The 57,671-nt window shown below is 68.6% G+C and carries 43 protein-coding genes, 2 tRNA genes and 9 pseudogenes; 22 read left to right on the forward strand and 32 right to left on the reverse strand.

The annotated features are described in order from the left end of the window. Positions 1–28: 28 nt before the first annotated feature. The 8 genes and pseudogenes from BTZ20_RS16190 to BTZ20_RS16225 all read right to left on the reverse strand — a co-directional run bounded on the left by BTZ20_RS16190 (position 29) and on the right by BTZ20_RS16225 (position 7,300). Positions 29–931, reverse strand: coding sequence for a DegV family protein (locus BTZ20_RS16190; protein WP_083742706.1), 903 nt, complete (start codon positions 929–931; stop codon positions 29–31). Positions 932–935: 4 nt separating this feature from the next. Then, complete coding sequence (gene octT, locus BTZ20_RS16195) at positions 936–1,709, reverse strand: diglucosylglycerate octanoyltransferase (protein ID WP_077042071.1); 774 nt, start codon at positions 1,707–1,709, stop codon at positions 936–938. Then, positions 1,699–2,279: pseudogene (locus tag BTZ20_RS16200) on the reverse strand (histidine phosphatase family protein). Before BTZ20_RS16200 ends, octT begins: the two are co-directional and overlap by 11 nt. A 151-nt stretch (positions 2,280–2,430) precedes the next feature. After that, positions 2,431–2,796 (reverse strand): annotated as a pseudogene (gene rsfS, locus BTZ20_RS16205) (ribosome silencing factor); the annotation flags it as partial. Then, the gene (gene nadD / locus BTZ20_RS16210) at positions 2,796–3,470 is read right to left on the reverse strand and encodes a nicotinate-nucleotide adenylyltransferase (RefSeq protein ID WP_145982310.1); all 675 of its coding nucleotides are present in this window, start codon (positions 3,468–3,470) and stop codon (positions 2,796–2,798) included. The pseudogene rsfS and the gene nadD, both read right to left, overlap by 1 nt. A 122-nt stretch (positions 3,471–3,592) precedes the next feature. After that, complete coding sequence (locus tag BTZ20_RS16215; RefSeq protein WP_077042073.1) at positions 3,593–5,035, reverse strand: vWA domain-containing protein; 1,443 nt, start codon at positions 5,033–5,035, stop codon at positions 3,593–3,595. Positions 5,036–5,064: 29 nt separating this feature from the next. Next, the gene (locus BTZ20_RS16220) at positions 5,065–5,943 is read right to left on the reverse strand and encodes an AAA family ATPase (RefSeq protein ID WP_077042074.1); all 879 of its coding nucleotides are present in this window, start codon (positions 5,941–5,943) and stop codon (positions 5,065–5,067) included. A gap of 49 nt (positions 5,944–5,992) precedes the next feature. Next, positions 5,993–7,300 (reverse strand): glutamate-5-semialdehyde dehydrogenase, encoded by a 1,308-nt coding sequence (locus BTZ20_RS16225; RefSeq protein ID WP_077042075.1) that lies wholly within the window; start codon positions 7,298–7,300, stop codon positions 5,993–5,995. 72 nt (positions 7,301–7,372) lie between these two features. Here BTZ20_RS16225 and BTZ20_RS16230 point away from each other — a divergent pair, with 72 nt between their 5' ends. The 6 genes and pseudogenes from BTZ20_RS16230 (at position 7,373) to BTZ20_RS16255 (ending at position 14,135) form a co-directional block, all read left to right on the forward strand. Further along, a complete protein-coding gene (locus BTZ20_RS16230; RefSeq protein WP_077042076.1) occupies positions 7,373–8,767 on the forward strand; it encodes an amino acid permease in 1,395 nt (464 codons plus the stop codon). Between the two features lie 30 nt (positions 8,768–8,797). Beyond that, entirely contained in the window at positions 8,798–9,664 is an 867-nt protein-coding gene (locus tag BTZ20_RS16235) for a ribokinase (RefSeq protein ID WP_077042077.1), read from the forward strand. Positions 9,665–9,698: 34 nt separating this feature from the next. Next, positions 9,699–11,807 (forward strand): RecQ family ATP-dependent DNA helicase, encoded by a 2,109-nt coding sequence (locus tag BTZ20_RS16240; protein ID WP_077043767.1) that lies wholly within the window; start codon positions 9,699–9,701, stop codon positions 11,805–11,807. A gap of 121 nt (positions 11,808–11,928) precedes the next feature. Beyond that, positions 11,929–12,465: a diaminobutyrate acetyltransferase gene (gene ectA, locus BTZ20_RS16245; RefSeq protein WP_077042078.1), complete on the forward strand. Its 537-nt coding sequence runs from the start codon at positions 11,929–11,931 to the stop codon at positions 12,463–12,465. Continuing rightward, positions 12,462–13,724 carry a diaminobutyrate--2-oxoglutarate transaminase gene (gene ectB, locus BTZ20_RS16250; RefSeq protein ID WP_077042079.1) on the forward strand — a complete coding sequence of 421 codons (1,263 nt, stop codon included), beginning with the start codon at positions 12,462–12,464 and terminating at the stop codon, positions 13,722–13,724. Before ectA ends, ectB begins: the two co-directional genes overlap by 4 nt. A 13-nt stretch (positions 13,725–13,737) precedes the next feature. After that, a pseudogene (locus BTZ20_RS16255) lies at positions 13,738–14,135 on the forward strand (ectoine synthase). A gap of 74 nt (positions 14,136–14,209) precedes the next feature. On the opposite strand, the gene BTZ20_RS16260 reads toward BTZ20_RS16255, so the two are convergent. Further along, on the reverse strand, positions 14,210–14,638 hold the full coding sequence (locus BTZ20_RS16260; RefSeq protein WP_077042080.1) for a nuclear transport factor 2 family protein: 429 nt from the start codon (positions 14,636–14,638) through the stop codon (positions 14,210–14,212). Positions 14,639–14,799: 161 nt separating this feature from the next. Between BTZ20_RS16260 and BTZ20_RS16265 the strand changes: the two genes are divergently transcribed. Continuing rightward, complete coding sequence (locus BTZ20_RS16265; protein ID WP_077042081.1) at positions 14,800–15,651, forward strand: acyl-CoA thioesterase domain-containing protein; 852 nt, start codon at positions 14,800–14,802, stop codon at positions 15,649–15,651. 19 nt (positions 15,652–15,670) lie between these two features. Continuing rightward, the gene (locus BTZ20_RS16270; protein WP_077042082.1) at positions 15,671–16,594 is read left to right on the forward strand and encodes a D-isomer specific 2-hydroxyacid dehydrogenase family protein; all 924 of its coding nucleotides are present in this window, start codon (positions 15,671–15,673) and stop codon (positions 16,592–16,594) included. Here the strand turns inward: BTZ20_RS16270 and BTZ20_RS27300 are convergent. Both BTZ20_RS27300 and BTZ20_RS16275 read right to left on the reverse strand, forming a co-directional pair. Then, positions 16,588–16,761, reverse strand: coding sequence for a hypothetical protein (locus BTZ20_RS27300; protein WP_189636483.1), 174 nt, complete (start codon positions 16,759–16,761; stop codon positions 16,588–16,590). The genes BTZ20_RS16270 and BTZ20_RS27300 overlap by 7 nt on opposite strands. 40 nt (positions 16,762–16,801) lie before the next feature. After that, positions 16,802–17,293, reverse strand: coding sequence for a VOC family protein (locus BTZ20_RS16275; protein WP_077042083.1), 492 nt, complete (start codon positions 17,291–17,293; stop codon positions 16,802–16,804). Positions 17,294–17,361: 68 nt separating this feature from the next. Here BTZ20_RS16275 and BTZ20_RS16280 point away from each other — a divergent pair. Together BTZ20_RS16280 and BTZ20_RS27305 are read left to right on the forward strand one after the other, a co-directional pair. Next, positions 17,362–18,212, forward strand: a pseudogene (locus BTZ20_RS16280) (NAD-dependent protein deacetylase). Positions 18,213–18,221: 9 nt separating this feature from the next. Next, positions 18,222–18,389 (forward strand): hypothetical protein, encoded by a 168-nt coding sequence (locus BTZ20_RS27305; protein ID WP_189636484.1) that lies wholly within the window; start codon positions 18,222–18,224, stop codon positions 18,387–18,389. Positions 18,390–18,392: 3 nt separating this feature from the next. On the opposite strand, the pseudogene proB reads toward BTZ20_RS27305, so the two are convergent. From proB to BTZ20_RS16330, 10 genes and pseudogenes are all read right to left on the reverse strand, one after another. Further along, positions 18,393–19,513 (reverse strand): annotated as a pseudogene (gene proB, locus BTZ20_RS16285) (glutamate 5-kinase). Further along, positions 19,513–20,973 carry a GTPase ObgE gene (gene obgE / locus BTZ20_RS16290; RefSeq protein ID WP_077042084.1) on the reverse strand — a complete coding sequence of 487 codons (1,461 nt, stop codon included), beginning with the start codon at positions 20,971–20,973 and terminating at the stop codon, positions 19,513–19,515. Before obgE ends, proB begins: the two are co-directional and overlap by 1 nt. Positions 20,974–21,104: 131 nt before the next feature. After that, positions 21,105–21,368, reverse strand: a complete 264-nt coding sequence (gene rpmA / locus BTZ20_RS16295) for a 50S ribosomal protein L27 (protein ID WP_031938324.1) — start codon at positions 21,366–21,368, stop codon at positions 21,105–21,107. Positions 21,369–21,396: 28 nt separating this feature from the next. Continuing rightward, positions 21,397–21,708, reverse strand: a complete 312-nt coding sequence (rplU, locus tag BTZ20_RS16300; protein WP_077042085.1) for a 50S ribosomal protein L21 — start codon at positions 21,706–21,708, stop codon at positions 21,397–21,399. A gap of 208 nt (positions 21,709–21,916) precedes the next feature. Beyond that, positions 21,917–24,969, reverse strand: a pseudogene (locus tag BTZ20_RS16305) (translation initiation factor IF-2 N-terminal domain-containing protein). Positions 24,970–25,393: 424 nt separating this feature from the next. Next, positions 25,394–25,813, reverse strand: a complete 420-nt coding sequence (ndk, locus tag BTZ20_RS16310; RefSeq protein ID WP_077042086.1) for a nucleoside-diphosphate kinase — start codon at positions 25,811–25,813, stop codon at positions 25,394–25,396. Positions 25,814–25,831: 18 nt separating this feature from the next. After that, a complete protein-coding gene (locus tag BTZ20_RS16315; protein WP_223263810.1) occupies positions 25,832–26,194 on the reverse strand; it encodes a DUF4233 domain-containing protein in 363 nt (120 codons plus the stop codon). 68 nt (positions 26,195–26,262) lie between these two features. Next, positions 26,263–27,698 (reverse strand): annotated as a pseudogene (gene folC, locus BTZ20_RS16320) (bifunctional tetrahydrofolate synthase/dihydrofolate synthase). Further along, positions 27,695–30,345, reverse strand: a pseudogene (locus tag BTZ20_RS16325) (valine--tRNA ligase). Before BTZ20_RS16325 ends, folC begins: the two co-directional pseudogenes overlap by 4 nt. A gap of 74 nt (positions 30,346–30,419) precedes the next feature. Beyond that, positions 30,420–31,031, reverse strand: a complete 612-nt coding sequence (locus BTZ20_RS16330; RefSeq protein WP_077042088.1) for a GNAT family N-acetyltransferase — start codon at positions 31,029–31,031, stop codon at positions 30,420–30,422. Positions 31,032–31,066: 35 nt separating this feature from the next. On the opposite strand from BTZ20_RS16330, the gene BTZ20_RS16335 reads away from it, so the two are divergent. Continuing rightward, positions 31,067–31,393 carry a DMT family transporter gene (locus tag BTZ20_RS16335; protein ID WP_223263364.1) on the forward strand — a complete coding sequence of 109 codons (327 nt, stop codon included), beginning with the start codon at positions 31,067–31,069 and terminating at the stop codon, positions 31,391–31,393. Then, a complete protein-coding gene (locus BTZ20_RS16340; protein WP_077042089.1) occupies positions 31,390–31,731 on the forward strand; it encodes a DMT family transporter in 342 nt (113 codons plus the stop codon). The genes BTZ20_RS16335 and BTZ20_RS16340 overlap by 4 nt, the downstream gene beginning before the upstream one ends. Positions 31,732–31,752: 21 nt before the next feature. Here BTZ20_RS16340 and BTZ20_RS16345 read toward each other — a convergent pair whose 3' ends face one another. After that, complete coding sequence (locus tag BTZ20_RS16345) at positions 31,753–32,817, reverse strand: iron-siderophore ABC transporter substrate-binding protein (RefSeq protein ID WP_077043769.1); 1,065 nt, start codon at positions 32,815–32,817, stop codon at positions 31,753–31,755. Positions 32,818–32,908: 91 nt separating this feature from the next. Further along, positions 32,909–34,567, reverse strand: coding sequence for an HNH endonuclease signature motif containing protein (locus tag BTZ20_RS16350; RefSeq protein ID WP_077042090.1), 1,659 nt, complete (start codon positions 34,565–34,567; stop codon positions 32,909–32,911). 105 nt (positions 34,568–34,672) lie between these two features. Here BTZ20_RS16350 and BTZ20_RS16355 point away from each other — a divergent pair, with 105 nt between their 5' ends. Together BTZ20_RS16355 and BTZ20_RS16360 are read left to right on the forward strand one after the other, a co-directional pair. Then, on the forward strand, positions 34,673–35,284 hold the full coding sequence (locus tag BTZ20_RS16355) for a nucleotidyltransferase family protein (protein ID WP_077042091.1): 612 nt from the start codon (positions 34,673–34,675) through the stop codon (positions 35,282–35,284). 52 nt (positions 35,285–35,336) lie between these two features. Then, positions 35,337–36,338, forward strand: coding sequence for a zinc-binding dehydrogenase (locus BTZ20_RS16360; RefSeq protein WP_077042092.1), 1,002 nt, complete (start codon positions 35,337–35,339; stop codon positions 36,336–36,338). Positions 36,339–36,363: 25 nt separating this feature from the next. Here BTZ20_RS16360 and BTZ20_RS16365 read toward each other — a convergent pair whose 3' ends face one another. Further along, the gene (locus tag BTZ20_RS16365) at positions 36,364–37,368 is read right to left on the reverse strand and encodes an iron-siderophore ABC transporter substrate-binding protein (RefSeq protein WP_077042093.1); all 1,005 of its coding nucleotides are present in this window, start codon (positions 37,366–37,368) and stop codon (positions 36,364–36,366) included. Between the two features lie 105 nt (positions 37,369–37,473). Here BTZ20_RS16365 and BTZ20_RS16370 point away from each other — a divergent pair, with 105 nt between their 5' ends. The 5 genes and pseudogenes from BTZ20_RS16370 to BTZ20_RS16390 all read left to right on the forward strand — a co-directional run bounded on the left by BTZ20_RS16370 (position 37,474) and on the right by BTZ20_RS16390 (position 43,615). Beyond that, positions 37,474–39,786, forward strand: coding sequence for an FdhF/YdeP family oxidoreductase (locus BTZ20_RS16370; protein WP_077042094.1), 2,313 nt, complete (start codon positions 37,474–37,476; stop codon positions 39,784–39,786). Further along, on the forward strand, positions 39,786–40,631 hold the full coding sequence (gene fdhD, locus BTZ20_RS16375) for a formate dehydrogenase accessory sulfurtransferase FdhD (RefSeq protein ID WP_077042095.1): 846 nt from the start codon (positions 39,786–39,788) through the stop codon (positions 40,629–40,631). Before BTZ20_RS16370 ends, fdhD begins: the two co-directional genes overlap by 1 nt. A 229-nt stretch (positions 40,632–40,860) precedes the next feature. Further along, positions 40,861–42,932: pseudogene (locus BTZ20_RS16380) on the forward strand (MMPL family transporter). 19 nt (positions 42,933–42,951) lie between these two features. Continuing rightward, the gene (locus tag BTZ20_RS16385; protein WP_077042096.1) at positions 42,952–43,182 is read left to right on the forward strand and encodes a DUF2892 domain-containing protein; all 231 of its coding nucleotides are present in this window, start codon (positions 42,952–42,954) and stop codon (positions 43,180–43,182) included. A gap of 28 nt (positions 43,183–43,210) precedes the next feature. After that, a complete protein-coding gene (locus tag BTZ20_RS16390) occupies positions 43,211–43,615 on the forward strand; it encodes a DUF302 domain-containing protein (protein WP_077042097.1) in 405 nt (134 codons plus the stop codon). Here the strand turns inward: BTZ20_RS16390 and aroQ are convergent. The 6 genes from aroQ to BTZ20_RS16420 all read right to left on the reverse strand — a co-directional run bounded on the left by aroQ (position 43,595) and on the right by BTZ20_RS16420 (position 48,694). Further along, on the reverse strand, positions 43,595–44,059 hold the full coding sequence (gene aroQ / locus BTZ20_RS16395; RefSeq protein ID WP_077042098.1) for a type II 3-dehydroquinate dehydratase: 465 nt from the start codon (positions 44,057–44,059) through the stop codon (positions 43,595–43,597). The two genes, BTZ20_RS16390 and aroQ, sit on opposite strands and share 21 nt — an antisense overlap. A gap of 88 nt (positions 44,060–44,147) precedes the next feature. Beyond that, a complete protein-coding gene (gene clpX / locus BTZ20_RS16400) occupies positions 44,148–45,428 on the reverse strand; it encodes an ATP-dependent Clp protease ATP-binding subunit ClpX (RefSeq protein WP_077042099.1) in 1,281 nt (426 codons plus the stop codon). A gap of 310 nt (positions 45,429–45,738) precedes the next feature. Then, positions 45,739–46,401, reverse strand: a complete 663-nt coding sequence (locus tag BTZ20_RS16405; RefSeq protein WP_027499880.1) for an ATP-dependent Clp protease proteolytic subunit — start codon at positions 46,399–46,401, stop codon at positions 45,739–45,741. Positions 46,402–46,447: 46 nt separating this feature from the next. After that, on the reverse strand, positions 46,448–47,092 hold the full coding sequence (locus BTZ20_RS16410; RefSeq protein ID WP_257017433.1) for an ATP-dependent Clp protease proteolytic subunit: 645 nt from the start codon (positions 47,090–47,092) through the stop codon (positions 46,448–46,450). Positions 47,093–47,183: 91 nt separating this feature from the next. After that, positions 47,184–48,539, reverse strand: coding sequence for a trigger factor (tig, locus tag BTZ20_RS16415; protein WP_077043770.1), 1,356 nt, complete (start codon positions 48,537–48,539; stop codon positions 47,184–47,186). Positions 48,540–48,617: 78 nt separating this feature from the next. After that, positions 48,618–48,694 (reverse strand) — tRNA-Pro (locus tag BTZ20_RS16420). A 200-nt stretch (positions 48,695–48,894) separates the two neighbouring features. Between BTZ20_RS16420 and BTZ20_RS16425 the strand changes: the two genes are divergently transcribed. Next, positions 48,895–48,968 (forward strand) — tRNA-Gly (locus BTZ20_RS16425). Between the two features lie 258 nt (positions 48,969–49,226). Here the strand turns inward: BTZ20_RS16425 and BTZ20_RS16430 are convergent. Then, on the reverse strand, positions 49,227–51,524 hold the full coding sequence (locus tag BTZ20_RS16430; RefSeq protein ID WP_145982311.1) for an ATP-binding protein: 2,298 nt from the start codon (positions 51,522–51,524) through the stop codon (positions 49,227–49,229). Between the two features lie 319 nt (positions 51,525–51,843). Then, positions 51,844–53,892, reverse strand: a complete 2,049-nt coding sequence (locus BTZ20_RS16435) for a membrane dipeptidase (RefSeq protein WP_223263365.1) — start codon at positions 53,890–53,892, stop codon at positions 51,844–51,846. 915 nt (positions 53,893–54,807) lie between these two features. On the opposite strand from BTZ20_RS16435, the gene BTZ20_RS16440 reads away from it, so the two are divergent. Further along, complete coding sequence (locus BTZ20_RS16440) at positions 54,808–55,977, forward strand: glycoside hydrolase family 27 protein (protein WP_077042103.1); 1,170 nt, start codon at positions 54,808–54,810, stop codon at positions 55,975–55,977. Positions 55,978–56,011: 34 nt separating this feature from the next. Beyond that, positions 56,012–57,352 (forward strand): MFS transporter, encoded by a 1,341-nt coding sequence (locus BTZ20_RS16445; RefSeq protein WP_077042104.1) that lies wholly within the window; start codon positions 56,012–56,014, stop codon positions 57,350–57,352. Positions 57,353–57,671 lie beyond the last annotated feature (319 nt).

The following is a 57,671-nucleotide window of genomic DNA, read 5'->3' on the forward strand; positions in this document are numbered from 1 at the left end:
ACCGCACTATCTGAGGCAGCGCGGTGGATCAGTTCTCGGACTGGGGATGAACGCTGTCGCCCGGGCCGACGGGCTCCGCCGTCATGTTCTCGGCGTCCGCTCCGCCCGGGCAGACCAGCACACCGATGGCACCGGGGCCGACGTGCGTGCCGATCACCGCGCCGATCTCCGAGACCACCATCTCGCTGATCGACGGGATCCGCTCCCGAAGCGCCTCCGCGACCTCCTCGGCCCGCTCCGGTGCCTGCAGGTGGTGTACGGCCACCGCGGCGGGGCCGTGCCCCGCATAGTCGGCCGCGCTCTCGATGATCTTGGCGAGCGCCTTGGTCGCGGTGCGCGTCTTCTCCTTGAGCACCAGCTTGCCGTCCACCATGTGCAGCACCGGCTTCATGGCCAGCGCGGTGCCGAGCAACGCCGCGGCGGTGCCGATCCGGCCGCCCCTGCGCAGATGATCGAGCCGGTCGACCATGATCAGCAGCCGGCCGCGGTTCGCGACGTCCACGGCGCGCTCATAGACCGCCCGCAGGTCGCCCCCCGCCTTCGCGACCCTGGCCGCGGCCAACGCCGGGTAACCCAATCCCATTGCCGTGGACTGCGAATCGACGATACGGACGTTGCCGCCGAATCCCTCCGCGGCCTGCCGTCCGGCTTCCCAGGTGCCGGAGAGCTGGCGCGAGATGTGCACGGCGAGCACACCGTCGCCCGCGCTCTCGTCCAGTGCCCGCGAATACGCCTCGGTCAGCTCGCCCGGTGACGCCCCCGACGTGGTGATCGTGGCGCCCTGGGGCAGCGGTTGAGGCATCTCGTCGACACCCTCCCGCACATCGCTGCCGCCGACGAGGACGTGCAGGGGCACGACACGAATCCCGTACCGCTGCGCCACTTCGGGAGCGATACAGGCCGAGGAATCGGTGACGACGACGACGGGCACAGCGTTACCGTATGCCCTCCAGCGGTTCGCGGCCGGGAACCGCCGCGCGGATCGCGCTCAGCATGGCCGCGGCGACCCGCTCGTGCCCCTCCCAGCCCCAGTGGATGCCATCGGGATTGCCGTGCTCCGAGAAGACGTTCTCGCGGACCGCCTCGGCGAGGTCGACCAGCGGCACGTTCTTCTCCGCACCCCACTGCTCGAGCGCACGGACCGCGCCGGGCCGACCCGAATGCACCTTGCCGTAGGCCTCGCAGTCGTGGACGGACGGCAGGGTGCCGATCACCGGGAGCTCGGGACGCATGTATTCCAATGCGTTCCTTGCACTCTCGAGGTACTCGACGCTCAGTTTCGGGGGCAGCGCGACCGGCCAGCCGAGCGGTGACAGCCGCGGCTGCAACCAGCCGTAGGCGGACCGCACCACGCGCCGCAGCGCGGGCGGCCGCACGTAGCGGATCTGCTCACGCAGCGCGGTGGGCAGCGGCGAGGGCAGCGAATCCATACCGCCGACGGCGAAGACGACGGCCCCGGCGCGCGGCACGGTGGCCCACACCCGCGGGTCCTGGATCAGCGCCCAGTAGGCATCGCGGCTGGTCCAGCCGATCCGGGCGACCAGTTCGACGTCCCAACCGAGCTCGGCGGCAACGATGTTCGGCCAGATCCGAGGATGGTCGGCGGGCAGCCCGCCCTTCGGGCCGAAGTAGGACAGCGAATCGGCCAGTACCAACAGGACCGGGCGGCCGGGTTCGACGGGCGGTTCGACCGCGAGCTCAGAGGACATCGCTGGCCACCGTCGCCGAGGCGTTCCACACGTCCAGGCGCCAGCTCGGCGCGTCCGGATCCCCGTGGCCACTCAGCTGCACCCAGCTGGTGTTGCCCAGGCCTCCGAACACCGCCCACCGGTCGACGGGCAAATCCAGCAGCGCGGCCGTGAGAGCGGCGATCAGCCCGCCGTGCGCCACCAGCACGATCGGTTCGTCGCCCCAGCTCTCCTGCCGGGCAACCAGTTCGGTCACGACCGGTGTCGCGCGCCTGGCCACGTCGATCCGGCTCTCGCCGCCGGCGGGGCCCACCGGGCGTCGGCGCGCCAGGCCAGCCGGGCACCCGGGTCACGCTCGTCGACCTGGGTGTGGGTCAGCCCCTGCCACTGGCCGAGATGGGTCTCGCGCAGCCGCTCGTCGAGTCCGATCTCGAGGCCGGCGTGCTCACCCAACGCGGTGGCCGTGTCGCGGGCCCGCCGCAGGTCAGAGGAGACGATCGCGATCGGACGCCGCTCGGCCAGCACCCTGGCCGCCGACTTCGCCTGGACCCGACCGAGTTCCGAGAGATCGGTGTCGAGCTGACCCTGCATCCTGTCGCCCGCGTTGTACTCGGTCTGGCCGTGCCGGAGCAGGATCAAGCGCCGGACGGTCGGGCCGGTGGTGGGGCTTTCGGTCACTGAGCGGACTCCGGGTAGTCGGGGGACTCCACGGCCTCGTCCTCGGGGTGCCTGCGATCTTCGACCGCGGCTCGATGCCGTCGACCGGGACGACAGGGCAGTCCTTCCACAGCCGCTCGAGCGCGTAGAAGTTCCGCTCCTCGTCGTGCTGGACGTGGACGACCATGTCGACGTAGTCGAGCAGCGCCCAGCGACCCTCGCGGGTGCCCTCCTTACGGACCGGCTTGTGGCCGGCCTCGCGCAGCTTCTCCTCGACGTTGTCGACGATCGCGTTGACCTGACGCTCGTTCGCCGCTGACGCGATGACGAAGCAGTCGGTGATGACGAGCTGCTCGGAGACGTCGAGCACCACCACATCGCTCGCCAGTTTCTCGTCTGCTGCCAGCGCCGCGATTCGCGACATTTCAAGGGCTTCGGCGGATGCGCTCACTACGTGTTCTCCCGGTTCTGCGGATGGGTACTGATCTTGTGCGGTGCCGGTTGCGACACGGTGACGGCGCCGTCGAGGCGCTCGGAATCGTGCGGTCGGTACAGATTGCGTTTCGAGATGTACTGCACGACGCCGTCCGGCACGAGGTACCAGACGGGACGGTTTTCGGCGGCCCGGAGCCGGCACTCTGTCGAGGAGATCGCCAGGGCGGGGACCTCGATCAGTGTGACCGCGTCCTCCGGCAGGCCCTCCAGGTGTTCGGCCAGGTGCCCGACGCCGAGCTCGAAGCCCGGACGGCTCACGCCGACGAACTTCGCGAGTTCGAACAGTTCCTCCCAGTCCTGCCAGGACAGGATGCTCTCCAGCGCGTCCGCGCCGGTGATGAAGAACAGTTCGGCATCGGGATGCTGGTGGTGCAGATCGCGGAGGGTGTCCACGGTGTAGGTGGCCTTCTCTCGGTCCACGTCCACCCGGCTGACAGAGAAGCTGGGGTTCGAGGCCGTCGCGATCACGGTCATCAGGTAGCGGTCCTCGGCCGGGCTGACGGTGCGCGCGGCCTTCTGCCACGGCTGCCCGGTCGGCACGAAGATCACCTCGTCGAGCGCGAACCGGTCCGCGACCTCGCTGGCCGCGACCAGGTGGCCGTGGTGGATCGGGTCGAACGTGCCGCCCATCACACCGAGGCGACGCGGTCGTCGCCTTGGGGCTGCTCCTGGTTCCTGCTGCACGAGTGTCGAGCTTACTGGCTGCCGCCGCGCGGCCCGACCGTGCGCCGCCCCGGCGCCCACCGCCGGGCTCACACCGGGAGCAGACCCTCGACCACCGCGGCGAGCTGCTGCGCCGACCGGCACTCGTGCATGGTCACCGTGTCCGCGTAGACGAAGGCGGCGGAGTCGCCGCTACCCCACTGCCCGCGCGGCTCCGGGTTGAGCCAGTGCGTGTGCTTGGCGACCGCGGCGAGGTGGGTGAGCGCCGCGACGTTCGGGTCGCGGTAGTTGTTTCGCGCGTCGCCGAGGATCAGCAGCGAGCTCTTGCTGGTCAGACTGTGCGCGAAGCGTTCGGCGAAGACACCGAGCGCATTGCCGTAGTCGGAGTGGCCGTCGTAGGTGATCAGGTCCGCCTCACGGATCATCCGCGACATCGCCGCGCCGAGGTCGGCCCCCGCATCGAAGAACCGGGTCACCTCGTCGGTGGTGTCGATGAAGGCGAAGACGCGCACCCGGGAGAACTGTTCCCGCAGGGCGTGCACGAGCAGCAGGGTGAAGTTGCTGAAGCCGGCCACCGAACCGGAGACGTCGCACAGCACCACCAGCTCCGGTCGGGCAGGCCGCGGCTTGCGTTGCACGAGGTCGATCGGCACCCCGCCGGTCGACATCGACTTGCGCAGCGTCTTGCGCAGGTCGATGGCGCCAGCCCTGCTGCGCTTGCGCCTGGCCGCGAGCCGGCTCGCGAGCTTGCGCGCCAGGGGGCTCACGCTGCGTCGCAACGCGACGAGCTCGGTGTCCGAGGCCCGCAGGAAGTCGACCTCCTCGGCGAGCCGGGGCACCCCGTAGGTCGCCACCCGATCCTTGCCGAGTTGTTCGGCGGACCGGCGACGCGTCTCCACCTCGACCATCTTGCGGAAGTCCGCGATCCGCTGCGCTGCGGTCCGGCGCGCGACCTCGGTGGCGTAGTCGCCGTCCGGGTGCTCGCCGTCCACGCTGTTGCCGATCAGTCCGTCGAGGATCCGGGCGAGCAGCGTCTCCGGCGCCACATCGCGTAGCGCCTGGTAGGCGGAGAAGGACGGCCCCTTGGAGGACTCGTACTTGCCGAGCTCCTCGACGAGTTGCCCGGTGAGCAGCTCGGTCAGCGCCAGCGACTCGGGCGATCCGTCGGCGAGCAGCCCGGCGATCAGCTCCCGCAGGGCGTCGAAGTCCACCAGGCCCTCGGGGGTGCGCGGGATCGACACCTCGGCGCCGCCGTCCGCGCGCAGTCCCACGCCTGCGGGGAACCAGAGGTCGAACAGCGCGTCGAAGGTCGCACGGTGGGTTGGCCTGCGCAGCAGCGAACAGGCCAGGCCCTCGCGCAGCGACTCCCGGTCCAGCAGGTCGAGGACGGCCATCACCCGACCGGCGTCGACGGTTTCCGAGGGCCCGACCGCGATCCCCCGCTTACGCAGCGCCTCGACGAAATCGACGAGGTGGCCGGGCAGCCCGTGCGGCGACGCGAGGGCACCGGGCGTGTGGGGCGTTGCGGCCATATCGGTTCCGTCCTCTCGGTTGCGGCGAGCTAGTTCAGCCGGAGTTCGGACGCCGCCCGCTGCTGATCGGACTGGTGCTTGAGGATGACGCCCATCGTGGCGCGGACCGCATCGTCGTCGAGCGTGTCCATGCCGAGCGCCAGCAGCGTGCGACCCCAGTCGATCGTCTCGGCGACCGAGGGCAGCTTCTTGAGCTGCATGCCGCGCAGGACACGGATGGTCCGCACGAGCTGCTCGGCCATCGCCTCTGGCAGTTCGGGAACCCGGCTGGCGAGGATGCGCCGCTCGAGGTCCGCGTCCGGGAAGTCGAGGTGCAGGAACAGGCAGCGGCGCTTGAGCGCCTCCGACAGCTCGCGGGTCGCGTTCGAGGTCAGCACCGCGAACGGCTTGCGGGTCGCGACAATGGTGCCCAGCTCGGGGACGGTCACCGCGAAGTCGCTGAGCACCTCGAGCAGCAGGCCCTCGATCTCGACGTCCGCCTTGTCGACCTCGTCGATCAGCAGCACGGTGGGGTCCTCGCGGCGGATCGCGGTGAGCAGCGGACGCGGCAGCAGGAACTCCTCGGAGAACACGTCCTGCTTGGTCGAGTCCCAGTTGTCGCTGCCCGCCTGGATGCGCAGGATCTGCTTGGCGTGGTTCCACTCGTACAGCGCGCGGGACTCGTCGACGCCCTCGTAGCACTGCAGACGCACCAGCTCCGCATCCGAGACCTGTGCGACGGCCCGGGCCAGCTCGGTCTTGCCGACGCCTGCGGGCCCCTCGATGAGCAGCGGCTTGCCGAGCCGGTCGGCGAGGAACACCGCCGTGGCGGTGGCCTTGTCGGAGAGGTACCCGGTCTCGGCGAGCCGGGTGATCACCTCATCGACGCTCGCGAAGATCGGCGGCGTCGTCGGAAGTGCGCGGTCCACACTCGCTCCTTGTGCTTGTCGGGGTCTGTCAGTCCTGCGGGGCCGGCATCTACACCGGTCGGGTGTGCCCGTCGCCCCAGACGGTCCACTTGGTGGAGGTCAGCTCGGGCAGGCCCATCGGACCGCGAGCGTGCAGCTTCTGTGTGGAGATGCCGATCTCCGCGCCGAATCCGAACTGCTCGCCGTCGGTGAACGCGGTGGAGGCGTTGACCATCACGGCGGCCGCATCGACCCGGGCGGTGAACTCGCGGGCCGCGGCCAGATCCGCGGTCACGATGGCCTCGGTGTGACCGGTGCCGTAGCGGTTGATGTGGTCGATCGCGTCGTCGATCCCGTCGACCACCTTGAGCGCCACGTCGAGCGAGAGGTACTCCTCGGCCCAGTCGGCCTCGGTGGCGGGCACCTGTCCGGGCAGATCGCCGTGGATGATCACGCCCTGCGACTGCAGCGCCTGGGTCACCGCGGGCAACGCGGTCTCCGCGATGGCCTTGTCGATGAGGACGGTCTCGGCGGTGTTGCACACGCTCGGGCGGCGGGTCTTGGAGTTCAGCACGATCTTGACGGCCATCGGGAGGTCGGCCGCGGCGTGCACGTACACGTGGCAGTTGCCGACGCCCGTCTCGATCGTCGGCACGGTGGCGTCACGGACGACGGCGTTGATCAGCCCGGCGCCTCCGCGGGGGATCACGACGTCGACCAGACCGCGGGCCTGGATCAGGTGGGTCACGCTGGAGCGGTCCTCGCTGGAGAGCAACTGCACGGCGTCGGCGGGCAGGTCCTGCGCGGCGAGCGAGGCACGCAGGACCTCGACGAGCGCGGCGTTGGAGTGCACCGCGGAGGAGGAGCCGCGCAGCAGCGCCGCGTTCCCGGACTTGAGCGCGAGACCGAACGCGTCGACGGTGACGTTGGGGCGGGCCTCGTACACCATGCCGATCACGCCGAGCGGCACCCGCACCTGACGGATCTCCAGGCCGTTGGGCAATGTCGCGCCGAGCACCACCTCGCCGACCGGATCCGCGAGCCCGGCGACCTGCCGCAGGCCTGCCGCGATGCCGCCGACGCGATCGGCGGTCAGGCGCAGCCGGTCGAGCAGGCTCTCCTCGGTGCCGGTCGCCTTGGCTGCCTCGATGTCGAGGGCGTTGGCGGCGAGCACCGCGTCGGTGGCGGCGAGCACGGCATCGGCCGCCGCGTTCAGGGCCGCATTCTTCTGCGCGGTCGTCAGCTGAGCCAGCACCCGCGACGCCACACGGGCGTTGCGGGCGGCCTCGTGGACGGCCGCACGGGCCGCGTCCGGGCGCCCGTCGTCCTCGCCCTGGGCAGCACCGTTCGTCTCCACCGTCTTGCTCACCGCGGTCATGAGTACAGGGTAACGACCGGCCCGGCGCATAATCGTTCAGCCCAAGTCGTTAACAGAGGAAATAAAGCTCCCATGACCCAGTCCCACACCGAGGTGCTCACCGAGGAACCGTCCGAGGGCTACAGCCGCGGGCTCAGTTCCCGGACCATTCAGATGATCGCCCTCGGCGGCGCCATCGGAACCGGCCTGTTCTACGGCGCGGGCGGCGCGATCGAGGAAGCCGGACCGTCGCTGATCCTGGCCTACCTCGCGGCGGGGCTGGTGATCTTCGTGATCATGCGGGCGCTCGGCGAACTGCTCAGCTACCGCCCCGTCTCGGGCAGCTTCGGCGAGTACGCGGAGGAGTTCCTCGGCCGCTTCTTCGGGTTCGTCACCGGCTGGACGTACTGGGCGGTGTGGGTGGCCACCTGCATGGCCGAGATCACGGTGGCAGGCAAGTACGTCGAGTTCTGGTGGCCTGCCGTGCCGACCTGGCTGACGGCGCTGGTCGTGCTGGTCGCGCTGTTCGGCGCCAACCTGATCTCGGTCAAGCTGTTCGGCGAGGCAGAGTTCTGGTTCTCCGCCATCAAGATCACCGCGATCCTGGGCATGATCCTGATCGGCATCGGCGTGCTCACCCTTGGCTTCGGTCACGCCACCAACCCAACGGTGACCAACCTGTGGGCGGACGGTGGGGTGTTCCCCAACGGGTTCGGGGCCGCGCTGATGAGCCTGCAGATCGTGATGTTCGCGTACGTGGGCGTCGAGCTGGTCGGCGTGACCGCGGGCGAGGCGAAGGACCCGAAGCCGACCCTGCGCAAGGCCATCAACACCCTGCCGTTCCGGATCGGCCTGTTCTACATCGGCTCGCTCGTGGTGATCATGTCGGTGGCGAGCTGGCGCGATTTCCACGCGGGGGTGAGCCCGTTCGTGGAGGTCCTGCAGCAGATCGGCATCCCGGCCGCGGCGGGCATCATGAACTTCGTGCTGCTGACGGCGGCCCTGTCCTCCTGCAACTCGGGCATCTATTCCACCGGGCGGATGCTGCGGAGCCTGTCGCAGCGCAACGAGGCCCCGGCCGCGCTCGGCGCGCTCAGCAAGCGGTCGGTCCCGTTCGCGGGCATCACGCTGTCCGCGGGCGCGATGGTGATCGGCGTGATCGTCAACATCGTCTCCCCCGACCGCGCGTTCCTCTACATCACCTCGGTGTCCACGGTGGGCATCATCTTCGTGTGGGGCACCATCCTGGTCTGCCACCTCAAGTTCCGGGCGGCGGTCCGGGCCGGTCTGCTGCCTGCCGCGGAGTACCGCCTGCCGGGGGCACCGGTGACCAACTGGCTGGCCCTCGCCTTCCTGGCGATGGTCGTGGTGCTGCTCTTCTTCACCTCCACCGGCCGCACCGCGCTGGTCGTCGGCGTCGTGTTCGGGGCCGCCGTGTGCGGCGGGTACGCCCTGCTGCGCGCGCGTGTCCCCGCCCACACGGACTGAGACCCCGCGGAACCCGACTAGCCTCGGCCCATGTCCGCTCCCCGGATCACCGTCCTCGGCAGCATCAACATGGACCTGGTCACCACCACCCCGCGGCTGCCCGCGCCCGGTGAGACCATCCTCGGCCACGGCTTCTCGACCGGGCCGGGAGGCAAGGGCTCCAATCAGGCCATCGCCGCAGCCCGCGCGGGCGCCCAGGTGCGGTTCCTCGGTGCCGTCGGCGACGACGCCTTCGCGCAGGAACTGAGGAGCGCGCTGGTCGTCGCGGGGGTGGACGCCACCCTGCTGCGCGAGACCATGGGGCTGAGCGGGGTCGCGGTCATCTCGGTCGACGACTCCGGCGAGAACTCCATCGTCGTGGTGAGCGGCGCCAACGCCGCCCTGTGCGAACCGACGGACACCGAACTCGCCGCGATCGCCGACGCCGACCTTCTGCTGTCCCAGCTGGAGCTGCCGCTGGCCGCGGTGACCGCAGGCGCTCGGCACGCCCGGGCGAACGGGACCACGGTGATCCTCAACCCGTCGCCTGCGGCGCCGCTCCCCGACCAGCTGATCGCGTGCGTGGACGTGCTCGTCGTCAACGAGACCGAGGCCGCGCAACTCGGCGCCGCGACCCTGGCGCTGGTGCCCGATGTGGTCACCACCCTCGGCGCACGGGGCGCCACCCTGCGCGGTCCCGGCGGCCTGCAACTACGCAGCGAGCCGCCCGCCGTCGAGGTGGTGGACACCACCGGCGCGGGCGACGCCTTCGCCGGGACCCTCGCCGCGTCCTGGCACCTCGGGCGGGAGGTCGCGCTCGCTCGGGCCTGCGCCGCAGGAGCCCTCGCCACCACCAGGGCGGGGGCCGGTTCGGCGCCGACCCACGCCGAGGTCGACGCCGCGCTCGGGCGGCAATGACCTGATGTCGTGGTCGTCGGGCACCATGGGAGCCATGACCACAGCCACCGAGCCCGACGCCCTCGATCTCCGTGCCGACGCGGAACGGTTGCTGCGCGAGCTCGCCGGCCCCGACGCCACGCTTCGCGAGGATCAGTGGACGGCGATCGAGGCGCTGGTGGTACAGCGCAAGCGTGCGCTGGTGGTACAGCGGACCGGCTGGGGCAAGTCCGCCGTGTACTTCATCTCCGCGAAGCTGCTGCGGGCGCGCGGACACGGACCCACCGTGATCGTCTCCCCGCTGCTGGCCCTGATGCGTAACCAGGTGGCCTCGGCGGAGCGTGCCGGGGTCCGCGCCGCGACGATCAACTCCGGCAACGTCACCGAATGGGACGAGATCCACGCCGCCATCGCCGACGGGACCGTCGACGTGCTGCTGGTCAGCCCGGAGCGGCTGAACAATCCCGACTTCCGCGACCAGGTGCTGCCCTCACTGGCCGCGGACGCCGGCCTTGTCGTGGTCGACGAGGCGCATTGCGTCTCAGACTGGGGCCACGACTTCCGTCCCGACTACCGACGGATCCGCACCCTGATCGGTGAGCTGGGCGAGGGCATCCCCGTGCTGGCCACCACCGCGACCGCGAACGACCGGGTGGTGGCCGACGTGTCCGCACAGCTCGGCGTCGGCGGCTCCGAGACCTTGGTGCTGCGCGGCGGCCTCGAGCGGGAGTCGCTGCGGCTGTCGGTGGTGCACATCGACGAGGCGAGCAAGCGCGCCGCCTGGCTCGGCCAGCAGCTGGGCCGGCTGCCCGGGTCCGGCATCATCTACACCCTCACCGTGTCGGCCGCCCGCGACCTGGCCGGGCTGCTCGCCGAGCAGGGCCACGAGGTGGCCGCCTACACCGGCCAGACCGACCCGGCCGAACGCGAGAGCCTCGAGGCGGACCTGCTCGAGAACCGGGTCAAGGCCCTGGTCGCGACGTCGGCGCTGGGCATGGGATTCGACAAGCCCGACCTCGGGTTCGTGGTCCACCTCGGCGCACCCTCCTCCCCGATCTCCTACTACCAGCAGGTCGGCCGCGCAGGCCGCTCCACGGATCGGGCCGAGGTGGTCCTGCTGCCCGGGTTCGAGGACCGGCAGATCTGGAGCTATTTCGCCAGCATCGCGTTCCCGCGCGAGCACCTGGTGCGCAGGGTGATCGAGGTGCTCGACGCCGAACGACCGCAGTCCACGCAGGCGCTCGAACCGCTGGTCGAACTCAGCCGGAACCGCCTGGAGATGGTTCTGAAGGTCCTGGACGTGGACGGCGCCGTCAAGCGGGTCCGCGGCGGCTGGATCAGCACCGGGCAGCCGTGGGAGTACGACGCGGAGCGATACGGCAGGCTCGAGCAGGCCCGCGAGTCCGAGCAGCAGGCGATGGTCGAGTACCAGCGAACCCCCATGTGCCGCATGGAGTTCCTGCGCCGCCAGCTCGACGACCCCGGCCTGTCCGCCGACCCGCAGCCGTGCGGGCGCTGCGACAACTGCGCCGGCTCCGCCCACTCGGCGGAGGTGGACGAGGAGGCCATCGCGCGGGCGCGGGCACGACTGGATCGGCCCGGTGTCGACCTGGCCCCGCGCAAGCAGTGGCCGACCGGCCTCGCCAAGCTGGGCGTGCCGCTGTCCGGCAAGATCACCGACGGGCCCGAGACGGGCCGGGTGCTCGGCCGCCTGTCCGACCTCGGTTGGGGCCAGCGCCTGCGCACGCTGTTCGACGAGCCCGACGGCCCGGCGCCGGACGCGATCGTCGACGCCTGCGTCAAGGTGCTCGCCGCCTGGGACTGGCAGCAGAGACCGACGGGGGTGATGGCCCTCGAGTCGGCGACCCGCCCACAGTTGATCTCCTCGCTCGCCGACCGGCTCGCAACGGTCGGGCGGCTCCGCAACCTGGGCGTTCTCACCAGGAACCCCGAGCGCCCGCCGGTCTCCGCGGCCAATTCCGCCTACCGCGTGGCCGGGCTGACGGGGGCCTGGCTGGCCCCGGATCTCCGCGATGCCGACGGCCCGATCCTGCTGCTCGACGACCTCGCCGACACCGGCTGGACGCTCACGATGGCGGCCCGCGAACTCCGTGCGGCGGGCGCCCCGGCTGTCCTGCCGTTTGCCCTGGCGAGCGTCAGCTGACCCCCTCGGTGTGACCAGCCTCACACAGTCGGGCTCACCAGTGCGGGAGCCGGGTCAGGGCATGCGGAATCGCCGGGGGTAGCTGAAATCCGTTGCCCCCATTGTTACGTTCGTTCGACAGATGAGCCCCGTTACAAAGAGTGCGACCCCGACCACCGTTCCCGGAGCGGTGACGACAAGGCAGCCCGAAATCGATGACGCCGTGCGCATGTGGGAGATTGCCCGCGATTCGCAGGTGCTCGATCTGAACTCAAGCTATGCATACCTGTTGTGGTGCAGGGACTTCCGCGACACATCCGTGGTCGCGGAGCAGGACGGCCGCGTGGGCGGTTTCGTCACCGGTTTCGTCCGTCCGGAAGACCCGCGGACGGTCTTCGTCTGGCAGGTGGCGGTCGACGAATCGCTGCGCGGCCGCGGAGTGGCCGCGGCAATGCTGAACGACCTGCTCGATCACCTCGCCCTCCAGGGCGTCACCAGGCTCGAGACCACGATCAGTCCGGGTAACGACGCGTCCCGAGCCCTGTTCTCGTCGGTGGCACGGATGCGGTACGTCGACATCACACAGCGAGAACTGTTCACCAACAGCCATTTTCCCGATCAGCACGAATCCGAAGAGCTCTACATCATCGGCGATGACACCACCGGAGGAGAGCAATGACCACCCTGGAAGACATCAGCATCTTCGAAACCCTCGAGTCCGAGGTCCGCAGCTACAGTCGCAGCTGGCCGACCGTGTTCAGCTCCGCGTCCGGGTCCTGGATTCGCGCCGAGGACGGCCGCGACTACCTGGACTTCTTCGCAGGCGCGGGCGCGCTGAACTACGGCCACAACAACCCCGAGCTCAAGCAGGCCCTCGTCGACTACATCCTCGGCGACGGCATCACCCACAGCCTCGACATGTCCACCGTGGCGAAGCGACGGTTCCTCGAGACCTTCCAGCGGAACATCCTCGAACCGCGCGGACTCGACTACAAGGTCCAGTTCCCCGGCCCGACCGGCGCGAACACCGTCGAGGCGGCACTCAAGCTGGCCAGGAAGGTCACCGGCCGAGAGTCGATCATCAACTTCACCAACGCCTTCCACGGCATGACCCTTGGCGCACTGTCGGTCACGGGCAACTCGATGAAGCGCGCGGGTGCGGGGGTTCCGCTGGTCCACGCGACCCCGATGCCCTTCGACAACTACTTCGACGGCGCCACCGAGGATTTCCACTGGTTCGAGCGGGTGCTGGACGATTCCGGCAGCGGGCTGAACCGTCCCGCCGCGGTCATCGTGGAGACCGTGCAGGGCGAGGGCGGTGTGAACGTCGCGCGGCCCGAGTGGCTGCGGGCGCTCGCCGAACTCTGCCGGAGCAGGGGCATCCTGCTCATCGTCGACGACGTCCAGATGGGCTGCGGGCGAACCGGTCCGTTCTTCTCCTTCGAGATCGCGGGGATCACGCCGGACATCGTCACACTGTCCAAGTCGATCAGCGGCTACGGCCTGCCGATGGCCCTGACGCTGCTGCGGCCCGAGCTCGACGTGTGGGCGCCCGGCGAGCACAACGGCACGTTCCGCGGCAACAACCCCGCCTTCGTGACGGCGACGGCCGCGATCGAGCAGTACTGGACCGACGACACGCTGGAGCGTTCCACCGCCGCGAAGGGCAAGCGCATCGCGCAGATCTTCGCCAATCTGTCGGACCAGTTCGACGGAGTCAGCACCCGCGGCCGCGGCATGGTCCAGGGCCTGGTGTTCGACGATCCGGGTAGGGCGGTCAAGGTGTGCGGGCTCGCGTTCGACGAGGGCCTGCTCGCCGAGACGTCCGGCCCCTCCGACGAGGTGGTCAAGCTCCTGCCGCCGCTGACGATCACCGACGCCGAACTCGACCACGGCCTGAGCATTCTCGCCGAGGCCACCGCCAAGGTCTGCGCCTGAGGAGGGACCGAAGATGATCGTCCGCACCACCGAAGAGATCACCGGCACCGAGCGCGACATCACCAGCGCCGATGGGAACTGGCGCAGCAAGCGCATCGTGCTCGGCGGCGATCGCGTCGGATTCTCGTTCCACGAGACCACGATTCGGGCCGGATCCGTCAACGAGTTCCACTACGCCAATCACGTCGAGGCGGTCTGGCTGATCGAGGGCGAGGGCATCCTCACCGACCTGGACAATGGCGTCGTCCACCAGCTCGGCCCCGGCTCGATGTACCTGCTCGACGGCCACGAGCGGCACCGCGTGGAGCCGGTCACCGAGATGCGCATGCTGTGCGTGTTCAACCCCCGGTCACCGGTCGCGAGGTCCATGACGAGAACGGCGTCTATCCGCTGATCGAGGTCGCCGGCTAGCCGTAGGCGCTGCGCGCCCGTGCATGGTTGACGAGTGCAGGGACTCGTCAACCACGCACGGGCGGCGAAGCCGCCTATCCGGTCGTGATCGAGCGCTTGGCCAGGAGCCAGCGTTCGTCGACCTTCTGGAAAACATCGCGGTAGGTCCCCATGCTGGCGAGTTTCGGCGCGGTGGCGGTGTCGACGAAGAACTGCCAGACCGACTGCACGCGTGCGGAATCCTCGGAATCGAAGACGATGGATACGCACGAGCTCACATGCCGTGTCGCCGTGCCAGGACCGGCGATACCGTCGGCCCGACGGCGGCCGGCACTCTCTGCGATCGCCCTTCGGCCCTCGACGATCTGGGGTCCGATCGCGACACTCGGTCCTGCGCTCTTCATCTCCCAGACCGCGTCCTCCGTGAAAAGCTGTACGTAGTCGTCGATCTGTCCGTCGTCGGCCAGATGAGCAATCCGCGCAACAAGCGATCGGATCACCTCGGACGGGCACTCGGTTGCCATCGATCACTCCTCGCTCGAAGAAACTGTCTCGTTGGAATGTATGCAGGGTCGCGGATGCGGTTCCCGCGGGATGCTCCCAGAGCATGCGTCAATGATCATAAAATTAGAACCTGTTCTAGTATCATGTACAAAAGTCCTGGTCACTCACATCGGGGGGTTGTATGGCGTACTTCGCGCTTGGAGATGGGGGATTTGATCCACTGCCGTTCTCTCAGAGCCAGTGGTCCCCGGACGCAATCAATGGGTCTGCACTAGCGGGCTTGACCGCGTATGCACTGGAATCGGACTGTGGTGCGCCCGGGTTTCGTGTTGCCAGGTTCACGATGGACATCTTCCGGCAACCGGCATTCGCGTCGCTGCAGACCGAAACTGCCGTGGTTAGAGAAGGACGCAGCGTCCGGATCGCCGACGTGCTCGTACGCCAGGGCGCACGCACGGTCGCACGAGCATCCATGGTGTCGATCCGACCGACTCAGGAACCCAACGGATCCCGGTGGCATCCGGACAGTCCGTCGATGTCGCTGTCCGATACCCAACTGGCGGCGTTGAGCAAGCCGGGCATCCTATGGGGCAGTGATGGACATGCGGATGGGTGGAGCGAGTCGATGCCGCAGCACCAGAACGCAAGCAGAAAGCGGCTGTGGTTCCATCAACCCCAGCTGTTCGCTGAATCGGAGAACTCGCCCTTCGTCCGTGCCGCGATGGCCGGTGAACTGGCCAATACCCTCACCAGTTGGGGTGATGGTGGAATCGGGTTCATCAACCATGACGTGACAATTCTCTTGGCTCGCCCGCCGATCGGGACACTGGTCGGTATCGAGGCTGACAACCATGCCTCCGACGACGGCATCGCTGCGGGAGCTGCGTCGATGTGGGACAGCCAGGGACGTTTCGGAATAAGCGTCGTCAGTTCGGTTGCTCACATGGCGGGCAGTTTGGATGCTGCGAGCGGTCCCGCGGAATGGTCAGAGACTGATCCTTCCTACGCGCCGAACTTTGACACGGCTCAGTAATTCGCCCGAGGAGACCGACATGACGACCGTGCCCATCGCCCTCGGCCCGCACGCCGACCCACTGTTGATTGAGGCCATCGCCTCTGGCGGAGGCGAGTGGGCACCGATGGTCGATGCGCAGGCCCTGGTCTGGGCGGCCGAGCCCGACCGGTTCCCCGACGAGCTGCCGGAGTCGATCCGGTGGGTGCAGCTCTACTCCGCCGGGGTCGAGGACTGGTTCACCGCCGGGATCATCGCTCGCCACCCGGGGATCGTGTTCACCTCGGCTGCGGGCGCGTTCTCCGCGACCGTCGCCGAGCACGCCTTTGCGCTGCTGCTGGCCGGGGTCCGGGCACTGCCCGGGCAACTCGCGGCCACCAGCTGGCGGCAGCAGGAGTTCTTCGGCAAGGTCGGGACGCTGCGCGGGAGCACGGTGACGATCCTCGGCGCGGGCGGCATCGGGCGCGCGCTGATCCCGATGCTCACCTCGGTCGGCGCGTCGGTGATCGCGGTCAACCGCTGGGGCCGGGAGGTCGCCGGCGCCGCCCAGACCCTGCCCGCCGACCGGACCGACGAGGTCTGGGACCGCACCGATCACGTCGTGGTCGCGGCTCCCGCGACGGCCCGGACGCGACACCTGGTCGGCGCCGAGCAACTCGACCGCCTCGGGGCCCACTCGTGGGTGATCAACGTGGCACGGGGCTCCCTCGTCGACACCGACGCCCTGGTGAACGCGTTGCGGGACAAGGCGATCGGCGGTGCCGGGCTCGACGTCACCGACCCCGAGCCACTGCCGGACGGCCATCCGCTGTGGACGCTGCCGAACGCGATCATCACCCCGCACTGCTCGAACCCGCCGTCCGTCCGACCGCCCGCGTTCGCCGACCACGTCGCGACGAACGTGCGACGCTTCGTGGCAGGCGAGGAACTGCAGGCGCGGATCGACCCGGTCGCGGGTTACTGAGACCCTGACTCCTCGTCCGGGGTGACGGCGGGCTTCGCAGGCGACACCCGAATCACGCCGGCGTCCAGGTCGAGTTCGAGGCGCGGCTGATGCGTCTGCCCGTCACTGTCCTGGCTTCCGTCGTTCTCCAGCTTCTTCCCCGGGAACAGCTCACCGATAACTCCCATGCGATCGACCGTACTCGCGGCGCGACCGGTCCGCTCGACCTCAGGGTCGTTCCGCAGGCTCCACTCCCGCCGCCGGGTAGAAGAGCTCGCGGGCGCGCCGGGCCACCTCCTCGGCGGGCACGTCCTCGACCTTCGTGCAGACGGCCCACCGGTGCCCGAACGGATCGAGGAACACCCCGTGCCGGTCCCCGGAGAACGTGTCCGCGACGGCGCTGATGAGGGTGGCGCCCTCGCGAACCGCCCGGTCCACGAACGCGTCGGAGTCCTCGACGTACACCACCACCGAGCTGTGCACCCAGCCCTGCTCGGGCGCCTTGAGTCCGTAGTCGGGCATGTCGTCGGACAGCTGCAGCATCGAGTCGCCGATCCGCAGCTCGGCGTGCATCAGGCCGCCGTCGGGGGCGTCCATCGCGTCCACGACCTCGGCGCCGAGGCCACGGCGATAGAAGTCCAGCGCCGCCTGGCCGTCCTTGACGGCGAGGTAGGGCGTGAGGGTCCGGTATCCGGCGGGAACGGGGTTCACTGTGCTCATGCCCACCAGTGTCGGGCGACGCACCCGATGCGGGATTGAAGATTCGCGACACGGCTAGCCTGGAAGCCATGTCCGCTCCCCCACTCGAGACCGCGGCGGCAGGCGAGGACCACGAGCGTCTGGCCGGCCTGGTGAGCGGCCGCCGCGTCGTCGCGCTGACCGGCGCGGGGATGTCCACCGACTCGGGCATCCCGGACTACCGGGGCCCCGATTCCCCGCCCCGCACCCCGATGACATTCCAGCAGTTCATGGGCGACGCAGCGTTCCGCAGGCACTACTGGGCCCGCAACCACCTCGGCTGGCGGTACATGGACGCGTCCCGACCCAACGCCGGACACCGCGCGCTCGCCCGGCTGGAACGGGCGGGCGTGGTCGACGGCGTGCTCACCCAGAACGTGGACCTGCTGCACACCAAGGCGGGCAGCAGGAACGTCATCGACCTGCACGGCAGTTACGCGCAGGTGCGATGCATGGCGTGCGAGGCCCGGATCTCGCGGTTCACCCTCGCGCAGCGGCTCGATGCCGCGAATCCCGGGTTCGCCGAATCCGTCTCCGCGGCAACGGGAGTCGAGATCGCACCCGATGCCGACGCGGTGATCGAGGAGACCGCACACTTCGTGATGGTGGACTGCGAGCACTGCGGGGGATCCTCAAACCGGACATCGTCTACTTCGGCGAGAGCGTGCCCAAACCACGGGTCGAGGCGGCATTCGCGATGGTCGCCGAGTGCGACCTGCTGCTGGTGCTCGGGTCCTCGCTGACCGTCATGTCCGGGCTGCGCTTCGTCCGCCGTGCCGCAAAGGACGACATCCCGGTCGTCATCGTCAACCGCGGCCCGACCCGGGGCGACGAGTTCGCGGCCCTCAAGCTGGATGCAGGCTGCTCGCAGGTCCTGACCGCCCTGACACCGCATCGGTAGACTCCGGGCATGTCGAAGTTCAGCGACAAGGTGAAATCACTCTTCAGCAGGCGCAAGCCCGTCACCCCGGAGGATGCCGCCGACATCTCCGACTGGGTGAACGAGGGCGGCGCGCTCCACCCCGAAGGACCACCAAAGGTCGTCGGCGACCCGCAGGACAAGCCGAAGGCTCCCTGACCGCTAGAGCGGGACCAGGTCGTCCGCGTGCACCACGGGCCGCTGCAGCTCTGACGGCAGCTCGACCGTGGACCGGCCAAGCATCTCGCCGAGCTCGGTCGAGTCGTAGGCCACCACGCCACGCGCGACCGGCGAACCGTCGGGCCCGAACAGCGACACCACGTCCCCGCCGTAGAACCGGCCGTCGACGCCGGTGATCCCCGCGGGCAGCAGCGACCGCCGCCGGTCCACCACGGCGCGCACCGCACCCGCGTCGAGATGCAGCCCGCCCGGGTGTCGGCGGCATGCCGCACCCAGAACTTGCGCGCGGACATCCGGGTCGGCCTCGCCGCGAAGGCCGTGCCGACGCCCGCGCCCGTGAGCGCAGCGGCGGCATCGGTGGCCGCGGCGAGCAGCACCGGCACCCCGGAGTCGGCCGCGAGCCGGGCCGCGGACAGCTTGGAGGCCATCCCGCCGGTGCCGAGCGCTCCCCCGGACCCGGCGACCACGCCGTCGAGATCCTCGGGGCTGGTCACCTCCGGGATCAGGGTCGCGCCGCCCTTGCGTGGGTCACCGTCATACAGTCCGTCGACGTCGGAGAGCAGGACCAGGGCGTCCGCCCCGACGAGATGCGCGACCATCGCGGCCAGCCGGTCGTTGTCCCCGAACCGCAGCTCGGTGGTGGCGACGGTGTCGTTCTCGTTGACGATCGCGACCGCACCGAGGGCACGGAGCCGGTCGAGGGTGCTCTGCGCGTTGCGGTGCTGGGTACGCCGGGCGATGTCGTCGGCGGTGAGCAGCACCTGGCCGACGGTCCGCCCGTACCGCGCGAACGAGGTGCCCCAGGCATGCGCGAGCGCCAGCTGCCCGACGCTCGCCGCCGCCTGCTTGGTGGCGAGATCCCGTGGCCGCTTGGTCAGCCCGAGCGGTGCGATGCCCGCCCCGACCGCGCCGGAAGACACCACCACGACGTCGGAACCGGCGCGCATCCTGGCCTCGATCGCGTCGGCGAGGGCGTTCAGTGCCCGCAGGTCGATGCCGGACTCCATGCTGGTGAGCGCGGAGGACCCGATCTTCACGACCACGCTGCGCGCGGTCGCGATGGTGGCGCGGGTCTCCGAGAGCGAACGGACCGCGTCGTCCATCACTGTTCTTCGGGATCCAGGCCTTCGAGGCCACGCCGGATCCGGTGCGCGTGCTTGCGCTCGGAGGCACCGATGCGGTCCACCTGGTCGAGTCGCGGGTCGGTGCCGCGACCGGTGCGGGTCAGGTCGATGCCTGCCGGGGTCTGCGGCTCCCACTCGAAGCTGACGTCGCCGATGGTGACGTAGCAGCCGGGCTCGGCGCCGTGCTTGACCAACGCGTCCTCGACACCGAGCCGGGCGAGCCGGTCCGCGAGGTAGCCGACGGCCTCGTCGTTGTCGAAGGCCGTCTGGCGGATCCACCGCTCGGGCCGGACACCGCGGACGATGAAGCCGCCGGGGGTCTCGGGATCGGCGACGACGGTGAAGTCGCTCGCGTTGGAGGCGACGGGACGGATCACCTGACGCTTCGGCTCCGCCTTCGGATGCGCCTCGCGGTACTCCTCGACGAGCTTGGCGAGCGCGAAGGTCAACGGACGCAGCCCTTCCCGGCTCACGGCCGAGATGGTGAACACGGGCCAACCGCGCGCCTCGAACTCCGGGGTGACCATCTCGGCGAGCTCGGCAGCGTCGGGGACATCCGCCTTGTTGAGGACCACGATGCGGGGCCGGTCGGCCAGGTCACCGAGGCTCTCGTCGCCGGAGAGTGCGGGCTTGTAGGCGGCCAGCTCGGCCTCGAGCGCGTCGACGTCGGAGACCGGATCACGGCCGGGCTCCAGGGTCGCGCAGTCCACCACGTGTGCCAGCACAGCGGTGCGTTCGATGTGACGAAGGAAGTCAAGTCCGAGGCCGCGCCCCTGGCTCGCGCCGGGGATCAGGCCCGGGACGTCGGCGACGGTGAACGTGGTGTCGCCGCTCGAGACCACGCCGAGGTTCGGCACCAGCGTGGTGAACGGGTAGTCGGCGATCTTCGGCTTGGCCGCCGAGAGCACCGAGACCAGGGAGGACTTGCCCGCAGAGGGGAAGCCGACCAGTCCGACGTCGGCAACCGACTTGAGCTCGAGGACGAGGTCGCGTTGAACGCCCTCCTCGCCGAGCAGCGCGAAGCCCGGCGCCTTACGGGCCTTCGAGGCCAGCGCGGCGTTACCCAGTCCACCGCGGCCACCGGGGGCGGCATCGAATCGGGTTCCCGTGCCGATCATGTCGGCGAGGACATTGCCGTCCGAGTCGAGGACGACGGTGCCGTCGGGCACCTTGAGGATCAGATCCTGGCCGTTTGCGCCCTCGCGGTTGCTGCCTGCGCCCTGCGTGCCGTTGCTCGCCTTGGCGTTCGGGTGGAAGTGGAAGTCCAGCAGGGTGTGCACGTTCTCGTCGACGACGAGCACCACGTCACCTCCGCGCCCGCCGTTGCCGCCGTCGGGACCGCCGAGCGGCTTGAACTTCTCGCGGTGAACGGAGGCGCAACCATTGCCGCCTTTTCCGGCGCTGACATGCAGCACCACGCGGTCAATGAATCGGGACATGACTGCCGGATCCCTTCCTCAGGGTGAAAAGCAAATAGGGGCGAGCAGGGTATGAGACCCTGGCCCGCCCCTACTGGGAGCTTAGAACTGTCATCAGTCACCGTGACGGTGACACGAGCGACGCAGCAGAATCAGGCCTCTGCGGCGACCGGAACGATGTTGACAGTCTTACGTCCACGCTTGGTGCCGAACTCGACCGCACCAGCGGAGAGAGCGAACAGCGTGTCGTCGCCGCCACGTCCGACGTTCACGCCGGGGTGGAAGTGGGTTCCGCGCTGACGCACCAGGATCTCGCCGGCGCTGACGGACTGGCCGCCGAAGCGCTTCACGCCGAGGCGCTGTGCGTTCGAATCGCGACCGTTACGGGAGCTGGATGCACCCTTCTTATGTGCCATGTCGAACCCTCCTGGGTACTAAAGCTGGTTACTTGATGCCGGTGACCTTGAGCACCGTCAGCTTCTGACGGTGGCCCTGGCGCTTGTGGTACCCGGTCTTGTTCTTGAACTTGTGGATGCGGATCTTCGGGCCCTTGGTGTGCTCGACGACCTCACCGGTGACCGAGACCTTGGCCAGCTTGGCGGCGTCGGTGGTCAGCTCGGAACCGTCGACGACGAGAACCGGGACCAGCGAGACAGCAGTGCCGGGCTCACCCTCGATCTTCTCGACCTTGACGAGGTCGCCGACAGCGACCTTGTACTGCTTTCCGCCGGTCTTGACGATCGCGTACGTTGCCATCGGAGGGCTACCCCTTGCTTCTTCGAACGTGCTCGCACGGCTTGAGCCGCGCGACTGGTCTGGTGTGCTTGCTACCTCGGGCAGGCCCGCCGCCGCCCTCGCGGGCGCAGCTGAGCCATATCGCCGGGTAGCGACCGGTCAAGGTTACGGGATGGAGAACCGCAGGGTCAAACTGACAGTCTCCGACTCCCCCTCGACCGGCCGTCGGTCAGGCGTCGACGTCCGCCGGCGGTCCCGCGGGCCTGGCCGCGGCCCTTCGACGGGGCCGACGGGCAGGCGCCGCGGGTGCGCCGTCCCCTTCGACCGGTTCAGGCGCCGCGGCGGTCTCAGCGGCCTTCGCCGGCTCGACAACCTTGGGTTCGACGACCTTCTTGGCGACGGCCTTCTTCTCGACGACCTTCTTCTCGACGACCTTCGGCTCGGCCGGTTCGGGCGCGGCCTCGATCACGACCACAGCGACGGCCTCAGCCGCCTCTGGGCTCTCGGCCGCGGGGGCCGCGGTGGCACGGGACGCACGCCGGGAACGACGCCTGCCCTTGGCGGGGCCTCAGCGGGCTCCGGCGCGGCCGGGGCCTCCGGTTCCGCGACGACCTCCGCGACCGGCTCCACGGTGACCTCGGCCACCGTCGGCTCCGGCGTGGTGGCCGCGGCCTCGGCGGTCTCCGGCTGATGCTCGGCGGCTTCGTCGTCGTGGTGATGGGCGGCCATCGCGAGCGCCACCGGGTGGGCACGCTTGACCGTCGCGTCGACCTCGACAGCGGGCGCCTGTCCGTTCTTCGGTGCTGCGGTCTCCGCGGCACCGGACTTGTCGCGTCCACGCTTCTTGCGGCCGCCGGGCTCGCCCTTCGGCGCGCCCGAACGTCCGGCGTCCTCGGAGGATCGCACCTCGACCGGCTCCGCGTGCACGATGATGCCGCGGCCGTGGCAGTGCTCACAGTTGGTGGAGAACGCCTCGACCAGTCCGGTGCCCAGCTTCTTGCGGGTCATCTGGACCAGGCCGAGCGAGGTCACCTCGGAGACCTGATGGCGGGTCCGGTCGCGGCCGAGCGCCTCGGTGAGTCGACGCAGGACCAGGTCCCGGTTCGACTCGAGCACCATGTCGATGAAGTCGACGACGATCATGCCGCCGATGTCGCGCAGCCGCATCTGGCGCACGATCTCCTCAGCCGCCTCCAGGTTGTTCCTGGTGACCGTCTCCTCGAGGTTGCCGCCCGCACCGGTGAACTTGCCGGTGTTGACGTCGACGACGGTCATCGCCTCGGTGCGGTCGATCACCAGGGTGCCGCCCGAGGGCAGCCACACCTTGCGGTCGAGCGCCTTGGCGAGCTGCTCGTCGATCCGCTTGGCCTCGAACACGTCGGGGCCGCCGTTGCCCTCGTACTTCTCGACCCGCGGCAGCAGGTCGGGTGCGACGGTCTTGATGTAGTTCTCCACCGTCGACCAGGACTTCTCGCCCTCGATGACGATCTTGGCGAAGTCCTCGTTGAACAGATCGCGGACGACCTTGACCAGCAGGTCCGGCTCCTCGTACAGGGCCTTCGGGTTGCTCCCCTTGCCCTTGTCCGCAGCCGCGGCCTGCTTCTCGATCTCGTCCCACTGGGTCTGCAGACGCTTGACGTCGCGGGCCAGCTCTTCCTCGCTCACGCCCTCCGACGCGGTGCGAATGATGACACCGGCCTCCGGCGGCACGATCTCGCGCAGGATCTCCTTGAGTCGCTTGCGCTCGGTGTCGGGCAACTTCCGGCTGATGCCGGTGGAGCTACCGCCGGGCACGTACACCAGGAATCGCCCGGCCAGGGAGATCTGCGTGGTCAGGCGGGCACCCTTGTGCCCGACCGGATCCTTGCTGACCTGGACCAGGACCTGGTCACCCGGCTTGAGGGCCTGCTCGATCTTGCGGCTGTTGCCGCCGAGTCCCGCAGCCTCCCAGTTGACCTCACCGGCGTAGAGCACGCCGTTGCGGCCACGGCCGATGTCGATGAACGCGGCCTCCATCGAGGGCAGCACGTTCTGAACGCGACCGAGGTAGACGTTGCCGACCATCGACGCGGACGCCGAGCTGGTGACGAAGTGCTCGACGAGGATGCCGTCCTCGAGCACCGCGACCTGCGTCAGGCCCTCCGCATGCGCGCCGGTCTTCTCGCGGACCACCATGACGCGGTCGACGGCCTCGCGGCGCGCCAGGAACTCCGATTCGGTGAGGATCGGCGGGCGGCGGCGACCGGCGTCGCGCCCGTCGCGGCGCCGCTGACGCTTGGCCTCGAGTCGGGTCGAGCCCGAGATGCCCTGGACCTCGTCCTTGACCCTGGCCTTGGTGCGCGGCTCACGCTCGTGCACCACGGTGGTGACGCCGTCTTCCTCGGTACCCGCGTCCGCACCATCGCCACTGCCCTTGCGGCGGCGGCGACGACGACGGCGACGGCTCGATCCGTCCCCGGCCTCGCCTGCCTCCTCCGATTCCTCGGACTCGGCCGCTTCGGCCTCGGCCGCCGACTCGGTGGGCTCGGCCTGCTCAGCACTCTCGGCGGCGGGCTCGGTCGCGCCTTCGGACTCGTTCTGCTCGTCCTCGGACGCCTGCTCGCCCCGGCCGCGACCGCGACCACGACGACCGCGACGCCTGCGACGGCTCTGCGACTCGCCGCCGTCCTCGTCGGACTCGACCTCGGCCGCGGCGGACTCCTCGGTCACCGAGGCGTCAGCATCCCCGACCGCACGCTCCTCGTGGCGCTCTTCGTGACGCTCCTCGTGCTCGACGACGGTGGTCACCTCGATGGGCGCGTCCTCGCTCGGCGCCGCTGCCACGCGGCGGGCGCGGCGACGCCGCGGTGCGGCCTCCGCGGCGGCCGCGTCGGGCTGCAGGAACAGCGGTGCCTGGAACACAGGGGTCACGTCGGGAACGACGTGCACCTCGGGCTCGGCAATGTTGGTGAACAGCCCCGCGGTCTCCACGCCGGGCGCGGACGCGGCTTCCGGCCTCGCCGCCTCGGACACGGGGGCCGATTCGGCCGCTGCGACCTCCGGCTGTGCCTCCGCCGACGACGGGTTGAACGCCGCGTGCACCCGCTCGGCGAGCGCGCGGTCCACGCTGGACTGCGCACTGCGCACCTCGGCGCCGAACTCGGCGACCTGGGCGAGCACCTGCTTGCTGGTCAGTCCCAGCAGCTTGGCGAGCGCATGCACCCGGATCTTCTCCGGGAAGGTCGGCACCGCATTCGCTGCGGCTGAAGTCTGTGAATTTTCGGGCGGCGCTTGATCGGCCACGTAGTCTCCTCGGACCCCGGGCGCGTCCACCCAGAGTCGTACTGGGTGTGAAGCGGCCACGCGAGGGCGCTCATTGTGTACTCATACCGGTGGGCATGAGATTGTCTGGTCTCGCCCCGCACGTCTCGCAGTGACCCGTTAAATCACTGCCAGCTCGCACGGCGCCTGGCTGGATGGCCGTACTCCCTGGTCCGTGCGCCTGATCATCCAGCGTGCCTGGGACCGCGAGGGATTTCCTGCGCGCCGTGGCAGCGATGATCGGGCATCGAACCGTGGTGTCATCCGATCGGGCCCGTATGGAACACATCGCGGGTCGACCGCCATCAGTATCCCACACCGGCGGGCCCGACCACGCCAACGGCGCACCGGCGCCGATCCAGCGCGGCGTGTTCGGACCTCTTACGGGTGGTCGGGGTGCTTCGGACTAGCCGCGGGCGAGCTCCGGGAACCAGAGTGAAATCTCCCGCTCGGCCGACTCGACGGAGTCGGACCCGTGCACCAGGTTCTGCTGGCCGTCCAGTGCCAGGTCGGCGCGGATGGAACCGGGGACAGCCTTCTCGACCGGGTCGGTGCCGCCCGCGAGCTGTCGGAACGCCGCGATCGCGCGCGGGCCCTCGAGCACCGCGGCGACGAGGGGTCCGGACGTGATGAACTCGATCAGCCCCGGGTAGAAGGGCCTGCCCAGGTGCTCGGCGTAATGCTGGCCCGCCAGCGCCTCGTCCGCGGTCTTCATCTCGAGGGCCGTGATGGACAGCCCCTTCCGCTCGACACGGGAAAGGATTTCTCCTACGAATCGGCGGGCGACGCCATCGGGCTTGATCAGTACCAGGGTGCGCTCAGTCACGGCGGACAGCTTAAGGGGTCAGTCCCGCTGGCCAGGAAGCAGACCCTGTTCGATCCGGTCGGTGAGGTCCCGCTTGAGATACAGCAGGTAGGCCCACACCGCCCCGAACAGCAGTCCCACCGCTCCGATGGCGGGGTGCACCGCGAAGCCGGCGATCAATGCCGCCTGCAGCGCGAAGTTGTATCCCATCGCCCACGGCTTGCCCTGGACACCGCCGCCGAGAATCATCAGCAGCGCGAGTCCGACCAGGTAGACGCCGGACAGCCAGGTGATGCCGCCACCAACGGTCGCCACCACCGGCAGCGCCAGCAGCACCACGATCGCCTCCAGGATCAGGGTGCCCGCGCAGACGCCGCGGAAGCCCTTCCACGGGTCGTTCACCGGCGGACGGAAGCGAGGAGCGCCACCCTCCGGTTCGCCTTCGGGTGTGCTCGATCCCTCGGGAGTACTCACGCCGGGTCCTTTCCGAACAGGGTGCGGGCCACGCCCGCGGTGACCACCGATCCGGTGACCACGACGCCCGCCCCCGATACTGCCTCACCGGGCTCGGCGACCTCCTCGGCCAGCCCGATGGCGGTCTCGAGTGCGTCCGGGAGTGTCTCCGCCACCACCACGCGTTCGTCGCCGAACCGGGCCACCGCCAGGTTGGCGAGTTCCTCGACATCCATGCCGCGCGGAGATCCGTTGTGCGTCACGACGATCTCGTCGAACACCGGCTCCAGCGCGGTCAGGATCCCGGCCACGTCCTTGTCCGCCATCACCGCGACGACGCCGACCAGCTTGCGGAAGTCGAACTCCGCGACGAGCGCGGCGGCCAGCGCCTTGGCCCCGTGCGGGTTGTGCGCGGCGTCGAGGAAGACGGTGGGCGCGCTGCGCACCCGCTCGAGACGCCCCGGGTTGGTCATCGAGGCGAAGCCCTCCCGGATCGCGTCGACGTCGAGCTGACGGTCCGCCCCGCCCCGAAGAACGCCTCAACCGCGGCGAGCGCGAGCGAGGCGTTGCGGGCCTGATGTTCGCCGTGCAGGGGCAGGAAGATGTCGCTGTAGACCCCGGACAGGCCTTGCAGTTCCAGTTGCTGTCCGCCGATCGCGATCCGGCGGGCCAGGACCTTGAACTCGGACCCCTCGCGGGCCACCGCGGCGTCGGCCTCGACGGCACGGCGCAGCAGGACCTCGGTCACCTCCGGAGTCTGCTCGGCGAGGATCGCGACGGTGTCGCGCGGCACCAGCGACTCGGGCGCCTTCTTGATGATCCCGGCCTTCTCGGCGGCGATCCCGGCGATGTCACTGCCGAGGAACTCGACGTGATCAAGCCCGATGGGGGTGATCACCGCCACCTGACCGTCGATGACATTCGTTGCGTCCCAACGGCCGCCGAGCCCGGTCTCCACGACCGCGACATCCACCGGCGCCTCGGCGAAGGCCGCGAACGCCATCGCGGTGAGCACCTCGAACTTGCTCATCGCGGGGCCACCCGCTGCCTGCGACTGGGTGTCGATCATCTCGACGTACGGCAGCAGCTCACGGTAAGTGTCCACGTAGAGACGAGGCGAGATGGGCTTGCCGTCGATGCTGATCCGCTCGGTCGCCAGCTGCAGATGCGGGCTGGTGGTACGCCCGACCCGACGGTGCAGGCGCGTCATCAGCGCGTCGATCATCCGGGTGACCGAGGTCTTCCCGTTGGTGCCCGCGACATGGATGGCCGGATAGCTGTGCTGCGGCGAGCCGAGCAGGTCCATCAGGGCCGCGATGCGGGCGGTGGAGGGCTCGATCTTGGTCTCGGGCCAGCGCTGGTCGAGTTCGGCCTCGACGAGCGCCAGCTCGGCCAGATCGACGGGCGAGGGCTGCGATCCCCCGTCCCACTTCTCGGGTGTCTCGGCGTTCACGCCTGACCCTTCAGATCCATTGCCGCGAGCCGGGCGGTGATCCGCTCGACCTCCTCCGCGGCCAGAGTCTGCCTGGCACGGATCTTGTCGACCACGTTGTCCGGCGCCTTGCCGAGGAACGCCTCGTTGGACAGCTTGGCCGCGGTGCCCGCGAGCTCCTTCTCGGCCGCCGCCAGGTCCTTCTCGAGGCGCTTGCGCTCGGCGACCAGGTCCACGGTGCCCGAGGTGTCCAGCTCGACGGTGACGGTGCCGCGGCTGAGCCGCACCTCCAGCGAGGCCGTCGCACTGAAGTCGTCGGCCGGATCCGTCAGCTTGACCAGGGAGGCGACCGCGGCCTGCTTGCCGTCCAGGTCGGCCTCGGCGATGCCACTGAGCCTCGCCGCCACCTTCTGGCCGGGGTTCAGACCCTGATCGCTGCGGAACCTGCGGATCTCGGTGACGAGCCGCTGGACGTCCGCGATGCGCTGCGCGGCAACGGCATCGGCGGTCGCACCGGTCGTGGTCGGCCACTCGGAGATCACCACCGACTCCCCGCCGGTCAGCACCTTCCAGAGGGTCTCGGTGACGAACGGCATCACCGGGTGCAGCATGCGCAGCAGCGCATCGAGAACATTGCCGAGCACGGCCTTGGTGCCCTCGGCCTCGGGGCCGGCGAACTGCACCTTGGCGAGCTCGAGGTACCAGTCACACACCTCGTCCCAGGCGAAGTGGTAGAGCGCGTCGCAGGCCTTGCCGAAGTCGTAACGGTCGAACGCGGCGTCGACCTCGGCCTGGACCTGCTCGAGCCGGTCCAGGATCCAGCGGTCGGCGTCGCTGAGCTCGGCGGGCAACGGTGCGGGCGCAGCGCCGTTCATCAGGGCGAACTTGGTGGCGTTGAACAGCTTCGTGGCGAAGCTGCGGGAGGCCTTCGCGTGATCCTCGCCGACGGAGAGGTCGCTGCCGGGGTTCGCGCCGCGGGCCAGCGTGAAGCGCAGCGCGTCGGCGCCGAACTCGCGCACCCAGTCCAGCGGGTCGATTCCGTTGCCCTTCGACTTCGACATCTTCTTGCCGAACTCGTCGCGGACCAGGCCGTGCAGGAACACATCCTTGAACGGCACCTGCGGACCGGACTTGCCATCGCCCGCGGTGATCGCGTCGTCCTCGGAGACGAAGGTGCCGAACATCATCATCCGGGCCACCCAGAAGAACAGGATGTCGTAGCCGGTGACGAGAACGCTTGTGGGGTAGAACTTCTCGAGCTCTGGAGTCTGCTCCGGCCAGCCCATCGTGGAGAACGGCCAGAGTCCGGACGAGAACCAGGTGTCGAGGACATCGGGGTCCTGCTCCCAGCCCTCGGGCGCGGTCTCGTCGGGTCCGACGCAGCGGACCTCCCCTCCGGGCCGTACCAGATCGGGATGCGGTGGCCCCACCACAGCTGGCGCGAGATGCACCAGTCGTGCATGTTGTCGACCCAGCCGAACCAGCGCGGCTCCAGGCTGGCTGGGTGGATCGTGGTGTCGCCGTTGCGGACGGCGTCGCCCGCGGCCTTGGCGAGCTCCTCGACCTTGACCCACCACTGCAGCGAGAGCCGCGGCTCGATGGACTCGCCGCTGCGCTCGGAGTGGCCGACGCTGTGCAGGTAGGGACGCTTCTCGGCGACCACACGACCCTGCTCGGCGAGCGCCTCGCGCACCTTCACGCGGGCCTCGAACCGGTCCATGCCGTCGAACTGCGTTCCGGTGTCGGCGATCTTGCCGGTCTTGTCCATGATCGTGGGCATCGGCAGGTTGTGCCGCAGGCCCATCTCGAAGTCGTTGGGGTCGTGCGCGGGGGTGATCTTCACCGCGCCGGTGCCGAACTCCGGGTCCACGTAGTCGTCGGCGATGATCGGGATCTGCCGCCCGGTGATGGGGTGCTCGAGGGTGGTGCCGAGCAGGTGCTGGTAGCGCTCGTCGTCGGGGTGCACGGCGACCGCGGTGTCGCCGAGCATCGTCTCCACACGGGTGGTGGCCACGATCACGTGTGGCTCGTCGTCGTTCAGTGAGCCATAGCGCAGCGACACCAGTTCGCCCTCGACGTCCTCGAACTTGACCTCGATGTCGGAGATGGCGGTCTGCAGCACCGGCGACCAGTTGACCAGGCGCTCGGCCCGGTAGATCAGACCCGAGTCGTACATCCGCTTGAAGATGGTCTGGACGGCGCGCGAGAGGCCCTCGTCCATGGTGAACCGGTCGCGGCTCCAGTCGACGCCGTCGCCGAGTCGGCGCATCTGGCCACCGATGGTGCCGCCCGACTCGCGCTTCCAGTCCCAGACCTTGTCGATGAACAGCTCGCGACCGAAGTCTTCCTTCGTCTTGCCGTCCGCCGCGAGCTGCTTCTCCACCACGTTCTGGGTGGCGATGCCCGCGTGGTCCATGCCGGGCAGCCAGAGGACCTCGTAGCCCTGCATGCGCTTGCGGCGCGAGAGCACGTCCATCAGGGTGTGGTCGAGGGCGTGGCCCATGTGCAGGCTGCCGGTCACGTTCGGCGGCGGCAGCACGATCGAGTAGCCGGGCTTGTCGCTGGTCGGGTCCGCCGTGAAGTAGCCGGCGTCCACCCAACCCTCGTACAATTCCTGCTCTACCGCGCTGGGGTCCCAGCTCTTCGGGAGGGCGTCGGCGGGGTTCATGGGGTCCTGCGGCACGGCACTGGTCACCCGGTGATTCTAGAGAACCCGCGGGCTCCCCCGACACCGCCATCCGGTCAGCGAGGCGCCCGCCACATCGCCCACAGCGTCGGGCCACCGTTCGGGATGACGATCTCGCCCGTCACCTCGAAGCCGAATCGCTCGTAATAAGGGACGTTCGACTCCTTACTCGACTCCAGATAGGCGGGCGCGTGCTCGGCGTCGCACCGGGCCAACCGGGAGTTCATCAGCGCTGTGCCGTGGCCCGCTCCGCGGGCTGAGGGATCGGTGCCGATGGTGCTGAGGTACCAGTGTGGCTCCTCCGGGTGCGCCTTCTCGACCGTCCCGGCGAACTCCGCGCCCGCCAGGATCCGGCTGCCGAAGGCGTGGATCAGTCCGGGCAGCGAGCGCAGCTGGCTCAGCGCCGACTGCCGCCAGCGTCCCGGCGGGTCCCACAGGGTCGCCCCGGCCACCGACCCGTCAGGTGCGAGCGCCACCTCGACGCCGCCGAGCGGGAAGTGATGGTGCCGGATGAGGGTTCCGAACAGCCGCGGCAACCCGGTCCGGCGCGAGCCGACGTCCGGCCACAGCCATTCCGTGACCGGGTCGTCATCGAAGGCCGCGGCCAGCACTCGTCCGGCGGCAGGGACGTCGGAGGGGTCGGCAGGTCGAACCGTGACGGCGTCCATGGGCGTGACGCTACCGCCCCCGATAGTTTGTAGCCATGACGATGGCATGGGTGTTCCTCTCGGTGGCCATCTGCGCGGAGGTACTCGCGACGAGCCTGCTGACCCGAACGGAGGGCTTCCGACGACCCGGCCCGACCGCGGTGGTCCTCGGGCTCTACTGCGCGGCGCTGTACTGCCTGTCGCAGACCCTTCGCACCCTCGATGTTGGTGTGGCGTACGCGGTCTGGGCGGGCGTCGGCACCGCCGCGATCGCCGCCATCGGGATGCTGGTCCTACGCGAACCCCGATCCGCCGGCCGAATCCTCGGCATCACCCTGGTGGTTGCGGGCGTGGTCGCGCTCAACCTCGGCGGTGTCGGATGAGCGACCGCGTACGGGCGTGGGCCTTCCTCGCCGCCGCGATCACCTGCGAGATCCTGGCCACGGTGTTCCTCGGCAGCACCGAGCAGTTCAGTCGACCGCTGCCAACGATCGCCGTTCTGCTCGGCTACGCCACCTCGTTCGCCTGCCTGGCCCAGGCGCTGAGATCGCTGCCGGTGAGCCTGGCGTACGCGCTCTGGTCCGGGATCGGGACCGCGACGGTCGCGGTGATCGGCATCGCCTTTCTCGGCGAACAGGCCTCCGCGGCCAAGTTCCTCGGGCTCGCCCTGATCATCGCGGGCGTGGTGATCCTGAACCTGCGGCAGCCGGCGCCCGAGTAGCGCACCCCACGGGGATCCGGCTCAACCGACCGGGACGTTGGCTGCCGCCTCGGAAAGCCGCGGGACGAGCTGGTCGAGCAGCCACGGAATGCTCAACACGTTCGGCGAGCTGGAGGCGAACACCAGCGGAGGATCGGTCAGCGGCACATAGGAGTTGCCGCCGACGGCACCCAGCCCCGCGAACAGCGGGTTGCTCTCGATACCGCTGCGCAGTTCCGGCGACAGGTACCAGGCGACCAGCACATCCGGATCGTGATTCGGCAGCAGCTCGAGGCTCACCGGTGCCGAGAACTTGGTCTGGTCGCTGCCCTCGCGCAACTGCCTCGCGAGCGGATCCGCGTCGAATCCCAGTGACTCCAGCAGTGTGAGCCGCGGATCGGTGTCGAAGTAGAAGTTGTAGGACCCGGCCTCCGTCGCGCTGCCGAAGGCGGCCGTCTTGCCCGCGAACTCGGGATGCTGCGCCTTCACCTCGGTGAGCAGTTCCCGGCTCTGCGTCACCAGATCCTGTGCCCGCTCGGACCGGCCGAGCGCCTTGCCGACCGTGGTGATCTGGTCCTCCCAGCTGGTCGCCCACCGCCGGCCCGGATAGGCCACCGTCGGCGCGATCGCGGCGAGGGTGTCGAACTGCTCCTGGTTCAGTCCCGAGTGCACCGCGAGGATCACGTCCGGTCGGAGCGAGGCGATCTGCTCAAAGGGGATCTCCTTACTGGAGGCCGTGAGCATCGTGGGCTGCGCCGCGGGGTCGAGCTCCCGCAAGCGACTACGCGACCAGGGCAGGATCCCGTCGTCCGTGCCGGTGTCGGACTTCATGTTCTGCACCGCGACGGGGACCACCCCGAGCGCCAGAGCAGCGTCGTCACTCCCCCAACCCAGCGTCACCACGCGCTGTGGCACCGCCGGGATGTCCGCTGCCCCCAGCGCCGACGGAATCGACACCGGGAAGGCGGATGCGTCGGCTTGGTCCTGGGGCGAGGATGTCGAACCAGCCCCCTCGGATGCCGACTCGCCGCACGCCGCGGCCATCAGCGTCGTGACCGCCATCGCCGCGAATCCGGCTCTACGCCAGAACTTTCCCGTCGATCCCATGGTCTCCCTCACCTCGTCATTCGGATGAATCCGGGCAAACAGGACCCGGCCCATGGCGAAGGTTAGCCTAACCAATTAAGGAATTGGTGGCCTACCTCCGGACGGGGAGAGTGAGGGCATGCTGCCCGATCGTGTTGTAGACGTGCATGATCGCGCCGGCGAGCATTTCGTGGCGCCAGAGGCCCGCGGTCTTGAGTTGATGGTGCAGCGCGCACAGGCATTGGAGGTTGGCGAGGACGGTCCAGCCGCCGAGGATCGGCTCACTCCTGTTGAACGCGACGACATGATCAATCTGGCAGTCCGCGGCAGCGATCAGGCAGTCCGGGTGTCGGCAGGTGCCATCACGCAGCCGAACTGCGGCGGCGAGTAGGTCGCTCGGCCGGTAGGTCATGGCCCCCGGTGGTGGCCTGGTGAATCCGCCGCGGCCGTCCGGGAACGCGGCAACGAGATCCGCAGGGTCGTTCAGGATCGTGCGGAACAGGCCGTCGATGGCATCGACTGGTGAGGTCACACCGGGATACGGGAGCTTGCGGACCGGAAGCACGGTCGAGCCCGCCGGCAGGATCCGACTCCTGACCACGAGCAGGCCCGATCTGGGTAGCGGCGCGCGCCGCTCGTCGGCCTCGGATGCGGGGCACGGATCTGGCGCCTCGGATGGATCTGGCGGGTCGGGTTCGCGCGCTTCGGGTTCCGTCCCGATGCCGGTCTCATCAGCGGGATCAGCGTCGTCGCCCGCTTCGACACCTGAGTCGTCTACACCGTCGGCACTGTCGCGGTCGACGCCGCGATCGCGCTGCATGCGGTCGAGCGCCTGCGCGGCGCAGTCGATGATCGCCTGCCAGGTCGCGTCCTCGGCGATGGCGCGGGCCTGGCCGGCATCCAGATAGCCGTAGCCCTCCAGATAGGCCGGGTTGTCGGCCAACCCGAGCAGCGTCTCCAGCCCGCACGAGATCCTCAGATTCACCTGTGCGGCGGCGGGTTCACAGTTGCCGGTGGCCGCGCAGTTCCGGTCGGCGCACTCGCAGGTCAGGGCCCGCCCTCCGTGCATCAGGACCATGAACGCGTCGGCGCACCGGACGTCGAGGGGGCGCGGATCGGCCCGGCACACCGTCTTGGCAACCGTCACGATCAGCCCCGTGACCGCCGTCAGCTGAGTCGCCGTCAACGTCACCGACAGCACACCCATCCCGTGAGGGAGGCGGCGGGAGCGAACCTTGCGCTTGGCCTCGGCCTCATCGCGAGCGCGTTGCGCCCAGGCGGCGTCGTCCTCGATCAGCAACCGGTCGATCTCGATTCCGAGCGGGGTAGGTGCCAGTCGTCCCGCGGCCGACAGGATGTCCGCGTCCAGGCGTAACACCGCAGCCGCGGTGGCCTTGCGGGTGTGCTCATCGATCACCCGAATCTTCGCCAGCGACACGTCACCAGCAGCGAAGGCGCCCCGAATCTCGGGCATCCGCTCGAGGGTGAACCCGAGCCGCATCAGCGACGACACCGACCTGAAGGTGCTCGACAATGCCAACGCGACCTCCGCGATCGCAGACCGCTCCGCTTGCTCGGTATCGAACCCGGCACCGGGAGCACGATGGTCGAAGGTGCCACGAGAGTCGGCGTAGTCCATGATCTGCGCGATCAGCCGCGCTGCCGCCGCACTCTCGACACGGGCAGTCTCGGAGATCGCCTCGAGCAGGGACCGTTCACGATCGGTCACCGAGGCCGTCATGCCCATCACCCCCTCGAGCGATTCGCTCATATGTTCGAGCATACTCGGGATCGGCCCGCGCACAATGGGTTTGCGGAACCCAAGGACCGCGGCCTCCCGAAACCGGGCATCGCGCGGTCATGCGAGAGTGGAGCCATGGGCTCGACCACCGACAAGGAGAGACTGCTCGCGATCGTGCTCGCGAATCCCGTGGCCCGCAAGATCGTCGATCGTGCGGGCGATCTCGGCGTGAGCGACTGGTATCTCACAGCCGGCGGGGTTTTTCAGACGGTGTGGAACCACCTCGACGGCCGTGATCTCCTGGCCGGCATCAAGGACTACGACCTCTTCTATTTCGAGGGTGCGGACCTCAGCTACGCCGCCGAGGACAGGAAGATCAGGCAGGCGGAGGCCCTGTTCTGCGACGTCGAGGCAGCGGTCGAACTGCGCAACGAGGCGCGGGTACACCTGTGGTACGAGGATCGATTCGGTGTCCCGGGCGTCCCCTTCATCAGCTGCGCGGACGCGATCGACCACTTTGCAGCGACCACCTGCTGCGTGGGGATCACGCGCTCCCCTGCCGGTGAGCTCCAGGTCTACGCGCCCCACGGTCTCGACGATCTCTTCAACATGGTGCTGCGACCCAACCCGATGCTGGCCCCGCAGGAGGTCTACGAGGCGAAGGCCGCCCGGTGGCAGCGGGAATGGCCCGGGCTGACCGTCGTTCCCTGGCCGGACGCACCGAGAGAGCCGGTGCCGCCCGGCTGACCCGACCCCGCATCCCCGCCTGCGCGGAGCCGATCGGGACTAGCCTTCCCCCATGCGCGCAGTCGTGATTACCAAGCACGGGGACGCCGACGTCCTCCAAGTCCAGGAACGTCCCTCGCCGTCGCTCCGGCCGGGCGCGGTCCGCATCGACGTCAGGGCATCGGGCGTCAACTTCGCCGACGTGATGGCCCGGCTCGGCCTGTACGCCGACGCCCCGCCGCTGCCGAGCGTCGTCGGCTACGAGGTCGCGGGCACGATCGGCGAGGTCGCGCCGGACGTCGTCGGCCTCGCCGTCGGCGACCGGGTGGTCGCGGGCACGAGGTTCGGCGGCTACGCCGAACAGGTGTGCGCCGATGCTCGAGACGTGATACCGCTGCCGGATTCCTTGAGCTTCGAGCAGGGCGCCGCCATTCCCGTCAACTACGCGACCGCGTGGGCCGGCCTGGTCGGATACGCGAATCTCCTTACAGGCGAGCGGGTTCTGATCCAGGCTGCGGCGGGTGGCGTCGGGATAGCGGCGACGCAGATCGCCAAGCACTGCGGCGCCGAGGTCTACGGAACCGCATCGCCGGGCAAGCACGACGCCATCCGCGGCTTCGGCGTCGATGTGGCACTGGACTACCGGAAACGCGGGTGGGACAGCGGGCTTCCGCCGATGGACGTGATCATGGATGCGATCGGCGGGGAGTCACTGCGGCGGAGCTACGGCCAATTGCGTCCAGGCGGCAGACTCGTCGCCTTCGGGGCCAGCTCGGTGGTCGCGGGCGACAAGCGAAACCTGTTGCGGGCGGCGCCGCAGGCCCTGCGGATGATGCGGGGCTTCAACCTCATCGACCAGATGAGCGAGTCCAAGACGGTGATCGGCCTCAACATGCTGCGGCTGTGGGACGACCGCGGCACGCTGGAGCCGTGGATCACGCCGCTGCGCGAGCTGATCGAGAACGGCGTCGTGGCACCCGTGGTGTCCGACGCCGTCCCGTTCGCCGACGCGCCAGAGGCCCATCGAATCCTGACCGAGCGTCGTAACGTCGGAAAGGTCGTCCTGGTCCCCTAGCGCGTCGTGCGAGCTCTCGCCAGGATTACTTGGTGAGCAGCGGCGCGATCCGCGGCGGGATGTTCTCCAGCGCGTACGGCAGCGACAGGACGGTGCTCCAGGTCATCGCCTCGGCGGCCTCGTCCTCGAGGATGATCGTGCGGCCGTCCTTGACGACGTTCAGCTCCTGATAGACCGGCGTCTTGTCGAGCTCGGCCCGCAGCTTGTCGCCAAAGCCGCCACCCGCGTACCAGACCAGCAGGTCGGCGTCGGCGAGCGAGAGCTGCTCCGTACTGATCGGGGCGAAGTTGGTGGTCGTGATCTGCTGCGTGACAGGCGGATTGACGAAGCCGAGTTCGGTGAAGAAGCGGACCTTCGGATCCTCGGGGCCGTAGACGCCGAACTGACCCGGGCCCTTGAGCGCGCCCACGATCACCGTCTTGCCCGCGAACGCCGGGTTGGCGGCCGCGACATCGGTGAACTGCTTCTCGACGGAGGTCACCAGCTCCTTCGCCTTGTCCTGCTTGCCGAGCGCCTCGCCGATGATCCGGGTCTGGTCCTGCCACGGCACGCCGTAGTCGGCGAACTCCTTTGGCTGCGCGACGGTCGGTGCGAGCGCGCTGAGCTTGTTGTACTGGTCCTTGGTCAGACCCGAGTAGGTGCCGATGATCAGGTCAGGATTGGTGGCGGCCACCTTCTCGACATCGATCCCGGTGTTCGCGCTGCCGATGATCGCGGGCGTCGCGCCTGCGAGCAGGTCCTGTGCCCATGGCCACACGGCATTCGGGTAGTTGCCGTACCAGTCGAAGACGCCGACGGGGGTGGAGCCGAGCGCCAGGATCGCGTCCTGGTCGTTGTATCCCACGCTGACCACGCGCTGCGGGTCGAGCGGAACCTGGGTCTCGCCGTACTTGTTGCCGATGGTCGCGCCGGTACCGGCGGAGGCCGAACCTCCGTCACCGTCGCTGCTGCAGGCAGCGGCGAACGCGAGCAGCGCGCCCGACGTTCCGATCAGAAATCCCCGCCGCGTCAATTTACCGACGTCTGCCATCGACTCTCCTCCATCGTCACCAAAGCTAGGTAAGGCTAGCCGAAATAGTAGGCAGAGTGGGTCACCTCGCTTTCGGCGGGCCCGTCACGGGGCCACTATGTAGGCATGACTCGCAAGGGACCCGAACGCGACATCGACGAATCGGAGCTGGTCGTCACGCACAGCAAGGACCATGCGGCCGGCGTGCCCGCGGTCCTGGTGTCCCTGCAACGCGGCCTCGAGCAGATGGGCGCCGTCCGCACCGCCCGCACCCTGGCCAGGCTCAATCAGCGACACGGGTTCGACTGCCCCGGCTGCGCCTGGCCCGAGACGCCGGGGCACCGCAAGCCCGCGGAGTTCTGCGAGAACGGCGCCAAGGCCGTGGCCGAGGAGGCGACGCTGCGCCGCGTCGGTCCCGAGTTCTTCGCCGAGCACTCGGTGGCGGAGCTGGCCGAGAAGACCGACTACTGGCTCGGACAGCAGGGGCGCCTCGCGCACCCGATGGTGCTCCGCGAGGGCGCGACCCACTACGCGCCGATCGAATGGGACGAGGCCTACCGACTGATCGCCGACCACCTGCGCACGCTGCCCGGTCCCGACGGGGCCGTGTTCTACACGTCCGGCCGCACCAGCAACGAGGCCGCGTTCCTCTACCAGCTGATGATCCGCAGCTTCGGCACCAACAACCTGCCCGACTGCTCCAACATGTGCCACGAATCGTCCGGCAGCGCGCTCACCGAATCGATCGGTATCGGCAAGGGTTCGGTGACGGTGCCGGACCTCGAGTACGCCGACCTCATCCTCATCGCCGGCCAGAACCCCGGCACCAACCATCCCCGGATGCTCTCCACGCTGGAGAAGGCAAAGGGGAACGGCGCCAAGATCATCGCGGTCAACCCGCTGCCCGAGGCCGGGCTGCGCCGGTTCAAGGACCCGCAGAAGGTGGGCGGCGTGATCGGGCGCGGCGTCGACATCGCCGACGAGTTCCTGCAGATCCGCCTCGGCGGCGACATGGCCCTGTTCCAGGGGCTCGGGCGACTGCTGCTCGAGGCCGACGACGCGGACCCCGGCTCGGTGGTGGACCGTGCCTTCGTCGAGCAGCACTGCGCGGGTTTCGCCGAGTACGAGAAGAACGTCCGCGCAGTCGATCTCGACGTCGTCCTCGAGGCCACCGGACTCACGATGACGCAGTTGCGCGAGACCGCCGACGCGATGGCCCGTTCCGAACGGACGATCGCGTGCTGGGCGATGGGCCTGACCCAACAGACGCACGGGGTCGCGACCATCCAGGAGATCACCAACCTGCTGCTGATGCGCGGCATGATGGGCAAGCCCGGCGCGGGCGTCTGCCCGGTGCGTGGGCACTCCAACGTCCAGGGCGACCGCACGATGGGCATCTGGGAGAAGATGCCGGACTCGTTCCTCGATGCGCTGGACCGCGAGTTCTCGATCGTCAGCCCCCGAAAGCACGGCTGGGACACCGTCGCCGCCATCCGCGGCATGCGCGACGGCAAGGGCTCCGTTTTCATGGCGATGGGCGGAAACTTCATCCGGGCCACCCCGGACACCGAGGCCACCGAGGCCGCGCTGCGTTCGTGCGCGCTGACCGTCCAGGTCTCGACCAAGCTCAACCGCTCGCACGTGGTGACCGGGCGCACCGCAGTCATCCTGCCGACGCTCGGCCGCACCGACAAGGACATCCAGTCCGGCGGGAAACAGATGGTGTCCGTGGAGGATTCGATGTCCATGGTGCACTTGTCGCGGGGCAGCCTGACCCCGATCAGCGATCAGCTGCGCAGCGAGGTCGCGATCGTCTGCGAACTCTCCGAGCACCTGCTCGGCGCCGATCACTCGGTGCCGTGGGCGCAGTTCAAGGGTGACTACGACCGCATCCGTGACTCGATCTCGCGGGTGGTGCCCGGCTGCGAGAACTACAACGAGCGGGTCCGGCGGCCCGACGGGTTCCAGTTGCCGCACCCACCGCGCGACCGGCGCGAGTTCCCCACCAGCACCGGCAAGGCCAACTTCACCGCGAGTCCGCTGCAGTGGTTGCCCACTCCCCCGGGCCGGTTGATCCTGCAGACCCTGCGCAGTCACGACCAGTACAACACCACCATCTACGGGCTCGACGACCGCTATCGGGGCGTGAAGGGCGGCCGCCGGGTGATCTTCGTGTCCTCGGCCGACCTCGCGGAACTCGGCATCGCCGACGGCGCCGCTGTGGACATCGTCTCCGAGTGGACCGGCCCCGACGGCGTGCTGCAGGAGCGCCGGGTGCGCGACTTCCGGGCCGTCCAGTACAGCACCCCCAAGGGCAACGCCGCGGCCTACTACCCGGAGACCAACCCCCTCATTCCGCTCGATCACGTTGCCGCGAAGTCGAATACGCCGGTGTCCAAGGCGGTGCTGGTGCGGCTCGAACCGGCGGGGGCGCACTGATGGGTCGGGTCACCGCGCGCCGCCCGGTGCTACGGATCACCGGGGCGAGCGGGGATGCCACCGGCGGCGCCACGGTGCGCAGACCGGACAGCCTGGCGGTCGAGGAACCGCTGGAGATCCGGATCGGCGGCCGATCGCTCTCGGTGACCATGCGCACCCCAGGGGACGACATCGACCTGGTGCACGGGTTCCTGCTGGGCGAGGGCATCATCGGATCGGCGTCCGACGTCTCGGTCATCCGGTACTGCGACGGTGTCGATGCCGACGGCGCCAACACCTACAACGTGCTCGACGTGGCGCTCGCTCCCGGGGTCCCGCCGCCGACCGGCGCCGATCGCCAGTTCCTGACCACCTCGGCATGCGGCGTCTGCGGCAAGGCCTCGCTCGAGGACGTCCGGGTGCGCTCACGCTACGACCTCACCGGTCCCGACCCCGTGGTGACGCCATCGACCCTGGCCTCCATGCCGGTGACCCTGCGCGCGCGGCAACGGGTCTTCGACTCGACCGGCGGCCTGCATGCCGCCGGACTATTCACCGCCGACGGCGCCCTGCTCGCGATTCGCGAGGACGTGGGCAGACACAACGCCGTCGACAAGGTGCTCGGCTGGGCGTTGACCGCCGACCTCGTGCCGCTGCGCGAGGCGATCCTCGTGGTCAGCGGGCGTGCCTCCTTCGAACTCGTGCAGAAGGCCGTGGTCGCGGGCGTCCCGGTGCTGGCCGCCGTCTCCGCCCCGTCGTCGCTCGCCGTCGATCTCGCCACCGAGTCCGGACTGAGCCTGGTCGGGTTCCTGCGCGGCGAGACCATGAATGTCTACAGCGGCGAGGCCCGGATCAAGCTGGCCTGACGCCGCGCCCGACCACCCGCACCACCCCTGTGGCGCTTCTCGCATCCCACCCATATACCCCTAGGGTATGGTCGATTCATACCGATCAGATACCCCTAGGGCATATCGAGGAGATTCGCATGACGAGCAGCACGGCCGAGGTGGACAAAACCCGGGCGCTGAGAGCGGATGGCGACGCCCAGCCGCCGACCGCGTCGGCGGGGGATTCCTCGGCCGACTGGGCGCGGCGATGGTCGGACGGGCGCGGTGGGTGTTCGGCATCTGGCTGATCGCCCTGGTGGCGCTCGGCGCCGCAGCGCCGTCGGTGTTCACCTCGCTCGCAGGCGCCGGCTGGCAGGCCAACGGCTCGGAATCCGTGCAGGTCCGCGAGCTCGCGCAGGAGCACTTCGGCGGGAACTCCTCCGCCGCGGTGCAGGTCGTCGTGCACTCGGACACGCTCGCGGTCGCCGATCCGCAGGTGCAGCAGGTCCTCGCCGACGCCACCGCGGTGTTCGCCGACGATCAGCGGTTCGGCGAGATCATCGCCCCGCAGCCCGGCATGACCATCAGCCAGGACGGGCACACCGGCATCCTGATCGCGGGCGCGAACGCGGGCACCGACGACATGGTCAAGACCGTCGACGAACTCAAGGGCGAACTGGGCGCACTGTCCACGGATGAGATCGAGGTGTACCCCACCGGCGCGTCAGCGCTGTGGAGCGACTTCAACAAGGCCAATCACGACGCGATGATCCAGGCGGAGATGCTCTCCTGGCCGGTGACGCTCGCGATCATGGTGCTCGCGTTCGGGTCGCTGGTCGCGGCGGGACTGCCGCTGCTGCTGACCATGGCGGGCCTGATCGCCTCCGCGGGCGGGCTGGTCCTGCTCAACACGGTCACGCCGATCTCGGTGTGGGCCATGAACTTCGCGATGATGTTTGCCCTCGCGCTCGGCATCGACTACGCGTTGTTCATCGTGTCACGGTTCCGGGATGCGCTGAGCAAGAGCGGCGACCCTCGCGCGGCGGTCGCCGAGACGATGGACACCGCGGGCAAGGCCGTCGTCCTCTCGGGACTGACCGTGCTCGTGAGCCTGTCCGCGGTGCTGCTGGTCCCGGCGCCCGCGGTCCGGACGATGGCCGTCGGCATCATGCTCGCCGTCACCTTCGTCCTCGCGGCCACGCTGACCCTGCTCCCCGCGGTGCTCGGCAAGCTCGGCACCAAGGTCAACGCAGGCTCGCTCCCGTACGCCAAGCGGCAGCAGCACCGCTCCCCCGCTTCGCCGCGTGGGGCAACCTGCTGCACAAACACCCGTGGCCGTTCGCGATCGGCTCGCTCCTGATCCTGATCGCGCTGTCCCTCCCGGTGCTCGGCCTGAAGGTCGCGATGCCGTCGATCGAGGTGGTCCCAGCCGACGCGCCGGTCCGGCAGGGCTACGAACTCGTCCAGGAACAACTGGGCGAGGGCGCGCCAGGAATGCTGCAGATCGTCACCCCTGCATCGGAGGCAGAGGCCACGGCCGGCGCCGCGGCCGCCGTCGACGGAATCGCGATGGTCACCCCGCCGCAGCCGGCGATCGACGGCTCCGACCACGTGATGCTGCAGGCGATACCGGGCGTCGATCCCTCCGACGAGGCAATGGGCTCGATCCTCACCCAGCTGCGGTCCGAGCTGCCCGAGCAGGCGCTGGTCGGCGGCGCACCGGCCGAGAACCTGGACCTGCAGCAGGCGCTGAACGACTACCTGCCGCTGATCGTCGGCATCATCCTGGCGCTCGGCTTCCTGCTGCTGTTGGTCGCGCTGCAGGCCCCGCTGATCGCCGTCCTTGGCACCGTGGTGAGCCTGCTCTCGACCGCCGCCGCGTTCGGCGTCGCCAAGCTGATCTTCCAGGACGGACACGGGGCCGGCCTGCTCGGCTTCACCCCGCAGGGTTTCCTCGACGGATGGGGACCGGTGTTCTTCTTCGCGATGATCTTCGCCATCGCGATGGACTACACGGTGTTCCTACTGTCCACCGCGAAGGAACACTACGAGCGCTCCGGCGATCCGAAGGTCGCGCACGTGGACGGCCTAGCGCACTCGGGCAGGGTGATCGCCGCCGCGGCGGCGGTGATGGTGGCGGTGTTCTTCACCTTCGCGCTCGCTGATCCGCTTCCGCCGAAGGAGATGGGCATCATCCTGGGCGTCGCCGTCCTGCTCGACGCGGTCCTCATCCGCCTGGTCCTGCTGCCGGTGCTGCTGCGACTGACCGGACACGCCGCCTGGTGGTCGCCCGCCTGGCTGCGCAGGGTACTGCCCGACATCAGCTTCTCGCACGGCTGACCCCAGAAAGGAGATCCCCATGGCTACATTTCCCCGCCACCACGGATGGACGGTCGAGCGGCTGGTTCCGCTCCTCGCCGGCACCATGGTGCTGCTCAGCGTCGCGCTCACCCTCGCGTTCTCGTCGTGGTGGCTGATCCTCACCGGATTCGTCGCCGCGAACCTGCTCTTCTATGCGACCGTCGGATGGTGCCCGGCCAGCCTGCTGATGCAGCGACTCGGCCTCAGGCGACTCGGCGAACCTGCGTGAACACCCCGATCCGGAACGGAGACAACTCATGAACCTGGCACTGTCGACGACACTGCGGACCTCTTTCGCCGATGCGGTCGAAAGGACCCGAAAGGCCCTTCAGGAACAGGGCTTCGGCGTGCTCACCGAGATCGACATGCGCGCGACCCTCAAGACGAAGCTCGACGTGGACATGGAGGACTATCTGATCCTCGGTGCCTGCAACCCGCCGCTGGCGCACCGCGCGGTCACCATCGACCGGCAGATCGGATTGCTGTTGCCGTGCAACGTGATCGTTCGCTCCGATCCCGACACCGCCGGCACCATCACGGTGGAGGCGATGAATCCCGAACTGATGGTGCAGGTCACGGGCGAACCCGCGCTCGAGGCCGTGGCCGAGGAGGCGGGCGCCCGCCTGCGGGCCGCGATCGCCTCAGTCGGCGACGCCTCCTGACCCCCGTTGCCGGCGACAGATCCAGTCGACGGCAACGCGGTAGCCCTCCGGCCCGAGGCCGCACACCACGCCGTCGACGACCGGCGACACGAGGGACCGGCGCCGGAACTCCTCGCGCCCGTGGATGTTGCTGATGTGTACCTCCACCACGGGCACCCCGAGCGTGGCGATGGCGTCGCGCAGCGCCACCGAGGTGTGCGTATAGCCACCCGGATTGATCACCACACCCGAAGCCCTCACGCGGGCCTCGTGGATCCAATCGATCAGTACGCCTTCGTGATTGGACTGCCGCGCATCGATCTCACGGCCGTACTCGGCGGCGACCACGCGGCACAGGGCCTCCACGTCGTCGAGGGTGGCGAACCCGTACACCTCGGGCTCCCGCTGCCCGAGCAGATTCAGGTTGGGTCCGTTGAGCACGAGGATCGGGCCTGCGGTCGCCATAGGGTCACGCTAGCTCGCGGGCGACCCCGACAGACGGAGAACGGCCGGTGGGAATCCCACCGGCCGTTCTCCGTGTCGCTGTGTTGAATTACGCCGACTTGTCGCGACGTTCCGGCCGCTCGGGCTTGCGCGGGACGATGGTCGGCAGCACGTTGTCGTTGACCGTCTCGGCCGTCACGACCACCTTGGCGACGTCGTCGCGGCTCGGGATGTCGTACATCACCGGCAGCAGGACCTCTTCCATGATGGCGCGCAGGCCACGGGCACCGGTGCCGCGCAGGATCGCCTGATCCGCGACGGCCTCGAGCGCGTCCGGGGAGAACTCGAGTTCCACCCCGTCCATGTCGAACAGCCGCGTGTACTGCTTGACCAGCGCGTTCTTCGGCTCGGACAGGATCTGCACGAGAGATTCCTTGTCCAGGCTGGTCACCGAGGCCACGACCGGGAGGCGGCCGATGAACTCCGGGATCAGGCCGAACTTGATCAGGTCCTCGGGCATCACCTCGGCGAAGTGATCCTGGGTGTCCAGCTCGGCCTTGGAACGCACCTCCGCCCCGAAACCGATGCCGCGCTTGCCGACCCGATCGGAGACGATCCGCTCGAGACCCGCGAACGCGCCCGCAACGATGAACAACACGTTGGTGGTGTCGATCTGGATGAACTCCTGATGCGGATGCTTGCGCCCACCCTGCGGGGGCACGCTCGCCTGGGTGCCCTCGAGGATTTTCAGCAAAGCCTGCTGCACACCCTCGCCGGACACGTCCCTGGTGATCGACGGGTTCTCGCTCTTGCGGGCGATCTTGTCGACCTCGTCGATGTAGATGATGCCGGTCTCAGCGCGCTTGACGTCGTAGTCCGCGGCCTGGATCAGCTTGAGCAGGATGTTCTCGACATCCTCGCCGACATAGCCAGCCTCGGTGAGTGCCGTCGCGTCGGCGATGGCGAACGGAACGTTCAGCATCTTCGCCAGCGTCTGCGCGAGATAGGTCTTGCCACAGCCGGTCGGGCCGAGCATCAAGATGTTCGACTTGGCCAGTTCCACGGTCTCGCCGCGGGCGTCGCGACCCTTGTCACCGGCCTGGATGCGCTTGTAGTGGTTGTAGACCGCGACCGCGAGCGTGCGCTTGGCCGCGTCCTGACCGATCACGTAGTTCTCGAGGAAGTCGCGGATCTCGGCCGGCTTGGGCAGCTCGTCGAGCTTGACCTCGCTCGACTCGGCCAGCTCTTCCTCGATGATCTCGTTGCACAGGTCGATGCACTCATCGCAGATGTAGACCCCTGGTCCCGCGATGAGCTTCTTCACCTGCTTCTGACTCTTGCCGCAGAAAGAGCACTTCAGCAGGTCGCCGCCGTCACCGATGCGTGCCATCTCGTCAGGTCCCTACTTCCTTCTCAGCGTGGTGACCATCCCCGCCCGAGCGTGTGAGTCGTCGCGACCCACATCCCTGGGCGGACAAAAGCCCCTGATGTGACCGTACCCGTAGTTTCGGAACGAGGTCGACCAGTTGCCGATGATTCGACTCGGCGCGCAGCCGAGATGAAACTCCGACGACCGTGCCACCCCGATTCCGACCGGGGGTCCCAGCCTGACCGGTCGGCTCCCCGACACGCAACATCCGAACGAACGCGGCGTGTCGCGGAGCCCGACCGTCTTCTGTCGACCCGGAGGCCGACGACCGCTACTTCTGGGCGGAGAGCTTCCTGTACTCCAGCACGTCGTCGATGATCCCGTACTCCTTGGCCTCCGCGGCCGTGAGGATCTTGTCGCGATCGGTGTCCTTGCGGATCACCTCGGCGTCCTTGCCGGTGTGCTTGCTCAGCGTCGACTCCATGAGCCGGCGCATCCGCTCGATCTCGGCGGCCTGGATCTCCAGGTCGGAGACCTGGCCCTGGATGCCGCCGGTGGACGGCTGGTGGATCAGCACGCGCGCGTTCGGCAGCGCCAGACGCTTGCCGGGGGTGCCCGCCGCGAGCAGCACCGCCGCCGCCGACGCCGCCTGCCCGAGGCACACGGTGGTGATGTCGGCCCGGACGTACTGCATGGTGTCGTAGATCGCCATCAGCGACGTGAACGAGCCGCCGGGCGAGTTGATGTACATGGTGATGTCGCGATCGGGATCGAGCGACTCGAGCACCAGCAGCTGCGCCATCACGTCGTTCGCCGAGGCGTCGTCGACCTGCACGCCGAGGAAGATGATGCGCTCCTCGAACAGCTTGTTGTACGGGTTCGACTCCTTGACTCCGTAGCTGGAGTGCTCGATGAAGGAAGGCAGGATGTAGCGCGACTGAGCGCCGGCCGGTGCCTGGCCGCCGAGTGCACGGGGATCGAAGAGGTTGGTCATCAGTTCTCCAAGATGGTGTGGACGGGAGGTCGGAGGCGGTGGCGGGTCAGTTGCCCGCGCCGCCGGCCTGCCGTGCGCGGGAGACGACGTGGTCGACGAAGCCGTACTCGAGCGCCTCGGTCGCCGTGAACCAGCGGTCCCGGTCGGAGTCCGCGGTGATCTGCTCGACCGTCTGGCCCGTGTGCTCGGCGATGAGCTGAGCCATCTCACGCTTGGTGTGCGCGAACTGCTCGGCCATGATCGCGATGTCAGACGCGGTTCCGCCGATGCCTGCGGACGGCTGGTGCATCATGATCCGCGCGTGCGGCAGGGCGTAACGCTTGCCCTTGGTTCCCGCGGAGAGCAGGAACTGGCCCATCGAGGCGGCCAGACCCATGCCGAACGTCGCGATGTCGCACTCGGCGAACTGCATGGTGTCGAAGATCGCCATGCCCGCGGTGACCGAGCCGCCGGGCGAGTTGATGTAGAGGGAGATGTCCCTGGTCGGATCCTCGGCCGAGAGCAACAGGATCTGCGCGCACAGCTTGTTCGCGATGTCGTCGTCAACCTGGGTACCGAGGAAGATGATGCGTTCCCGAAGCAGGCGCTCGAACACCGAGTCGCTGAGATTCAGACCAGAGGTGGCTGAAGTCATGGCGGGGCCCAACGAAGCCCCCGGGTTCTGTGAAGTCACGGTACCTGCCTTCTCCATAACTGAATTCGATGATTCTTGACACTGACACTAACGAACAGGGACGGCCCCGGAGTCCCGGTGCCGTCCCTGTTCGCTATTGGCGTGAAATCTAGCTCTCGTCCGCGGCCTCGGCCTCGTCCGACTCCGGGCTGCCGAACAGCTCCGCGGTGTCGACGGCCGCACCGGAGGTGTCCGTGACGGTCACCTGGTCGACGACGGTCGCGAGCGCCTTGCCGCGACGGACATCGGCGAACACTGCGCCGAGCTGACCGGCCTGCTGGACCTGCTGGATGAACTGATCCGGCGAGATGCCGTACCGCTGGGCCTGGAAGATGATCCGCTCGGTCAGCTCCTGCTGGCCGACCTCGGTGCCTGCCTCGTCCGCGATCGCGTCGAGCAGCAGCTGGGTCTTCACGGACTTCTCGGCCGCCTCGGTGGCGTCCTTGTCGAACTGCTCGCGGCTGGTGCCCTGCGCCTCGAGGAGAGCGTTGAGCTGCTCCTCGTCGTGGTCGAGGCCGTGCACGGCCTCGTGCAGCTGCGCGTCGACCTCGGCCTTGACCACGGTCTCGGGCAGCGGGACCTCGATGGTCTCGAGCAGCGTCTCGAGGACCTTGTCGCGGATCTGGCCGGCCTGCTCGACCTTGGCGACCCGGCCGACCCGCTCGCGCAGGTCGTCCTTGAGCGCGTCGAGGGTGTCGAACTCGCTCGCCAGCTGGGCGAACTCGTCGTCGGCCTCGGGCAGCTCGCGCTCCTTGACGGTGCCGACGGTGACCGTCACGACGGCCTCCTTGTCGGCGTGCTCACCGGCGACGAGCTTGGTGGTGAAGTCCTTCGACTCGCCGGCCTTGAGCCCGACGATCGCCTCGTCGAGACCCTCGATCAGCTGGCCCGAGCCGACCTCGTGGGACAGGCCGGACGCGGTCGCCTCAGGGACGGCCTCGCCGTCGATGGCGGCGGACAGGTCGATCGAGACGAAGTCGCCGTCCTGGACGGCGCGCTCGACACCGGTGAGGGTGCCGAAGCGCTGACGCAGCGACAGCAGCTGCTCGTCCACGGCCTCGTCGGTGATCTCGACGGGGTCCACGGTGACGGCGAGGGTGCTGTAGTCGGGCAGGTCGATCTCGGGGCGGACGTCCACCTCGGCGGTGAACGCGAGCAGCTCACCGTCTTCGATCTTGGTGATGTCGATCTCCGGCTGGCCGATCGCCTTGACGCCTGCGGTGGTCACGGCCTCCGAGTAGCGCCCGGGAAGGGTGTCGTTGACGACCTGCTCGAGCACGGCGCCGCGGCCGACGCGGGCCTCGAGGAGCTTGGCCGGGGCCTTGCCCGGGCGGAAGCCGGGGAGACGGATCTGCTGCGCGAGGGCCTTGTACGCCTTGTCGAAATCGGGCTTGAGCTCCTCGAAGGGCACCTCAACGTTGATACGGACCCGCGTCGGGCTCAGCTGCTCGACGGTGCTCTTCACGGACATGCTCCTTCGTGTGGTCTTGCTCGTTGCGTCGCGGCCCTGATCTTCAGTTCCGCGCTGTTATGACGTTGTCCCTGGTCGGGGTGACAGGATTTGAACCTGCGACCCTCCGCTCCCAAAGCGGATGCGCTACCAAGCTGCGCTACACCCCGTTAGGTCCGCGACACGACGACCGCGCGGAAGATCCGCGTGGCTGCCGCCGTGGTGAATCCTACGGGTCACCCGTTCGTGAAATTCCCGGCCACCCGATTTGGCGGATCCACGGCCACCCGATTGGCGAATCCAGAACTGGGTTGGGTACAGTCTCTCAACGCAGACGACATCGATGGCGATCCCAAGTTGTCGTGTGCACGGGGATGTAGCTTAGTGGTAAAGCCTCTGCCTTCCAAGCAGATGATGCGGGTTCGATTCCCGTCATCCCCTCCATAGGGTGTTCACCCATTGAGGCCGGTTGAGTTCACTTATTGGGACCACGGCCGAAGTCAGACCTCCGTTTCCATCGCAACTCCGCCCGAACGGTCGGATTCGGCAGATTCTCGACCTGGTCGCCGCGCGATTCCCACACGCACCGGGCCCAGTCGTGCTCTCGCGGCGGCTACGAGGGGTTGTTTCCGCAATGAGGTCGAGGTTGGACCGCGGAATCCGTGGCGTGGAGTGTGATGCAGGCCATCCTTCGCGGTGCTGTCAGATGTGCTCACCTCTCTTGTGCTGGACGACCAAGACCGCGATCTCAGTGCGCGAGGAGAGCCCCAATTTGGCCAGAATGTGTTCCACGTGCCCGTCCACCGTCCGCGACGAGATCTCGAGTCGGCCGGCAATGTCCTTGTTGGTCAGGCCATCGGCGATCAGATCGGCAGCCTGACGTTCGCGTGCGGTCAGACTGGCCAGGCGCCGAACGGCCGGGGCCTCCTCGGATGATTGCTCGCCCAGGGCAAAGGCGATCGCGCCGCCGAAGTCCAACGCGCCGCCCTCGCGGTAGGCGGCCTCGAACTCTCGCACACCGAGTGCCCGACTGACTTCCCGCGTGAACTCGTCCGGATTGGCAATGAGGTCGGGGAAGCGCAAGGTGACAGTGCCCACCGTACGGCCAAGCGCGTCGGAGGCTCCCATCAGGACGGCAGCCCGTCGTGGGTCGTGTTGCTCGCCGGCTATCGAGGCCAGCGTCTGCAGGCCGGTCACCGCGGCGACCGGGTCGTCCGTCAGTCGGGTCAACCGAAGTGACTCCTCGAGATATCGCACCGCGCGATCGGTGTCTCCCTCACTCCATGCGGCAATTGCGATCGACCACAGCGCATACGACCGATACACCGACTCACCGTGCGCCCGCGTGATAGCTAGCACCTGTTCGTGGCAGGAGACAGCCTCCGGGATCTGACCGCGTGCTTGGTGAGCCAGACCGAGTACCAACAACCCCTCGACGAGCCGCCTGACGTCCCCGTGCGCCCGCGAGATCTCGAGTGTCTCTTCCAGGGGTGCCAGATCTCGATCGACCTCACCGCGGTGGAGGGTGACGAGCGCATCGGTGATCACACCGTCGACATACAAGCGTGGGTTTTCCCGCCGCGCATCGAGAGTGCGACCTTCCTCGACTCGAGCAGTCGCGACCTCCACGTCACCTTGTGTCGCGGCGAGCATGGCGACGGCATCCAACGCCTCGGCTCGCGCCGCGGAGGATTCGTCGGATGTCCGTTCCAGGGCTCGGTCGAGCCATCGCCTTCCCTCGCTGAGGCCGCGGGAGAACCAGAATTGGTCCATTGCCGCGGCGATCCGGAGCGCGCTCTCGCCGGACCCGGACAGGCTGAACTCGAGCGCCTCGCGCAGATTCGGCAGGTCCCGGGCGAGGCGTGCGGTCCACTCGAGCTGGTTCGGACTCATCCACGCGTCGTCGGCGTCGAGCGCCAACTGCAGGTACCAGTCGTGATGTCGCCGGCGCAGGGCCAGTCGCTGGCCGGTGTGGTCGAGTTTGTCGCGGCCGAAGTCCCGTACGGTGTCCAGCAATCGGAAGCGGACCCCACCCCTCGATTGCTCACGGATCAGGATCGACTTGTCCACCAGAGAGGCCAAGGTATCGACCAGGTCCTGGTCGGCCTCGTCATCGGCGCACACGGCCTCGGCTGCCTCGAGGTCGAGACTGCCCGCGAACACCGACAGCCGAGCCCACAGTTGTTGTTCGGCGGGTGTGCAGAGGTCGTAACTCCAGCCGATGCACATTTGCAGGGTCTGCTGCCTGGTCGGAGCGTTCCTGTGGCCGCGGGTCAGCAGGGTGTACCGGTCGGTGAGCCGCTGGAGAATCTGCTCGGGTGAGAGCACTTTCAGCCGCGCCGCCGCCAGCTCGATCGCCAGCGGTAGCCCCTCCAGCCGGGCGCAGATCTGTGCGACGGTGTTGACATTGTCGCCGGTGAGCTCGAAATCCGGGAGCACGAACGAAGCTCGTTCGGTGAACAGTGACACGGCGTCGAAGTGAGTCGACTTCCGAAGCGGGAGCGGGTGGTGGGCCGGTGGTGTCGTCAGGGGGGAGACCCGAATCACGGATTCGCCGCCGATGTTGAGTGGTTCCCTGCTGGTGGCGAGGATGTGGAGCTTCGGGCAGGTGGTCAACAGCGTCTTGGCGAGCTCGGTCACGGCCTCGATGAGCTGTTCGCAGTTATCGAGCACCAGCAGTCCCGTGCTCGGGTACAGGACCTCGACGAGCACCTCGCGCAGGGGGCGGGCCGAGCGGTTCTGCACCCCGACGCCGGCGGCGACCAGCTCGACCACCAACGTTGGATCGCGCAGGTCGCCGAGTTCGGTCAGCCACACCCCATCGGGATAGGCCCTTCGCTCCGCCTCGGCCGCACTGAGGGCGAGCCTGGTTTTTCCGACCCCTCCGATGCCGGACAACGTCACCAGACGAGAGACCGACAGGGCTCTGCGCACCTCGGACAGTTCGGCTTTGCGGCCGACGAAGCTGGTCAGCTCCATCGGCAGAGTTGCCACGCTCACCGGAGACCCGTTTCGGCAGAAACCAAATTGACGAGCACTCACCAATTATCGACCACCGGTCAAGGAGATGCTGCGGGTCGGCCGGCCGTCGCTGCGAATCCATGGTGACCAGACGCGGTCTCGATCCTGGTCAAGATTCTTCGCAATTGTTCGTAAACCCGTCGCTGATCTTGGGGTACATATCCGCTGCGGGGCGAGGTCGAGCATCCCGACGCCGTGAACGAGGGTCCGGCGCCGGGATACTCGGCCGTTCGCAGTTGGTTTCACAGGTGTGGGTTTTCGAGCGCTCGCATGGACCAGCGGCCGCCGTTCGGGTCGCCTACTTGGCGACCCGCTCCCACATCTGCAGGTAGGCCTCGGCGCCGCGGCTCATGTCCTCGATGATCTGATCGCCGTCGTCCCCGGCCGCGTTCCGCATGTCGGCGATCCAGTCGGGAATCAGCCCGTAGTGTGCGACGCCGTCCTTGTTCAGGTCGTAGACCCGCTCGCCGGTGCGTTGCCGGTCCATCACGGTGCCGCCGTCGAAGGTGGTGTACGGGTAGACCAGTGGCTTGGTGTCGGCGTCCTCGCGGGGCGGGGCCTGTGGCGCGAACCCGCCGGTGTCGGCTCCGAAGCCGTATCCGAAGTAGTACTTGTCGCTGCGGTCGGCTCGGGCTTGCCGCCAGTCGGCGATGAAGTTCCCGTGGTCATGGTCATGGCCTTGGTCCGAGGAACTGGCCAGTCCAGACGCGTAGCCGGCGACGAAGCCGCCGAGCGCGTAGATCCGCTTGTGGTTCAGCGAGTCGGTCCAGCTGTGGGTGGAGACCACGCCGGAGTACTTCGCCTGCTCGAGGATGCGCAGGGTGTCCTCGGCGGTCTTGGCGCTCATGTGGTCGATGTCGACGATCATGCCGCGCGCCATCATGCCGCGGACCATGTGCTCGCCGAGCTTCGTCAGGCCGCGGGTGTTGCACATCGGCCCAGACGGGTACACCGGCAGTGTTACCCCGGGCGGCAGTGCGGCGAGCACCTCGGAGGCTCCGTCACTGACCGGCTCCAGCGGCATGTCGTGCTCGGGACCCTTGCACGGTTCGGTCTGCCAGAACCTGCCGGTTCCGAGGAAGTTGCCCACGTTCACTGCGACGCCCGTGGTGCCGCCGTCGAACCGGGTGCCACCGAAGGCGTTGTCGAATTTGTGGGTGACGTACATCTGCCGCACACCCAGCGCATATACCTCGTCCAGGCCCCGATCGATGTCGGCTTCGGTGCACTGCGGCACGTCGTTGCGGATCCCGCAGCCGAACGGCTCGGAGGTCTCGATGCCGATCGTCACCGCCAGCTTGCCCTCGCCGATCACCTTGCGAACGTCCTCTGGGTTGCTGACGATCCGGAACCAGCCTCGGCCGGGGCCGCCGTACTGGGCGTCGACGTAGTCCTGCATCTCGTGGACCTGCTCGGCCTGCGCGCGGAGGGTGTCCATGTCGTTGCAGGAGCGGTTCTTGTACGGGTACAGCTCGCAGAGCACCCGGTTGTTGACCAGCAGGTCGTTGAACATGCGCAGTCCGCCGCGCCATGCCCGTTCGATCCACTTGTAGTAGGTCTGCTCGTGGGTGAGCGAGTCGTGGGCGGGCCAGTTCTCGAAGGTGGGCCAGCCGGTGGTGTCGTGCTCGGCGAGCGGTGAGCCGCCCGAGAGGATGCTCTCGAGAAGCGCCGACATCCTGCTGGTGCCGGGGTCGGGGCAGTCACGGAGCGCGACCGCAACGCCCTGCGGGTCGAAGGGGGTGCCGCAGTGCACCTGGCCGCCGATGAACAGGTTGGAGTTGAGGTGGACATGCGCGTCGATGAACCCGCGCACCTCGCCGTTGGGGCCGGTGCCGGATAGCGGGGTTCCGGTGGCGTTGACCTCGGCGTCGGGGAAGTCGGCGCAACCCGACGTCGGGACGACGGTGAACCGTCCGCCCGCCGGGTTGGTGCCGGGCTCGGTCAGCCGCAGGCCGGTACCGTCGACGGCGAGCTGGTCCCCGTTGGAGGTCGCGACGATCGAGTAGCCGCCATCGGAGTGAGTCAGCGTCCAGTCGGTGGCGGGGGTGAAGTCGGGGGTGTGCACGACGCCGCGGCCGTCGTCGTGGGCGAGCATCGCACCGCCCAGGCCGTAGAACATGAACCGGCCGAGTTGCGCCGCGTGCGTCCGGAACCGCTCGGCCCCGCCGAGGTCCGCACCGTCGACCCGGTATCCCGCACCGTCGCGGCGCACGAACTTGCCGGACTGCTCGGACTTGACCGCGTAGCAGCCGTTCGCGAGCCCGAACACGGGGTCGCCGTTGATCGGGGCCGGTGCGGGGGCGGCCTGTGAGGCCGCGATCCCCGGGCCCCCGATGGTCAATGCCATTGCGGCACAGAGCACCCGGGTGAGACGACGAAGGCGTGTGCCGTGGTGTGTCATGTCGTTTGTGAACTCCTGATCAGCGAGATGTGCAAGCGGGCAGCTTTATCGCCCGCCGGCACGCCGTCAAGGGAAAATTCCGAATCGTTGCGATCGATGTCCCGCGGGATTGTCGATCGGGCCCCAGTCGGACCGGTTTGCGGTAGTCATCCCACGATGTGTAGCCGAGGACAGTCACCCTAGTTGGTCAATTGCGCATGACGTGGAGTCCGTCCGTGCGTGGTGGTCGGGTTCCAAGCATTGGGGTCTATCTTGCCTGGTGGAGGGCAGTCGTGTGGCCCGCGGATGATTCGGGTTCGGTGGGGCTGCGGCCGAAACCCAGCCCGGGGTGGATTTACAATGAATTCCACCGCGACTATTCTGGATTCCGTTGTAAATTTGTTGATGCATAGCACCTGGACCGCTATATGGGATCAATCACCCAAGTCGCGGTAAACTCCTAGTCAACAATGTGAATCCACATTGAATGGTCACACGGTATTCCAGAAATCCAAACCTGCGGTCGGCGATGTGCAACTATGGGCTGGCACGGAGGGGAAGTTCGTTGCTAGCAACTGGTTTCGCGCCGCGAGGGGTGTCGCCAACATGAGTTTCCGTTGGCGCGTCCCCTGTCGTTGAGTCCACTTCGTCTAGAGTCCGTATCTCCTGGTGGGGCTCGGAAGGACGATGGAAATCATGGCCGGACGCAAGCGGCGTTCCGTCAAGGAGATCGTGTGCAGCTACGTGGCGCCGACGAACTCGCCGCCGCGAACTGAGTCAAATTAGGGCGACCCTGCGTGCGCGGGAGGCCCTATCCTCTGAGTCGATCGAAGTCCTGAAAGGTCCGAGGTTTGGAAGTCCTTATGTGCCAAGGAGTCTGGCGTGAGTGCTGGTAACGCCGTCGGAGGTCTGGTCCCGGGCAAGGACCCCGCACTCGCACCCACCCCGCCGATGGGCTGGAACAGCTGGAACCGGTTCCGGTGCTACGACCTGACCGAGGAGGTCGTCCTGGCGACCGCGGACGCCATGGTCGAGAGCGGGATGCGCGACGCCGGGTACCGATACCTGGTGGTCGACGACTGCTGGCAGGCGTTCGCCCGCGGCGACGATGGGAGGCTGCGCTCGCATCCCGCCCGGTTTCCGAGCGGGATGGCCGCCCTCGGCGAGCAGATCCACGCCCGCGGACTGAAGTTCGGCCTCTACCTGGCGCCCGGGCGCAAGACATGCGCGATGATCTACGACCGCTACCCGGCACGCGACATCGGTTCCTTCGGGTACGAGCAGCTGGACGCGGACACCCTCGCAGGATGGGGCGTCGACTACCTCAAGTACGACTGGTGCCGGGCCGGTCGCGGTGGCACCGGTCTCGACTACCGAGGGGCCTTCGAGCGGATGGCCGCTGCCCTCGCCAACACCGGAAGGCCGATCGTCTACAGCATCTCCGAGTACGGCCATGCCCGGCCGTGGGAGTGGGCGGGAGAGTACGGGCACCTGTGGCGCACCACCCCGGACATCGGTCCGAGCTGGCGCTCGGTGCTGCGGCTCGCCGACCGTCAGCACGGCCTGGCCCGGTACGCCGGTCCCGGCGGCTGGAACGACCCCGACATGCTCGAGGTGGGCAACCCCGGACTCGGCGAGGTGGAGTCCCGCAGCCACTTCATGCTCTGGGCGATGCTGGCGGCGCCGCTGTTTGCCGGAAACGACCTGCGCACGATGACCGAGCCGACGCGCCTGCTGCTCACCCACGCCGGGGTGCTGGCGGTCTCCCAGGACGCGCTCGGCAGGCAGGGCGAGCGGGTCGCGCGGTTCGGGCGCGTCGAGGTGTGGCGCCGCGAGCTGAGTGGCGCGGTGGCGTACGGCGTGCTCAACCGGGGCAGGCGCGAGATCGCGGTCCAGGTCCGCGACGACGCGCTTGTGCTGTCCGGTGGGCAGGTGTTGTGCCCGCTCACCGCCGAGAGCGTCGATGTCTGGACCGGGCAACCAGTCCACGATCGAAAAATGCTGTGGCCGCTACGGTCTCGTGAGATGGTGCTGGTTCGTTCCCCGTCCTGATGACGTGGGCACACTGTCATCCGAAGGGACCCCGATGCCCGTTTCACCCTCCGCGCCCGCCGCCACCACCGCGGCTGAACGGGTAGCCGTACCTACCGCGCGGGCCTCCCGCGGGTGGATCACGATGTTCACCCTCGCGTACGTGGGCATCAACATCGCGTGGTCGGGGCCGGCGCAGGTGCTGATGTCGCCGCTGGTGGAACGGCTGACGGACGGTGCGCCGTGGTTCTTCTCGACCACCAGCAAGGAGACCAACCTCGCCGTCATCGGCTTCATCGCGGGTGTCTTCGCGCTCCTGTCGACGCCACTGTGGGGCGCCCTGTCCGATCGCACGGCCTCCCGCTGGGGCAGGCGCACCCCGTGGATGGCCGGGGGAACGCTTGTGGTGGCGGCCGGGCTGGTGGCCACCGGGTTCGCGCAGTCGCTGCCGGCGGTGCTGCTGAGCTGGGTCGCGATGCAGACCGCGCTCAACGCGGTCATCTCGCCGCTGTCGGCGTCGGTGCCGGACCACGTTCCGGTCGCCCAGCGTGGCGTCGTCTCCGGGTGGTACGGATTCGCCTACACCTTCGCCGTCGTCACCGGCACCGCGCTCGGCACCGTTGCGACAGCGGTGTGGGCGGGCCCTTTGGGAATCACCATGGGGTACCTGCTGTGCGCGGCCGCCTGCGTCCTGGCGATGCTGCCGTTTCTCTTCGCGCGCTGGGAGTCACCGCTCGCCCCGGTGGACAGGCCGCCGTTCCGGGTCGCCGAGTTGCTCGCCTGCTACTGGGTGGACGTGCGCCGGTATCCGGACTTCGGTTGGGCCTGGCTGACCCGGTTCCTCGCCACCCTGAGCACCGCGACGGCGCTGTTCTACCTGTTCTACTATCTGCAGGACGAGGTGGGACTCACCCGCGACGACGCGGCGACCGGCGGCGGGCTCCGGGTCAGCGACGGGGTCCTGGTCCTCACCGTCGTCTACGCGCTGTCGGTCTTCGTCACGGTGGTGCTGGCGGGCGTCGTCTCCGACCGGGTGGGGCGGCGCCGGGTCTTCGTGTCGGCGTCGGCGGTCTTCATCTCGGTCGCGACGGTGCTGATGGCCTTCTTCCCGAGCTTCCCGGTGACGGTGCTCGCGGCCGTGGTCCTCGGGCTCGGGACAGGGGTGTTCACCTCGGTTGACTTCGCCCTGGTGACGGAGGTGTTGCCCGCGGCCGAGAGCAACGGCAAGGACATCGGCATCATCAACCTGGCGATCGCGCTGCCGAACGTGCTCTCGCCTGTGGTCGCGGCGGTCATGGTGAACACCCTCGGCGGCTACACCGGGCTCTACCTGCTCTCCGGTGCACTGTCGGTGCTCGCCGGGGTGCTCGTGTATCGGATCAAGGGCGTCGCCTGAGTCCGGTCATACCGGTTCGGAGAGGCATCGTCGACGCACAACGGCCGCGCGGCTCCGGGTGGAGCGGCGCGGCCGTTGTCGAAAGTTCTTACCTACCGGGGGCTTGCGGTGCTGGAGGATGGTCGCGAGCGGAAAAGGACGCTGGTCAGCGAGCGCCTGATAACTCCAGCTCAGGGTAGGCGCGCTTCTGCGTACGGGCTGACCTGCGCATTGTCGTCGGACTGGAGGAGCACCTTCTCATTGTGGAGCCCCTGCGACTTCCCGCGGGAATGAGGTTGAGAGCCCAGGGCGCCTTCCGACCAGCTGGAGCAGCGCAACA

Origin of the sequence: Rhodococcus sp. MTM3W5.2, from assembly GCF_001984015.1 — a bacterium.
Taxonomy (GTDB): Bacteria; Actinomycetota; Actinomycetes; order Mycobacteriales; family Mycobacteriaceae; genus Rhodococcus_G; species Rhodococcus_G oryzae.

What these genes read in the sequence shown, in the direction of transcription:
- octT (WP_077042071.1), bottom strand. Translation starts at nt 1,709, where the DNA reads ATGTCCTCTGAGCTCGCGGTCGAACCGCCCGTCGAACCCGGCCGCCCG.
- nadD (WP_145982310.1), bottom strand. Translation starts at nt 3,470, where the DNA reads ATGGGCGGCACGTTCGACCCGATCCACCACGGCCACCTGGTCGCGGCC.
- BTZ20_RS16215 (WP_077042073.1), bottom strand. Translation starts at nt 5,035, where the DNA reads ATGGCCGCAACGCCCCACACGCCCGGTGCCCTCGCGTCGCCGCACGGG.
- BTZ20_RS16225 (WP_077042075.1), bottom strand. Translation starts at nt 7,300, where the DNA reads ATGACCGCGGTGAGCAAGACGGTGGAGACGAACGGTGCTGCCCAGGGC.
- BTZ20_RS16230 (WP_077042076.1), top strand. Translation starts at nt 7,373, where the DNA reads ATGACCCAGTCCCACACCGAGGTGCTCACCGAGGAACCGTCCGAGGGC.
- BTZ20_RS16235 (WP_077042077.1), top strand. Translation starts at nt 8,798, where the DNA reads ATGTCCGCTCCCCGGATCACCGTCCTCGGCAGCATCAACATGGACCTG.
- BTZ20_RS16240 (WP_077043767.1), top strand. Translation starts at nt 9,699, where the DNA reads ATGACCACAGCCACCGAGCCCGACGCCCTCGATCTCCGTGCCGACGCG.
- ectA (WP_077042078.1), top strand. Translation starts at nt 11,929, where the DNA reads ATGAGCCCCGTTACAAAGAGTGCGACCCCGACCACCGTTCCCGGAGCG.
- ectB (WP_077042079.1), top strand. Translation starts at nt 12,462, where the DNA reads ATGACCACCCTGGAAGACATCAGCATCTTCGAAACCCTCGAGTCCGAG.
- BTZ20_RS16260 (WP_077042080.1), bottom strand. Translation starts at nt 14,638, where the DNA reads ATGGCAACCGAGTGCCCGTCCGAGGTGATCCGATCGCTTGTTGCGCGG.
- BTZ20_RS16265 (WP_077042081.1), top strand. Translation starts at nt 14,800, where the DNA reads ATGGCGTACTTCGCGCTTGGAGATGGGGGATTTGATCCACTGCCGTTC.
- BTZ20_RS16270 (WP_077042082.1), top strand. Translation starts at nt 15,671, where the DNA reads ATGACGACCGTGCCCATCGCCCTCGGCCCGCACGCCGACCCACTGTTG.
- BTZ20_RS27300 (WP_189636483.1), bottom strand. Translation starts at nt 16,761, where the DNA reads ATGGGAGTTATCGGTGAGCTGTTCCCGGGGAAGAAGCTGGAGAACGAC.
- BTZ20_RS16275 (WP_077042083.1), bottom strand. Translation starts at nt 17,293, where the DNA reads ATGAGCACAGTGAACCCCGTTCCCGCCGGATACCGGACCCTCACGCCC.
- BTZ20_RS27305 (WP_189636484.1), top strand. Translation starts at nt 18,222, where the DNA reads ATGTCGAAGTTCAGCGACAAGGTGAAATCACTCTTCAGCAGGCGCAAG.
- obgE (WP_077042084.1), bottom strand. Translation starts at nt 20,973, where the DNA reads ATGTCCCGATTCATTGACCGCGTGGTGCTGCATGTCAGCGCCGGAAAA.
- rpmA (WP_031938324.1), bottom strand. Translation starts at nt 21,368, where the DNA reads ATGGCACATAAGAAGGGTGCATCCAGCTCCCGTAACGGTCGCGATTCG.
- rplU (WP_077042085.1), bottom strand. Translation starts at nt 21,708, where the DNA reads ATGGCAACGTACGCGATCGTCAAGACCGGCGGAAAGCAGTACAAGGTC.
- BTZ20_RS16330 (WP_077042088.1), bottom strand. Translation starts at nt 31,031, where the DNA reads ATGGACGCCGTCACGGTTCGACCTGCCGACCCCTCCGACGTCCCTGCC.
- BTZ20_RS16335 (WP_223263364.1), top strand. Translation starts at nt 31,067, where the DNA reads ATGACGATGGCATGGGTGTTCCTCTCGGTGGCCATCTGCGCGGAGGTA.
- BTZ20_RS16340 (WP_077042089.1), top strand. Translation starts at nt 31,390, where the DNA reads ATGAGCGACCGCGTACGGGCGTGGGCCTTCCTCGCCGCCGCGATCACC.
- BTZ20_RS16345 (WP_077043769.1), bottom strand. Translation starts at nt 32,817, where the DNA reads ATGGGATCGACGGGAAAGTTCTGGCGTAGAGCCGGATTCGCGGCGATG.
- BTZ20_RS16350 (WP_077042090.1), bottom strand. Translation starts at nt 34,567, where the DNA reads ATGAGCGAATCGCTCGAGGGGGTGATGGGCATGACGGCCTCGGTGACC.
- BTZ20_RS16355 (WP_077042091.1), top strand. Translation starts at nt 34,673, where the DNA reads ATGGGCTCGACCACCGACAAGGAGAGACTGCTCGCGATCGTGCTCGCG.
- BTZ20_RS16360 (WP_077042092.1), top strand. Translation starts at nt 35,337, where the DNA reads ATGCGCGCAGTCGTGATTACCAAGCACGGGGACGCCGACGTCCTCCAA.
- BTZ20_RS16365 (WP_077042093.1), bottom strand. Translation starts at nt 37,368, where the DNA reads ATGGCAGACGTCGGTAAATTGACGCGGCGGGGATTTCTGATCGGAACG.
- BTZ20_RS16370 (WP_077042094.1), top strand. Translation starts at nt 37,474, where the DNA reads ATGACTCGCAAGGGACCCGAACGCGACATCGACGAATCGGAGCTGGTC.
- fdhD (WP_077042095.1), top strand. Translation starts at nt 39,786, where the DNA reads ATGGGTCGGGTCACCGCGCGCCGCCCGGTGCTACGGATCACCGGGGCG.
- BTZ20_RS16385 (WP_077042096.1), top strand. Translation starts at nt 42,952, where the DNA reads ATGGCTACATTTCCCCGCCACCACGGATGGACGGTCGAGCGGCTGGTT.
- BTZ20_RS16390 (WP_077042097.1), top strand. Translation starts at nt 43,211, where the DNA reads ATGAACCTGGCACTGTCGACGACACTGCGGACCTCTTTCGCCGATGCG.
- aroQ (WP_077042098.1), bottom strand. Translation starts at nt 44,059, where the DNA reads ATGGCGACCGCAGGCCCGATCCTCGTGCTCAACGGACCCAACCTGAAT.
- clpX (WP_077042099.1), bottom strand. Translation starts at nt 45,428, where the DNA reads ATGGCACGCATCGGTGACGGCGGCGACCTGCTGAAGTGCTCTTTCTGC.
- BTZ20_RS16405 (WP_027499880.1), bottom strand. Translation starts at nt 46,401, where the DNA reads ATGACCAACCTCTTCGATCCCCGTGCACTCGGCGGCCAGGCACCGGCC.
- BTZ20_RS16410 (WP_257017433.1), bottom strand. Translation starts at nt 47,092, where the DNA reads ATGGAGAAGGCAGGTACCGTGACTTCACAGAACCCGGGGGCTTCGTTG.
- BTZ20_RS16435 (WP_223263365.1), bottom strand. Translation starts at nt 53,892, where the DNA reads ATGGCATTGACCATCGGGGGCCCGGGGATCGCGGCCTCACAGGCCGCC.
- BTZ20_RS16445 (WP_077042104.1), top strand. Translation starts at nt 56,012, where the DNA reads ATGCCCGTTTCACCCTCCGCGCCCGCCGCCACCACCGCGGCTGAACGG.